The organism is Massilia sp. BKSP1R2A-1 (assembly GCF_050586525.1).
Taxonomy (GTDB): domain Bacteria; phylum Pseudomonadota; class Gammaproteobacteria; order Burkholderiales; family Burkholderiaceae_D; genus Telluria.
Genome location: NZ_JBOBRE010000011.1, coordinates 110,766 through 164,463 on the forward strand (window position 1 = coordinate 110,766; position 53,698 = coordinate 164,463).

Consider the following 53,698-nt stretch of genomic DNA (forward strand, 5'->3'; position numbering starts at 1 on the left):
AATACTGGGTCGCCTCGTCCGAATCCGGTTCGAGCTCGCGCCACAGGCGCACGGCGGCCAGGGTGTCCTCGGACTGGCGGGCGGCCACCGCCATCTCGGCCGCGCGGCGCGCCAGGCGCGGGTCGCGGGTCTGCTGCGCCAGCGACAGCATGGTCAGGTAGGGTCCCTGCCAGTCGCCCTTGCGGAATGCGAACTCGGCCTTAAGTAGCTGGTTCAGCATGCCGCTGGTCAGTTCCACTTTTGGCAGCCTGGCCTCGGCCTCGAGCCGGGCTTTCTCCGCCAGGGCCTCCTCGTCGGCCTCCTCCGCTTCCTGGGCGAGCGGGGCATCGGTTTCCGCGGCGGGCGCGGCCTTGGTGGCAGCTCCCTGTTCCTCAGCTTGCTGTTTCGGCGCGACAGCGCACGCCGCCAGGAGACTGGAGAGGGTTACAATGACGAAAGCGTTTTTCAAGGCAAGTCCGGAGTTCTGAGATGTTGTCTGATTCTACGCTCAAGCATGCGCCCGCGTGCACTGCAGCGCATCTTGACCGCCGCAAACGACTTTACACGAATCCCCTCCCCCATGCCTGAACTGCCAGAAGTAGAAGTCACCCGGCGCGGTGTCGCGCCCCATATCGAAGGCCGCATCGTGGAAACCGCCGTCCTGCGCCGCGAAGGCCTGCGCTGGCCCTTCCCGCCCGACCTGGCCGGATTGCTGGCCGGCCGCCGCATCCTCGGCACCGGCCGGCGCGGCAAATACCTGCTGATCCACTTCGAGCACGGCACCCTGATCGTCCACCTCGGCATGTCCGGCCACCTGCGCGTGCTGCCGCCCGGGGTCGAACCGCGCAAGCACGACCACTTCGACCTGGTGGTCGCCGACCCGGATGTGGGGCCGTCGAGCCGCCAGGTGCTGCGCCTGCACGACCCGCGCCGCTTCGGCGCCGTGCTCTGGCATGGCAAGGACGAGGGCGAGCTCGAAGCGCACATGCTGCTGCGCGGCCTCGGTGTCGAGCCGCTGGGCGAGGGCTTTTCCGGCGAGCTGCTGCACCGCGAGACGAGAAAACGCGGCGCGCCGATCAAGCAGGTCCTGCTGGCCGGCGACATCGTGGTCGGCGTCGGCAATATCTACGCCTGCGAAAGCCTGTTCCGCGCCGGGATCAATCCCAAGACGCCGGCCTCGCGCATCAGCCGCGCCCGCTACGACAGGCTGGCCGAGGCGATCAAGGACATCCTGGCGGCGGCCATCGTGCAGGGCGGCAGCACCCTGAAGGACTTTATTGCAGTAAATGGTCAATCAGGCTATTTCCAGCAGACATATTTCGTCTATGATCGTGCAGGAGTGCCTTGCCGCAACTGTGGCACGCCGGTCCGCCAGATCAAGCAGGGCCAGCGCTCAACGTTCTATTGCGTCCAGTGCCAGAAGTAGGGTGGTCGGGTCCCCCGACCGCGTGTTCATCAACACCATGCGCGGCCACTATGCATGCACCGGCTGAACGCGCGGTCGGCACAGCCCACCACCCTACGAAGTCAACGAACGAGTATCGAAGATGCAGGATTTTCAACAGTATGGCGCGTGGCGCACACGAGTAGCCCAGGCGCTGGGCGCCTACGGCGCGGCGCTGCGCGAAGCGGGAGCGATCGACGGCGCCGGCGAACAGGGGCTCGAACGGGCCCTGGCGCGCCTGCGCGACGACCGCCTGTCGGTGGCCTTCGTGGCCGAGTTCTCGCGCGGTAAGAGCGAACTGATCAACGCGATCTTCTTCGCCGACTACGGCCAGCGCATCCTGCCCTCCAGCGCCGGCCGCACCACCATGTGCCCGACCGAGCTGCTCTACGACGCCGCCCTGCCGCCCTGCATCCGCCTGCTGCCGATCGAGACCCGCGCTGGGCACCTGTCCACCAGCGACTATCGCGACGAGACCGCCGCCTGGACCGTCCTGCCGCTCGACCTCGATGCGCCCGAGCGCATGCAGGAAGCCTTTCGCCAGGTGAGCCTGACGCGCCGCGTGCCCAGCGCGCAAGCCCAGGAATATGGCCTGTGGGACCCGGAAGACCCGGACACCGCCACCAGCCTGGAGCCCGACGGCACGGTCGAGATTCCCCAGTGGCGCCACGCCATCATCAACCTGCCCCACCCGCTCCTCAAGCAAGGCCTGGTGATCCTCGACACCCCGGGCCTGAACGCGATCGGGACCGAGCCGGAACTGACGCTCAACCTGATCCCGAACGCGCATGCGGTGCTCTTCATCCTGGCCGCCGAGACCGGCGTGACGCGCAGCGACATCGACGTCTGGCGCACCCACATCGGCGCAGGTCCCGGACGCCTGGCGGTGCTGAACAAGATCGACGCGATGTGGGACGAGCTGCGCACGCCCGAACAGAACGACGCCGAGATCGCGCGCCAGCAGGCGGACGTGGCCAGGGCCCTGGGCCTGGACGGCGCCCGCGTGTATCCCGTGTCGGCGCAGAAGGCCCTGGTCGGCAAGATCAACGGCGACATGGCCCTGTTCGAGAAGAGCCGCATGGCGGCGCTGGAAGCGGCCCTGTTCCACGACCTGATCCCGGCGCGCAAGGACATTGTCCGACGCCAGCTGCGCCTGGACCTCGCGCTGCTCGCGGCCGGCGAAAAGACCCTGGGCGCGGCGCGCATGCGCGACCTGGTCGAGCAACTGCAAGAACTGAAAAGCCTGCGCGGCAAGAACAAGGGCGTGATCGCCCACATGATGCGCCGCGTCGACATGGAAAAGAAGGAATTCGACGCCAGCCTGCTGAAACTGCAGGGCACCCGCGCCGTGTTCGCGCGCCTGTCCACCGAGCTGTATTCGACCCTGGGCATGGACCACGTCGCGGCCCAGGCCGACACGGTACGCGCCGGCATGGCCGCCGCGCGCTTCGCGACCGGCATGCGCGGCCCCGTGCGCGACTACTTTGCTGCCGCGCGCAGCAGCCTGGACGCATCCCAGGCGAAGGTCGAGGAAATCGGCGCCATGATAGACAGCATGACGCGCAAGTTCTCGGCCGAGCATGGCCTGGCCCTGTCCGGTCCCATGCCGCTTTCCTTCGCCCGCTACCGCCGCGAGATCGACGAGGTGGAGGCGCTGTTCCTGAAGCAGTTCGGCACCGCCACCCTGCTCATCACCAGCCGCGCCACGCTGATGGAGCGCTTCGTGGACTCCATCGTCTCGCGCGTGAAGCGTACCCACCAGGCGGCGAATGCCGATGCCGAAGCCTGGCTCAAGATCCTGATGGCGCCGCTGGAGACGGCGATCCGCCAGCACCGCGAGCAGCTGCGCCACCGCCTGGCCTCGATCGAACGCATCCACGACGCGACCGACAGCCTGGAACAGAAGATCGCCGCTTTCGAGGCCACCCAGCTGGAGTGGGAAGGCCGGCGCGCCCAACTGGGCGACCTGGCGGCGCGGGTAGCCGCCGTCCTGGAGCAGGCCGCATGAAGCGACTCACCGAATTCGACCAGCTGGCCGACCCGACCTTCTCCCAGGCGGTGATCGACTGGCAGCGCAGCCACGGCCGCCATACGCTTCCCTGGCAGAACACCACGGACGCCTACCGCATCTGGCTGTCCGAGATCATGCTGCAGCAGACCCAGGTCGCCGCAGTGCTGGGCTATTACGCGCGCTTCCTGGAGCGCTTCCCGACCGTGCAGGCGCTCGCCGAAGCGCCCAGCGAGGATGTGATGGCCCACTGGAGCGGCCTCGGTTACTACACCCGCGCGCGCAACCTGCACGCCTGCGCCAAGCGCGTGGTGCAGGACTACGACGGCGTCTTCCCGAGCGACCCGGCCCTGCTGGCCGAGCTGCCGGGCATCGGCCGTTCCACCGCCGCCGCGATCGCCGCCTTCTCGAGCGGCGCGCGCGCCGCCATCCTGGACGGCAACGTCAAGCGCGTCTTCGCGCGGGTGTTCGGCATCGACCAGTATCCGGGCGAGAAAAAGGTCGAAGACGCCCTGTGGCGCCGCGCCGACGCGCTGCTGCCGGAAGCAGGCATCGAATCCTATACCCAGGGGCTGATGGACCTGGGCGCCACGCTGTGCACCCGTTCGCGCCCCGCCTGCGAACGCTGCCCCCTGCAGGCGCGCTGCGTGGCCTACGCCACCGGCCGCACGGCGGAGCTGCCGGTGCGCAAACCGAAGAAGACCAATCCGGAAAAGCGGGCCAGCATGCTGGTCGTGATCGACCGCGGACAGGTGCTGCTGGAGCAGCGTCCGGGGACCGGGATCTGGGGAGGATTGCTGTCGCTGCCCGAAGTGGATGGGCACCTGGGGGTGGAAGTGGAGGCCATGTCGGCGCTTGATGTCGCCGCCGCGGCGGAGCAGTTCGGGACGGTCGATGAAGTACAGTCGCTGCGGCCGCTGGTGCATGTGTTCACGCACTACAAACTGCACATCCATCCGTGGCAGGTGCGCTTGTCGGCGCGTGGCGGTGCGACCGACCGGCATTTGTGGTGGGACCTGCAGCGCATCGAAGAGGCGCCGCTGCCGGCGCCGGTCAAGAAGCTGCTGGTGGAGCTGGGCACGCCGGGCCTGTTCGGCTGATCACATTCAGGTTGAACGCGTGGGCGGAGGGCCGCCCACGCGTTCAATGAAAAATGGCGCCGCCACAGCGCGTCCAGTCAGAAGTGATCGAGCGAGAAGATGCGACGATGCTCGCGGATCGCATACCGGTCCGTCATGCCCGCGATGTAATCCGCGATCTTGCGCGCCTGCAGCATCCGCATTTCCTCACTCTCGCCCTCGACCTGATAGTCGTTCGGCAGCAGCACCGGATCCTGCAGGAAGGCCTCGAACAGCTCGCGCACGATGCGGCTGGCCTTCACGCGCATGCGGTTGACCTGGAAGTGGCGGTAGAGATTCGCGTACAGGAAGCGCTTGAGGGCCGTGGTCTCGGCGCGCATCTCGGGCGAGAAGCGGATCAGGGGCGGGGCGGCGCGCACGTCGTCGATGCCCTGCGGCGCCGCTTCCGCGATCAATGCCCGTGATGTCTCGACCAGGTCGGCCGTCATCGCCGTGATCATCAGGCGGATCGTCTCGTACAGCGCGCGCCGCCCCGGCAGGCCGGGATACTGGGTCTCCACCATGCGCCGGTGGCGCGCGAACAGCTCCACCTCTTCCATCTGCGCCATCGTGAGCAGGCCCGAACGCAGGCCGTCGTCGATGTCGTGGTTGTTGTACGCGATCTCGTCGGCCAGGTTGGTCAGCTGCGCTTCCAGGCTGGGCTGGCTGCGGTCCATGAAGCGGCGTCCCAGCTCGCCCAGCTGGCGCGCATTGGTGAGCGAGCAGTGCTTGAGGATCCCCTCGCGCGTCTCGAAGGTCAGGTTCAGGCCGTCGAAAGCGCCGTAGTGCTCCTCCAGCTCGTCCACCACGCGCAGGCTCTGCAGATTGTGTTCGAAGCCGCCGTAGTCCTTCATGCACTCGTTGAGCACGTCCTGGCCCACGTGGCCGAAAGGCGTGTGGCCGAGGTCGTGCGCCAGCGCGGTGGCCTCGACCAGGTCTTCGTTGAGCTGCAGGCTGCGCGCCAGCGTGCGGCCGATCTGGGCGACCTCGATCGAGTGCGTGAGGCGGGTGCGGAACAGGTCGCCCTCGTGGTTGAGGAAGACCTGGGTCTTGTATTCGAGCCGGCGGAAGGCGGTCGAGTGGATGATGCGGTCGCGGTCGCGCTGGAACTCGCTGCGCGACCCTGCCGGCGGCTCGATGTGGGTGCGGCCGCGCGACTTCGACGAATGGGCTGCGTAGGGGGCGAGGCGTGCGTCGAAGTCCATGGCGTTCATCCTTTCACGCAGGCGTCCAGTGTGGCCCGCAGGGTCTCGAGCGGGACGGTCGTGATCGCCGGACTGCCCAGCGGCTTGAGCAGGATGAACTTGATCGCCCCGCCCTCGTTCTTCTTGTCGACCGCCATCAGCTCGATCCAGCGCTCATGGCCGAGATCCGGCGCCACGGTCGGCAGGCCCGCTGCCTTCACCAGCGCGCGCACACGCTCCACCGTGGCCGCGTCGATGAGGCCCAGGCGCGCCGACAGGTCGGCCGCCATCACCATGCCGCAGCCGACGGCTTCGCCGTGCAGCCAGTTGCCGTAGCCGAGACCCGATTCGATCGCGTGGCCGAAGGTGTGGCCGAAGTTCAGCACGGCGCGCAGGCCGCCTTCGCGTTCGTCCTTGCGCACCACGTCCGCCTTGATCTCGCAGGAGCGCGCGATCGCATAGGCCATGGCCTGCGGCTCGCGCGCCACGAGTTTCTCGATGTTCTGCTCGATCCAGGCGAAATACTCCGCGTCGAGGATGGCGCCGTGCTTGATCACTTCGGCCAGGCCGGCCGAGAGCTCGCGCGGCGGCAGGGTGTCGAGGGTGGCGGTGTCGGCGATCACGGCGCGCGGCTGGTAGAACGCGCCGATCATGTTCTTGCCCAGCGGGTGGTTGATGCCGGTCTTGCCGCCCACCGAGGAATCGACCTGCGACAGCAGGGTGGTCGGCACCTGGACGAAGGGCACGCCGCGCATATAGCTGCTGGCGGCGAAGCCCGTCAGGTCGCCGATCACGCCGCCGCCCAGCGCCACCAGGGTGGTCTTGCGGTCGCAGCGGTGCTGGAGCAGCGCGTCGTACACGCGGTTGAGCGATTCCCAGGTCTTGTGCTCTTCGCCGTCCGGCAGCACGATCTCGACCACCTCTCGCCCTTGCGCGCGCAGGGAGCCTGCGACCTTGTCCAGGTAGAGCGGCGCGACGGTGGTGTTGGTGACGATGGCGACCTTGCCGCCGTCGACGTGGCGGTTCAGGAGGGCGCCGTCGCCCAGCAGGTCGGGGCCGATGGCGATCGGGTAGCTGCGTTCGCCGAGTTCGACGTTGAGGATGGTGGGTGCCTGTTCGTTCATTGCGTCCTTGCCCAGCCGGCGCACGCAGGCCGCCGTGCGGGCGGCGTCCAGCGCGGCGAGCTGGTCCAAAATAGTCTGTACCATCGATTGTACGTTAGGTCGGCCGGTATCGATGACCAGGTCCGCAATCTCGCGGTACAGGGGATCGCGCTGGGCCAGCAGCTCCTCCAGCTTGGCGCGCGGGTCGGCGGTCTGCAGCAGGGGGCGGTTCTTGTCGTGCGAGGTGCGCTGCAGGATGCTGCCGATCGAAGCGCGCAGGTAGATCACGGTGCCGCGTTCGGCCAGCAGGGCGCGGCTGGCCGGGTTCAGCACGGCGCCGCCGCCGGTGGCCAGCACCAACTCGTCCTGGCTGCTGAGTTCGCGGATCATGTCCGCCTCGCGGCGCCGGAAGCTGGCTTCGCCCTCGATCTCGAAGATCCAGGGGATGGTCGCGCCGGTGCGCGCTTCGATCTCGTGGTCGGAGTCGACGAAGCGCTTGCCGAGCTTGCGCGCGAGCTGGCGCCCGATGGTGGTCTTCCCTGCCCCCATCAGCCCGACCAGGAAGATATTGTTGCTCTTTGGATGAGGCACTGCCAGGTCCGCGGAAATAAAAAAAGACGGCCAGTATAGACTGGCCGCCCCGAAAACCGTGAATTCCTGTGGCGGAAAATTCCGCCACATCTCACTTGTAGCTGAACTTGTAAAGGCTGATGTCGCCGCGCGGAGGCTTGACGTTCAGGATGAAACCGCCATCCGTGGAGCAGGCCACGTCAGGCGAAACGGTCATGTTGTGCAGGGTACCGCCGACCGCCGTGGTGTTCGGGATGGACGACGGCGTCACGCTTGACACGGTGACCTTGCTGACGTCCGAGGTCGTGAGCAGCGTGCCCTGTGGCATCGGGTTGTTGCCGTTATCGGTCAGGCGGAAGCGCAGGTCGACGGCGCTGCAGGTCGAGCCGTTGACACCTTTGAGGACCAGCGGGTCGCCATCGGTCGTCGCATTCCAGTCGCGCCAGGCCGAACCGGTATAGAACTGGCGGATGAGGCGTGGATGCGATCCGCTGAATACGATCTCGATCGAACGGCGGATGTAGTTCAGGCCCCACTTGCCGTCGCCGCCTGCCTTGTAGGTGCTGCTGTTGTAGGGAATCGGCAGGTCGCCCTTGGCTGCGTCGTAGACGCCATTACGATCAGTGTCGAGGAAGGGGTCGCCCATGTCGCCTTCCTGGCCGCTCGACGCTGCCGGGAAGGGCTCGCCGCCGCCCGGGCAGGTATCGACCAGCGGACGGTAGGCTGCGGGGCCGGTCCAACCGCTGCAGGTGTATTGGCCGTCGCCATTCAGGTCGACGAAGTTCTCGATGCCCTGTGCGTATGCCATCACGGTGACGCGGCCGTCGAGCGGCTTGAAGGCCTGGCTGCGCAGCTGTACGGTGCAGGCGCCGTCTTTCGTCAGGCAGGCGCCCTGGGCGGCGGAGCCGATCGCGCCACCTTCGGTGACGAAGTTGACGGCGGTATTGTCGGACACCGGATTGCCGTACTGGTCGGCCATCATGACAGTGATGTCCGTGCTGATGCCGTCGCGGTCCATACCCTCGATGTTGTACACCTCGGCGCTCATCGACATGCTTTTCTGGATCGGCAGGCCGGTCGACACGGTCAGGGTGTCGGACAGGCCGCTGATCTTGCTGCCGTTGCGGGTGGCTTCCGCCATCACGCGCACCGGAGTCGGAATGGTTCCCGACGACACCATGGTACTGACGTTGCCGCCGGCATCGGTGACGGCGCGATTCGGCGACACGGTCAGGCCGCCGGTATTGGTGGTCGCGCTGAAGTTCACTTCGACACCTGCTAGACCGTTACCCTGCTGGTCGACGACCTTGAAGGTCAGTTGGGCCGCTTCGGAACGGCCCTGGCCGCCCGAGCCCTTGAGGACGATCGAGTTTCCGGTCGCGCCGCTGCTGGTGAACTGGATCGCACCGATATTGGCGGGATCCACGTCCAGGGAAATGGTCTGGACCGAGTTGCCGATCGAGACAGTGATCACGTCGCGGCCACGCATGCAGCCGTTGTTCGTATACGTGGCGGCCTGGACGCCGTTGGCGAAGGCGCCCGGGACCAGGGTAGCGGTGCCGTCAGCCACACACAGCGAGGTCAGGTTCAGGCCGGAGACCGCGCTGGCCGGTTGGCCGCCGCTCGTAACCGGGATAGAGAGTGAGGCCGTGCTGAAAGCCGGGAGGCGGCCGGTGGGCGCCGGCGAGAATGCCAGGGCGCCGACGGTGAGCGGCGCCGCGCCGACGGTGAAGTTGGTGCTCGCCGTGACGGTCTTGCTTTCAACCACCGAGGTGGCGGTAATCGACAGCGCGCCGGCGGAGCTCGCGCTGGCCGGACGCACGGTGATGGTCGCCACGCCGTTCGCATCGGTCAGGGCCGACGCCGTTTCGGGCGTAAAGGCGAGCAAGGTCGCTGCGCTCGTCGCGAACTGGACGATGACGCCGCTTGCCGGCTTGCCGGCGGCAGTCAGAACCGTGGCCTTGACCGTCGCACTCTGGCTGCCCGACAGCAGGCTGACGTTGGCGCCGTTCGCATCGGTCAGGGCGATCGAGATCTTCGGATCGGCAGGAACCGGGTTGCTGGTTCCCCCGCCACCAGTATTCGGTCCGGTACCTCCCGGCGAACCGCCGCCGCCGCCGCAGGCGCTCAGGATGGCGGCCGCCAGGCCGATGGCGGTCCAGCGACCGAGCGACGCCAGCGCGTCCTGTTTGGCTTGTTGGTGCATGACTTCCGTTCTTCCTTTTGTTGTGTCGTTGTGATGCATTCGTTCGCGCCGGCGCGCCCGGAGATCAGCGGCCGACTTCGGCCACGATCTTCGGCGTGATGAACACCAGCAATTCGGTCTTGGTGCTCTCGCGGCCGGTCGACTTGAACAGGTAGCCGAGCACCGGCACGTCGCCGAGCACCGGCACCTTGTTCTCGTTATTGCGTTCGGTCTGCTGGTAGATACCGCCCAGCACCACCGTGCCGCCGTTCTCCACCATCACCTTGGTCTTCACGTGCTGGGTGTTGATGGCCGGGCCGGCGCGGGTTTCCTCGCCCTTGCTGTCCTTGTTGACGTCCACCTCGAGCACGACGTTGCCGTCCGGGGTGATCTGCGGCGTCACTTCGAGGCGCAGGTTGGCCTTCTTGAAGGTGATCGAGGTCGCGCCGCTGCTGGTGGCGACCTGGTAAGGCAGTTCGATACCCTGCTCGATCACGGCGATCTGCTTGTCTTCGGTGACCACGCGCGGGCTCGAGATGATCTTGCCCTTGCCGTCCGCTTCCAGCGCCGACAGCTCCAGGTTCAGGAAGCGGTTGGCGGCCGATGAGAACAGGCTGAAGGCGATCGAGGGCGCGTTGGCGCCGCCGATCGCGGCCGCCGGCAGGTTGACCAGGGAAGTGTTGGTGTAGCCGTCGCCGGTGTCCGGGGTCTGGCCCGTCACCTGGCCGACGCCGGTCAGGTTGCCGCCGATGGCGACGCGCTCGTTGCCCTTGACGGCCCAGCCGGTGTCGCCGCCGCGCAGGGTGCGCAGGTCGGCGAAGCCGAGCTTGGCGCCCAGGTTGCGCGAGAAGCCGTCGTTCGCTTCCACCAGGCGCGCTTCGATCAGCACCTGCTTCGAGGCCACGTCGGTCTTCTGGATCAGCTTGCGGATGTCCTCGATCTTGGACGCGATGTCGGTCACGAACATCTGGTTGGTGCGCGGATCGATGATGGCGCTGCCGCGCTTGGACAGCACGCGGTTCTTGCTGTCGCCGGTCGAGCCGCCGCTGGCGTCGATGCCGAACACGGTGCGGAAGGACTCGACCTTCTGGTAGTTCAGCTGGAAGATCTCGGAGCGCAGCGGCTCGAGGTCGGCGATCTGGGCGCGCTGCTCGAGCTCGAGCTTTTCCTTGGTCAGCAGTTCTTCCTTGGGCGCGATCCACAGCACGTTGCCGTTCTTGCGCATGTCCAGGCCCTTGGCCTGCAGGACCACGTCGAGGGCCTGGTCCCAGGGCACGTCGCGCAGGCGCAGGGTCAGGTTGCCGGTGACGGAATCGCTGGTGATGATGTTCAGGCCCGAGATGTCGGCGATCGCCTGCAGGGCGGCGCGCACGTCGACGCTCTGGAAGTTGAAGGAGAGCTTCTCGCCGCGGTAGCCGGTGGTGCCCTGGGCCAGGCGGTTCGGGTCTTCCTTGATCGGACGCACGTCGACCACCAGTTGGGTGTCGCTCTGGTACACCGACTGTTCCCACAGGCCCTGGGCGTCGATGGTCATGCGGGTGTTCTCGCCCTGCGGCGCGGTCGTGATGCGCGACACCGGGGTGCCGAAATCGGTCACGTCGAGGCGGCGGCGCAGGGTCGCCGGCACACCGGTGCGCAGGAAGTCGACGATGATCTGGTTGCCGGCCTGGCGCACGTCGACGCCGGTCTGGCCGTTCGGCAGGTCGACCACGATGCGGCCTTCGCCGTTGGCGCCGCGGCGGAAGTCGAGGTCGCGCAGCATTTGACGGGCTGCCGGCGCAGGTGCGCTGGCGGCCGGTGCGGCAGCGACGGCCACGGCCTGGGCGCCGCCCGGGCCTTCGACGGTGACGCGCACCGACTTGCCGTCGACGGCGGTGCTGTAGTTCAGCGGACGCGCCAGGTTCAGTACCAGGCGGGTGCGTTCGCCGGCCTGCACCAGGTTCAGGCTGCGCACGTCGCCCAGGTTGATGTCCTGGGCCGACTTGCCGGTGGCGTTGCTGGTGGCGCCGAAATCGAGCGCGATGCGCGCCGGGTTGGTGATCGAGAAGCCGATCGGCGGCTTGGGCAAGGCTTCGCGCATGCCGATGTTCAGGACCACATTGGGGCCCTGCTGGGTGGCGGTGATCGATTCGATCGCATTCTGTTGCAACTGAGCCTGGGCGGCCGCCGTACCGGCGCCGAGCACCAGCAGCAGTGCGGCGCCGCAGCGCGCCAGCCAGCCTGGGACGACGATGCGCATATTCATGGTTTGGGTCATTTCCCGCTCTCCTTGCTTTCCGCCAGCTCGATCGTCGCCTTGCGCTCGACCCAGTCGCCGGTGGCGTCCTGCACTACTTCCCTGATGTCGATCGCGCCTTCACTGATACGCGTGACCAACCCGTGATTCTGGCCGATGCGCTGGCCGGCCTTGACCTGGTGGATCGAGGTGTCGATCTGCACCAGCGCGTAACTGACGCCGCCCTTCTGCAGCGTGCCCACCATCCGCATCGTGTCGAGCGGGTAGTTCTCGAGCACTTCGCGCGGACGGTTGGCGTCCGGCGCCAGCGGATTGGTGGTCGTCGCCGCCACCCGCTGCATTTCGTTGAGCAGCTTGGCCTCGCTGAAGGGCTCGATCGCGCCTTCCGGATCGTAGGCATAGGGCACGAATTCCTTCGGCTCCGGCAGCGGCTTGACGGCAGGCGTGGTCTCGCGCTTGACCTGCTCCATCCAGTCGCGCACTTCCTTGACGTCGCCGTCGCCGCAGCCCGCGAGCAGCAGGCCGGCGGCGAGCAGGGCGCACATTTTCTTCAGCATCACGCGCCCCCCTTCTTCTTCATCTTCTCTTCGCGCGCTTTTTTCTTCTGGGCCGCGATCTCGTCGGGGTCCAGGTAGCGGAAGGTCTTGGCCACGGCTTCCAGCTGCAGGATGCCGTCCTTGGTGCTGACCGCCATATTGTTGAGCGTGACGATGCGCGGCAGGTTGGCCATGTCGGCGGCAAAGGCGCCGACGTCGTTGTACTTGCCGGTCACCTTGACGTCGATCGGCTGCTCGGCGTAGTAGTCGCGCACGACTTCCGCGCCGGGCTTGAACAGCTCGAACTGCAGGCCGCGGCCGACGCCGGCCTGGTTGATGTCGGACAGCAGGTCCGCCATCTCCGACTTGCTCGGCAACTGCTTCTCGAGGCGTTCGACATACATGTCGACCTGTGCCTTCTGCGCCTGCAGGGCTTCCAGGTTGATGGCCTGGGCCATCTTCATGCGGTATTCGTCGCGCAGCCGCACTTCTTCGGCAGCGCCCCGCTCCTGGGTCTCGAACTGGCCGCTCCAGTAGAAGAAGTAGCCGAGGCCCGTCACGAAGGCCATCACGCCGGCGGCGCACAAGAGGCGCGGGGCGAGCGGCCACTGGCCGGGCTGGCGGCCCTGCAGGTCCTGGAATTGCGCGGCCAGCTGGGCGCCGAGGTCTTTGAGATCGATATTCATGGTGATGGCGCCTTCGCCGCGGCGCCGGGCTTGGCCGGCGTTTCCTCTTGCTCGCGCGGACGCTTGATCGCCACGTCCATCTGGAACTCGACGACCTTGCGGCCGGTCTTGCTCTGGCCCAGGGTGGCGACCTTCACTTCGGTCAGGTTGGGGCGTTCCAGCCAGGGCGAGCCGCCGGACACGTTGCGCAGCAGTTCGGCCACGCGTTCCTGCGACTGGGCGTAGCCGTTCAGCGTGACCAGCTGGCCGTTCTGGCGGAAGGACTTCAGGTACACGCCCTCGGGGGTCTGGCGCACCAGTTCGTCGAGCAGGTAGACCGGCTGGTTGCGGTCGCCCTGCAGGTCCTCGACCGCCTGCTGGCGCGCCTTCAGGGCCTCGATTTCTTCCTTCAGGGTCTTGATGTCGGCGATCTTCTTGTCCAGCTCCGCGCTGGCGGTCTTGAGCACCAGGTTGCGCTCGTCCTGGACCGCGATGCGGCTGGCGTTCCAGGCGCCGACCAGCAGCACGATGGCCGCGCCGGCGATGCCGCCCAGGGCCATCAGGGCGACGAAGGCCGCCTGCTTCTGCTTGCGCTTGGCTTCGCGGTGGGGCAACAGGTTAATGCGGATCATCCGAACCTCCGCAGGGCCAGGCCGCAGGCAACCAGGTAGGCGGCACCTTCCTGGCGCAGCTGCTGTTCGCGCACCAGCGGGCCGTAGCTCATGCCTTCGAAAGGCGCCACGATGCTGCTCGGGATGCGGGTGCGGCTGCCGATCAGTTCCAGCAGGCCCGGCAGGCAAGCGCAGCCGCCGGCCAGGTACAGCTGGTCGATCCGGGTGAAGGGCGTCGAGGTGAAGAAGAACTGGATGGCGCGCGTGATTTCCAGCGCGGCGCTTTCCAGGAAGGGCGACAGGATGTCGGCCCGATAATTCTCCGGCAGGTCGCCGGCCTTCTTGCGCGATTCGGCCTCCTCGAAAGACAGGCCGTAGGCGCGCACGATGTCCTGGGTCAGCGCATTGCCGCCGAAAGGCTGCTCGCGCTCGTAGATGGTCTCGCCGTTCTGCAGCACCGACACGTGGGTGGCCTGGGCGCCGATCTGGAACAGGGCGACGATCTGCTCCGGCTTGGCGCCGGCCACGCGGTCCAGGGCGGCGCGCGCGGCGTAGGATTCGATGTCCATCACGGTGGCGGTGAGGCCGGCCGCTTCGGCGATCGCCACGCGGTCCTCGACCTTCTCGCGGCGCGCGGCGGCCAGCATGACCTCCATGTCCTCGGCGGAGTTGGGGGCTTGCCCGATCACGTCGAAGTCGAGGCTGACCTCGTCCAGCGCGAAGGGAATGTACTGGCTGGCTTCGGATTCGACCTGCACTTCGAGCTGGTCTTCCGACATGCCGGCCGGCAGGATGATTTTCTTGGTGATGACGGAGGCCGGCGGCATGCCGAGCGCGACCAGCTTGGCGCGGGTGCCGCTCTTCTTCCAGACGCGGCGCACGGCCTCGGACACCTGGTCGATGTTTTCGATATTGCCGTCCACGACCGCGCCACGCGGCAGCGGTTCGGCCGCATAGCGCTCCAGGCGCAGTTCGCCCCTGCCGGCGTCGGCCAGCTCGACCAGGCGGACGCCTGACGTGCTGATGTCGAGCCCGGCCAAAGGCGGACTGGACTTTCCGAACAAGGAACTGAGATTGATCACGAGCGTACTCCCTGGCTGCCCTTCCCGTTTTCCACGGGATTCGATGTTGAACGCCCGCGAACGGGAAATTCTTTAATAAAACTAGGACTTAGTGCATATATATGAGGCACCGCGTTAGATCGTAGCGAAAAGGATGCACCCGGACAAGATATTTCTATGGGGGAACAAGCCATTCCGGGGCGTGCGCGCCACACTCTGGCGCAGAGTGTTATCACCCCTGCCACGACCGTTTCCTGCTTGATATTGACGAGGCCGTGTTTGGTGGTTTTTTGGCTCAGCAGTGCGGATATCCCCTGCCAATCGTGTGACTTATAATGGGCTGATTAACGGAGTAAAGTTTATTCAGCGAAAGCCAGCATGAAAGAGAAACAGTCATCGGGCAAATCCGGTTCGCCCGCCCCATCGAAATACAGTCCGAAGCGCCTGGTCCTGATGGCCGTCGGCGCCATCACCGGCCTGGCCGTGATCGGCGTGCTGGTGCTGGTGTTCGCCCTCGCAATGGCCTACCCCAACCTGCCCGCGCTCGACACCATCACCGACTACCGCCCCAAGATGCCGCTGCGGATCTTCACCGCCGATAACGTCCTGATCGGCGAGTTCGGCGAGGAGCGCCGCACCCTGGTGCACTTCAAGGACATCCCGGACGTGATGAAGAAGGCCGTGCTCTCGATCGAGGACGACCGCTTCTACCAGCACAGCGGCATCGACTACTGGGGCATCCTGCGGGCCGTGTTCAAGAACGCCACCGGCGGCTCGCGCCAGGGCGCCTCGACCATCACCCAGCAGGTTGCGCGCAACTTCTTCCTCTCTTCCGAGCAGACCTTCAAGCGCAAGGCCTATGAGGCGCTGCTGGCCTGGAAGATCGAGAAGAACCTCAGCAAGGACCAGATCCTCGAGCTGTACATGAACCAGATCTACCTGGGCCAGCGCGCCTTCGGCTTCCAGTCGGCCGCCCAGATCTACTTCGGCAAGGACCTGCGCGACATCACCGTGGCCGAAGCGGCGATGCTGGCCGGCCTGCCGAAAGCGCCGTCCGCCTACAACCCGGTGGTGAACCCGACGCGCGCCAAGACCCGCCAGCAGTACATCCTGCAGCGCATGCACGACCTGGGCTACATCACCGACGCGCAGTACAAGCAGGCGAAGGAAGAACCGCTGAAGATCAAGACCGACAGCACCGCCTTCGGCGTGCATGCCGAGTACGTGGCCGAGATGGCGCGCCAGCTGGTCTACGAGCAGTTCAAGGAAGACACCTACACGCGCGGCCTGAACGTGTTCACCACCATCACCAAGGCCGACCAGGACGCGGCCTATCTGGCGGTGCGCCGCGGCGTGATGGACTACGAGCGCCGCCACCCCTACCGCGGCCCGGAATCGTATATCGAGATCCCGAGCGACAAGGGCGAGGCCGACGAGGCCATCGAGGCCGAACTGGCCGAGCACCCGGACAGCGACAACATCGTGGCCGCCATCGTACTGCAAGCGTCCCCAAGCCAGGTCACCGCCACCATCGCCTCGGGCGAGACCATCAAGATGAGCGGTCCGGGCCTGGCCTTCGCCAGGGCCTGGCTGTCCGAGAAGGCCGCGCCGAACCGCCGCATCCGCCGCGGCGCCGTGATCCGCGTGATGCAGGACGACGAATCGAAGTGGGTCATCACCCAGATGCCGGAAGTGGAATCGGCCTTCGTTGCGGCCAGCACCGAGGACGGCGCGATCCGCGCGCTGGTGGGCGGCTTCGACTTCAACCGCAACAAGTTCAACCACGTGACGCAGGCCTGGCGCCAGCCGGGTTCCTCGTTCAAGCCCTTCATCTATTCGGCGTCGCTGGAACGCGGCCTGTCGCCGGCGACCATCGTCAACGACGCCCCGATCTCGTTTGACGCCGGCCAGACCGGCGGCCAGGCCTGGGAGCCGAAGAACTACGACAACAAGTACGAAGGCCCGATGACCATGCGGCGCGGCCTGACCCAGTCGAAGAACATGGTCTCGATCCGCATCCTGAACAAGATCGGCGCGCGCTACGGCCAGGAATTCGCAACCCGCTTCGGCTTCGACGCCGAGCGCAACCCGGCCTACCTGACCCTGGCCCTCGGCGCCGGTTCGACCACGCCGCTGCAGATGGCCGGGGCGTACGCCGTGTTCGCCAACGGCGGCTACCGCGTCAGCCCCTACCTGATCTCGAAGGTGACCGACGCCGACGGCAAGGTGCTGTCGGAAGCGCGTCCGGAACGCGCCGGCATCGAGGCCAACCGCGTGATCGACGCGCGCAACGCCTACCTGGTCGACAGCATGCTCAAGGACGTGGTGCGCTACGGCACCGCGACCAAGGCCCTGTCGCTCAAGCGCACCGACCTGGCGGGCAAGACCGGCACCACCAACGACTCGATCGACGCCTGGTTCGCCGGGTACAACCCGAAGCTGGTAGGCATCGCCTGGATCGGCTACGACCAGCCGAAGAACCTCGGCAACCGCGAGACCGGCGGCGGCCTGGCCCTGCCGATCTGGATCGGCTACATGAGCAAGGCGCTCAAGACCGAGCCGAACGTCGACCGTGAAGTGCCGCCGGGCCTGATCCTGGCCAACGGCGAGTACTACTACGCCGAGACGCCGCCGGGCACCGGGGTGGCGACGCTGGACGTCGGCCCGCCGCCGGCGCCCGCGGAGCAGAAGCAGCGCGACGCGGTCAGGAACGAACTGTTCTGATCGGTGAAAAAGGAACGGCAGCCGATGGCTGCCGTTTTTCGTAGGATGGTCGGCTCTGCCGACCGCGCGTTCAAATCCCATATGAATCGACGCAAGCCGATTATTCACCGGCTGGTTGAACGCGCGGACGGCGAAGCCGCCTTTCGTGGCCCGGTCCACCCTACGGTTCCATGATCGCCCGGATCAACCCAGCGCCACCGGCGCCCCGCCCTGCTCCGTCACGTACTGCGACAGCGAGGCGAACAGCTCCGAATCGTCGCGCGTGTTGCGCCATTCCTCGCCCACGCGCTTGTAGTGGTAGCCGCCCGAGCGCGCCGCCACCCACATTTCCTGCAGCGGGGCCTGGCTGTTGACGATGATCTTGGTCGCGTTGCGCAGGAATTCGATCTCCAGCACATTGCCGCTGCGGCGGCACTCGACGTCGACCACGTCGTCGTCGTTGAGCTTGTCGAGGCATTGCTCGATGCGGTCAAGGGTGCTTTCGGCCAGCGCCAAAAATTCCGATTCGGTCATGCTACACTCCAAAGTCTGCTAATCAAACCCCCATTCTAATCGTGAAGTCCACTATCGCACTGCTTTGCGCTGCCGTACTCATGAGCGTGCTCGTCGCCGGCTGCGGCCAGACGGGGCCGCTCTACATGCCGACCCCGCCGGCCAAGCCCGCCCCAAGCGCCACGCCGCTGCCCGCCCAGCCCGTCCCGTCGAACAGCGCCTCCACCCCGGCCCCCAACAAATAGAAGTAAAAGTCCCCATGTCGCACTTCCAGTACCAGAACGGCGTCCTGCACGCCGACAGCGTTGCCCTGTCCGCCATCGCCGAAGAATTCGGCACGCCGACCTACGTCTATTCGAAGACCGCCCTGCTCGAGAACTTCGGCGCCTATGCCAGCGCCTGCGCCGGGCGCGACGCCCTGGTCTGCTATGCGATGAAGGCCAACTCCAACCTCGCCATCCTCGACCTGCTGGCGCGCCAGGGGGCGGGCTTCGACATCGTCTCGGGCGGCGAGCTGCTGCGCGTGATCGCCGCCGGCGGCGACCCGGCCAAGACCATCTTCTCGGGCGTCGGCAAGACCGTCGAGGAAATGCAGCTGGCGCTGGAAAAGAACATCCTGTGCTTCAACGTCGAGTCGATCCCGGAACTGCACCGCCTCAACGAGGTGGCCGGCAGCATGGGCAAGCGCGCGCCGGTGTCGCTGCGCGTGAACCCGAACGTGGACGCCAAGACCCACCCTTATATCGCGACCGGCCTGAAGGCGAACAAATTCGGCGTGGCCTTCGACGATGCGCTGGACACTTACCGCACGGCCGCCAGCCTGCCGAACCTGGACGTGGTCGGCATTGACTGCCACATCGGCTCGCAGCTGCTGGACGATGCGCCGCTGCTGGAAGCGCTGGACAAGCTGATCGAACTGATCGACACCCTGCATGCCGAAGGCATCCACATCCACCACCTCGACATCGGCGGCGGCCTGGGTGTGAACTACGGCGCCGAAGGCGACAAGCCGCCGGTCCCGGTGGGCGACTACCTCGGCCGCCTGTTCGCCCGCATCGACGCCTGGCGCGCCGAGAAACACGGCGGCGCCCCGGTCAAGGTGATCTTCGAACCGGGCCGCTCGATCGTGGCCGACACCGGCGTGCTGCTGACCAGGATCGAGTTCCTGAAACCTGGCGTGGAAAAGAACTTCGCCATCGTCGACGCGGCCATGAACGACCTGATGCGCCCGACCCTGTACCAGGCCTGGATGGGCGTGCAACCCGTCGCGCCGCGCGAGGGCGACAAGCTGACGTACGACGTGGTGGGCCCGGTGTGCGAATCGGGCGACTGGCTGGCGCGCGAGCGTGATCTGAACGTGCAGCCGGGCGACCTGCTGGCCATCATGACCGCCGGCGCCTATGGCATGACCATGGCCTCGAACTACAACACGCGCGGCCGCGCGGCGGAAGTCATCGTCGACGGCGACACCGTCCACCAGATCCGCCAGCGCGAGAATCCGGCCGACCTGTTCGCGCTGGAATCGATGCTGAAATAGTCAAGCCGGGGGCGGCATCTGCGGATTGAAGGCCACCTCCCAGAGGTGGCCGTCCGGATCGGCGAAGTAGCCGGCATAGCCGCCGTAGAAGGTGTCGGCGGCGGGCTTCACGATGCGCGCCCCGGCCCTTCTCGCCTGCGCCATGACGGCGTCGACTTCTTCTTTCGCGGCGACGTTATGGGCCAGCGAGAATTCGGTGGAGTTCAGGCTGCCCTGCGGCGCGCCGGTGTCGTGCGCCAGGCTGGCGCGTGGCCACAGGGCCAGGCGCAGGCCGCCCTCCATGTCGAAGAAGGCGACGGCGCCGTGCTCGAATTCCCTGCCGACGATGCCGTCCGTTTCCCATCCAAGGCCGTCGCGATAGAAGGCGACTGACTGCTCCAGGTGCTCCACGCCGAGCGTGATCAGGCTGATTCGCGGTTTCATCCCCATCCTCCCAAAATCACAGCGTAACGCGCTTTTCAGGCGCGCGCCGCCCCCGTCTTCTTGACGTAGCTCCAGTAGACCCGCATCGCGAGCAGCAGCGCCACGATCGCCCCAAAAATGATCGGTTCCTGGAAGTCGTTCTTGCCCGCCTTCATCCACCAGAAATGCAGGATGCCCAGCGGCGCGATCACATAGATCAGGCGGTGCAGCCATAGCCAGCGCTTGCCGCCCAGGCGCTTCACCATCGCATTGGTGCTGGTCACGGCCAGCGGAATCAGCAGCACGAACGCAATGAAACCCACCGTGATGAAGGGCCGCTTGACCACGTCCTTGAGCATCTCGCCGATATCGAAGAAGTGATCGAACCAGAAGAAGGTCACGAAGTGCAGCAGCGCGTAGAAGAAGGCATACAGGCCCAGCATGCGGCGCAGCTTGATCACCCAGTTCCAGCCGCTCAGGCGCCGCAACGGCGTCACGGCGAGGGTAATGCACAGGAAGTACAGGGTCCAGTCGCCGGTGCCGCGCGTGAGGAATTCGAGCGGCTCGACCGGCACGCCCTGGACGACCAGCCAGGCCATGCGCAAGAAGGGCAGCAGCGCCAGCACGAAGACCAGCGCCTTGATCGTCGTGAGCTGCCTGGGCGAAGGGTTGAAGGCCATCGTCAGAAGAACTTTTTCAGGTCCATGCCGCTGTAGAGCGAGGCGACCTGGTCGTAGCCGTTGAACATCAGGGTCTTGCGCTTCCTCTGGAAGAAACCGTCCTCGCCGATGCGGCGTTCGGTGGCCTGCGACCAGCGCGGGTGGTCGACGTTCGGGTTGACGTTCGAATAGAAGCCGTATTCGTTGGGCGCCGAATCGTTCCAGGCGGTGCGCGGCTGGCGGCTCACGAGGCGGATGCGCACGATCGACTTGGCCGACTTGAAGCCGTACTTCCAGGGCACGATCAGGCGCACCGGCGCGCCGTTCTGGTTGGGCAGGACCTGGCCGTACATGCCGAGCGCGAGCAGCGCGAGCGGATGCATGGCTTCGTCCATGCGCAGGCCTTCCACATAGGGCCAGTCCAGCACGGGGCTGCGCAGGCCGGGCATCTGGCGGCGGTCGGCCAGGGTGGTGAACTCGACGTATTTGGCATTACCCGTCGGCTCGACCTGCTTGAGGATGTTCGACAGCGAGTAGCCGACCCAGGGAATGACCATCGACCAGCCCTCGACGCAGCGCAGGCGGTAGACGCGCTCCTCCAGCGGGGCGAGTTTCAGGATGCGGTCGATGTCGAGGGTGACGGGCTTTTTCACCTCGCCGCCGATCGTCACCGTCCACGGGCGGGTGCGCAGGGTGTGCGCGTTCTCGACCGGGTCGCCCTTGTCGGTACCGAATTCGTAGTAGTTGTTGTAGGAGCTGGCGTCCTTGAAGGAGGTCTGCGGTTCCTGGGTCGACAGGCCGGCGTTGCGGGTGGCGGCCAGGCGCTGGGCGGCGCCTTGCGCGAAGGCTTCGCGGTTGGCCATCTCCCAGATGCCGCTGCCGACGGCGGCCGTGGCGGCGATGCGGGCGATGAATTGACGACGGCCTTCGTAGACCTCGCGCGGCGTGATCTCGGAGGAATACGGGAGGTCGATTCCGTTCGGACTGCGTTTGAAAAGCATGGTTGACTCCGCTGCAGAGAGAGATTTCAGGTTACACCAGACGGCTTAGGCGCACGTTAGCGCCAATGGCCGCCAGGCAAGGAAGCGCCGGCCGCGCAGGACAAAAGCGCGTCATCCGGTGGGAAAGACCAGGGTAAAACGGGTTTGCGGGCCATCCGACTGCACGGTGGCTTTGCCGCCGTGCAAGGTCATGATGGCGCTGACGATGGACAGGCCCAGCCCCGTCGACCCTTCGGCGTCGCTGCGGGCGCTGTCGACGCGGTAGAAGCGCTCGAACAGGTGGTCCAGGTGCTCGCGGGGGATCGGGGCGCCGAGGTTCGCCACGCTCAGTGCCACCATGCCCGCGCGCGGCTCGGCGTGCAGCGTCACCGTGCTGCCAGCGTCCGCATGGCGCGCCGCGTTCGAGACCAGGTTGGCCAGCGCCCGGCGCACGAGCGCAGGATCGGCGGCGAAGCGCCCTTCCCCGCCGCACTGCAAACGCAGGCCGCGCTCCTCGGCCATGCCTTCGAAGAAGCCGGCGACGCGCTCCAGCTCCTCACGCGCTTCGAGCGGCTGGCGTGCGAGGACGACTTCCTCCTGGCCGGCGCGGGCCAGGAAGAGCATGCTCTCGATCATGCGCGCCAGGCGCTCGAGCTCCTCGATGTTCGAGGCCAGCAGGGTTTCGTATTCCTCCCGGCTGCGGCCCTGGCCGAGCGCGACCTGGCTCTGTCCGATCATATTGGTCACGGGCGTCCTGAATTCGTGCGCCAGGTCGGCGGAAAAGCCGGACAGGCGCGCATAGCCATCCTGCAGGCGTTGCAGCATGGCGTTGAAGGCGTCGACCAGCGGACGCAGCTCGGATGGCGCTTCGGCGATGTCGAGGCGCTGGGCCAGGGCGCCGGGCTTGACCAGCGCCGCATGCTCGGCCACCGCCCGCAGCGGACGCAGGCCGCGCCGCAGCATCAGGGCCGCCAGCGCGGCAGCGAGCAGGGCGCCGATCGCGCAGGCAGCCAGAATGCGGGCGCGGTAGCGCGCGAACATGGCGGTGCGTTCGCCATAGGCGCGCGCCACCACCACCCGTACCTGCGCCGCGCCCAGGCGCGCAGTGCCGGCGACGACGCGGCCGGGCACGCCGCCGCGCGCCGTCCAGGCCGCGATGGCTCCGCGTCCCGGCGCCGCGCCGGCATCCGGCGGCACGGGATAGCGTTCGCCAGCCGGGTTGATATCGGCCAGCACCACCCCACCCGGGGCCACGATGCGCACCAGCGAATTCTCCTGGCCGCTCATGGTGTCGCGGAAGAAGTCGGGCTGGGCCGCCAGCAGTTCGTCCGCGCCGGGCCGGCCGAGCACGATCTGCACCTGGCGCAGCTTGCCCAGCAGCTGCAGGTCGTCGCGGCGCTCGATTTCGCCGACAAAGGCGCGGTAGAGATAGATGCCCAGGAGGGAGGCGGTCAAGGCGACGATCAGCATGAAGGCCAGCGTCACGCGCAGGGTGAGAGAGGACGTCATGACGGCGCCTGCGCTTCGCAGACATAGCCCATGCCGCGCCTGGTGTGGATCAGCTTGGGGGTGAAGGGATCGTCGATCTTGCGCCGCAGGCGGCGCACGGCCGCGTCGATGACGTTGGTGTCGCTGTCGAAGTTCATGTCCCATACCTGGGACGCGATCAGGGCGCGCGAGAGCACCTGGCCCTGGCGCCGCGCCAGCAGGTGCAGCAGGGCGAATTCCTGGGCCGTGAGGGGGATCGTCTCGGCCCCGCGCCGCACCCGGCGGCGCAGCACGTCGATCTCCAGGTCGGCGATCCGGATCAGCTCTTCCTCGCGCACCGGCCCGCGCCGCAGCAGGGTGCGGATGCGCGCCACCAGTTCGACGAAGGCGAAGGGCTTGACCAGGTAGTCGTCGGCGCCCAGCTCCAGCCCGCGCACGCGGTCCTCGACCTCGTCGCGCGCCGTCAGGAACAGCACCGGGATCTGCTCGGTGTCGGGATTGGCGCGCAGGGCTTCCAGCACCTGCCAGCCGTCCATCCGCGGCAGCATCACGTCCAGCACGACCAGCTCGATCTCCTCCTCGCGGACAATCGCCAGGCCGTCGCGGCCATTGCGCGCGAGCCTCACCGCGAAGCCCGACTCCGCCAGGCCGCGCTGGAGGTAATCGCCGGTCTTCGGCTCGTCTTCGATTACGAGAATGGTCATGGGGGCATTCTATGCCGAAGAGGCCTGGCCCAACATGACGAAACTGTCATCTGGCGGTCATGCAGGCGTCGCTGCCACCGTGCCAGGATGGCGGTCTTTCATTCATCGGAAAGAATTCATGCTTAAGCACTCGCTCCTCCTTGCCGCAGCATGCGCGGCCTTGCCTGCCCAGGCGGCGCTGCGCCAGTATCCGGAACTTGGACTGGACGCGGCCGACCGCCTGGCGGACCGCGCCATCGACGCCTGCCGCGGCAAGGGCCGCGCGATCGTCGTGTCCGTGGTCGACCGCGGCGGCAACCTCGTCGCCTTGCGGCGCGACGACGGCGTCGGTCCGCACAATACGGAAGCCAGCCGGCGCAAGGCCTACACCGCGCTGTCGACCGGACGCGCGACGCTCACGCTGGCGCGCGATGCGCAGGCCAACGCGGACGCGCGCAATCTTGCGACCCTGCCGGAACTGCTGCTGCTCGGCGGCGGCGTGCCGCTTCTCGCGCAAGGCAGGATCGTCGGCGCAATCGGTATCGCAGGCGGCGGCGGAGCGGCCAACGACCATGCCTGCGCGCAGGCCGCCATTGGCGCCGTGCCAGAACTCGACCAGCCGGCAGGCTGAGACAAGCCCTCTCTCTCAATCACCAGAAAGGAACATCACCATGCGAATCATCCGGCATCTCATCGTCTGCGCCGCCTTGGCGGCCACCAGCCTGGCGGCATCCGCCGCCCAGAACCCGCTCAGCGTCCACGTGCTCGACCAGGGGAGCGGCCAGCCGGGCGCCGGCATCCAGGTCACGCTCGAGCAGCGCAAGGGAACGGAATGGATGCAGCTGGCAAGCGGCGTGACGAACGAGCAGGGGCGCATCCCTGCCCTCTACCCGGAAGGCAAGGCGATGGCGGCGGGCGACTACCGCATCGTGTTCAGGACGGGCGAGCATTTCGCGCGCAAGGGACAGCCGACCTTTTTCCCGCGCATCCCGGTCGAGTTCACCGTGGATGCGCCGGCGCAGCACTACCACATCCCCCTGCTGCTGAGCCCTTTCGGCTACTCGACCTACCGGGGCAATTGAGGCTTACAGCTCGCCGTAGGAGTGCAGGCCCGACAGGAACATGTTCACGCCCAGGAAGGCGAAGGTGGTGACCAGCAGGCCCACCACCGACCACCAGGCCGCCACGCGGCCGCGCAGGCCGCTCATCAGGCGCATGTGCAGCCAGGCCGCGTAGTTGAGCCAGACGATCAGGGCCCAGGTCTCCTTCGGGTCCCAGGACCAGTAGCCGCCCCAGGCCTCGGCCGCCCACAGGGCGCCCAGGATGGTGGCGACGGTGAAGAAGGCGAAGCCGACCGAGATTGACTTGTACATGACGTCGTCCAGCACCTCGAGCGCGGGCAGGCGGTCGGCCAGGATGCCGTGGGATTTGAGCAGGTAGGCGGTGCCGACCATCGCAGCCAGGGCGAAGGTGCCGTAGCCGATGAAGTTGGCCGGCACGTGGATCTTCATCCACCAGCTCTGCAGGGCGGGCACCAGGGGCTGGATCTGGGCGGCGTCGCGCGAGACCGTGTACCAGAGCAGGAAGGCCACCGCGGCCGAGATAATCAGGAGCACGAAGGGGCCGAGCTGGCGGGTGTCGTAGCGGCCCTCGTAGTAGAGGTAGAACAGCGCGGTGATGATCGCGAACAGGATGAAGACTTCATACAGGTTCGACACCGGGATGTGGCCCACGTCCGGCCCCATCAGGTAGGACTCGTACCAGCGCACCATCATGCCGACCGAGCCGAGCACCACGCCGGCCCAGCACAGCTTGCTGCCGACCGAGCCGCCGAACTCCGAGCGGCTGACCAGGCCCAGCCAATAAAAGACGGTCGAGAACACGAACAGGGCGCTCATCCACAGGATGGCGGACTGGCTCGACAGCATGTACTTCAGGAAGAACTTGGTGTTGGCCGCCTCGATCGCGCCGCCGTAGAGCGAGATCGCCCACAAGGACAGCACGCCCACCAGGGGCAGCAGCCAGCGCATCGGCTTCCAGTACCAGCCCAGCAGCGCGAAGGTCGGCGCGGTCGCCACCAGGATCACCTGTTCGTAGATGTCCATGTGGTGGGCGTAGCGGTTCAGCGCGAACAGCGCGGCCCCCAGCAGGGCGATGGCGTACAACCAGTCCACCAGGGTCAGGCTGCGGAAGAACCCCGGCGCTTCGACGTAGGTCTGCGGGGCCTTGGCTTGGGTTTGCGACAGTTCCATGCTTGTCTCCAGATTGCCCGCGGGTTCAGGCCCGCTGCGGCAGTTTTTCTTTCAGGTCGTCGAACTCACGCTCGAAGTCGAGCGTCTTGCGCTGGGTGCTCATCGCCATCAGCGCGTGCGCGCCTTCGCTGCCGTCGCGCACCCACACCCACATGCGTCGTTCACGAATATAAAACATTGCGAACACGCCCGCCACCAGCAGCAGGCAGCCGAAATAGACGATGCCCTTGCCCGGGGAGCGGGTCAGCTGCAGCACCGAGGCCTTCACCTCGTCGAATTCTTCCAGCTGCAGGTAGACCGGGGCGCCGTAGAACACGCTGTCCGACAGCGCGTTGGTGGCCAGCTGCAGGTAGCGGCCATTCGCTTCGGTCGGCTCGACCGGCTTCAAACCGGCGCGCTCGTTGGCGGCCTGCCACAGCTCCCACAGGGCGCCGTTGAGCATTTTCATGAAGATGTTCGCCGCCTTTTCCTGCTCGGCTGCGGGAATCTTCTCCAGGAACTGGGACACGCCCACGAAGCCGCCCCGCCCTTCTCCCGCGCCGGCGAAGATGGTCAGCGTGCGCGCCGCCGATTCCTCCAGCTGGCGCGCCAGGCCGTCCTGGCCGCGCTGCTCGGGCGCGAGGGCGCGCGAAGCATAGCGGCGCGCCGCCTCTTCGCGCAGGGCCGGGTCGCTGAGCGCCGCGCGCAGGCGCATCCAGGTGCGCACGCTGTACTCGGCGTCGGCGGGAATGCGCAGGAAGCTGAAGTTCTCGGCCGGGCTGGAACGCACCCCGGCCAGATACACCTGGGCGCCCTCCAGGGTCACCGGCTGCATGTAGTTCAGGAATTCGCGCGCCTGGCCGGTCTTGTCGCGCAGCTTGTACTGCACGCTCGGGCCGACGTTTTTCAGATCCTTGTTGTCCACGTTCTTCGCCGCCGAGCCGGAAGCCTTGCCGAGGGTGGCGGCCAGCTGCTCGTTGAAGGAGGTGTTCTTCGCCACCGCACGCGCGTCCTGGTTGGCGGCCATGTTCTCGACGTTGAAGGGACGGAAACCCGACCATTCCACGCTATAGGTCTCGCCGCCCTGTTTCAGCTCGGTGGACGCGCCCACGGCGCCGGCGATCTCGAAGGAATCCGCCTTCGGGCCGGCCATCGGGAAGCCGGTGAGCTTGAGCTTGCTGCCGCCGTCTTCGAAGCTCGACTGGTAGACGGCGACGCCCTTGTAGATCAGCGGGTGGTTGACCTTGATGGTGGCCGGGAAGGTCTTGCCGGTTTCCGGGTCGTGCACCACGACGTCGCTGGCGAACAGCTTCGGCATCCCGGTGGAGTAGAAATCGATGTGGAACTTCTTCAGCTGGATCGAGAACGGCAGTTCCTGCACCAGCACGCCCGAGGGCTGGGGCAGCAGCGCGGTATTGCTGGTCTGGCCTTCGGCGATCAGGGTATTGCCGCGGAAGGTGGGGTTCGAGACGCTCAGGCGGTGCTGGGCGGGAATCTCGGCGATCACGCCGCTGCCGCCGAAAGGCGTCTTGCCGAGGAACCACTGCTGGAACTTGACCGGCAATTCCGAATCGAGCATGCCGCCCAGCAAAATCACGATGATGGCCGAGTGGGCGAAGATATAGCCGAACTTGTTGCCGGCGCCCTTCTTGGCGGCGACCAGGGTGCCGTTTTCCTTCTCGACCAGCTTGACCGCGTAACCGGCATGGCGCAGGCGCGCAGCGGTCTGCTGCGCGAGGCCGGCGCGGTCGAGCGGGGCCGTCCACTCGGTCTTGTGGTGGAAGTTACGCAGCGACTCTTCGCGCACGTTCTCGCGCCAGCTGCGCATGTCCTTCACCATCTTCGGCGCATTGCGCACCACGCACAGGGCGGTGGAGACGATCAGCGTGACGAGGATGGCCAGGAACCAGGGACTGGTGTAGACGTTGTACAGCCCGAGCCTGGCAAACACCTCGAACCAGAAGGGGCCGAACTGGTTCACGTAGTTCGGCATCGGCTCGGCCTGCTTGAGCACGGTGCCGATCACCGAGGCGATCGCCACGATGGTGAGCAGGCTGATGGCGAAACGCATCGAGGACACCAGCTCGACCGCTTCGGCGAACCCGCGGCGGCGGGTGTTCAGTTCAATTCCGGTGGTACGCATCTTCTACTGCTTCCGTAAAGCCATGCAAACCTGTCGAGCATACCGCAATGTAGGGTGGGCGGGTTCCCGCCCACGCGTTCAAATCTCGTATGAGCAGACGCTTCGTCCATTCATCCTCTGGCTGAACGCGTGGGCGGGGGAATTTAGTCCACTGGACTAAATTCCCCCGCCCACCCTACGAAAACCTGCGCCGCTTATTTGAGGCCCGCGATATAGTCCGACACCGCCTTCATCTCTTCAGGCGACATGCGCTGCGCGAGCGCGCTCATCTGGATGCTGTTCTTGCGGGTGCCGGTCTTGAAGGCTTCCAGCTGGGCGTAGGTGTAATCCTGGTGCTGGCCCGACAGGCGCGGATACTGGGCCGGGATGCCGCCGGCGGAGGCGCCGTGGCAGCTGGCGCAGGCGGCGACGCCCTTCTCGGCGATGCCGCCGCGGTAGATCTTGCGGCCGAGTTCCACGGTGTCCTTGTTCTTGGCGGCGCCCGGCTTTTGCTTCTGGGTGGCGAGATAGGCGGCGATATGGCGCTTCTCGTCCTCGGTCAGCATCTTGGCGTAGGTGGTCATGACCGGCTGCTGGCGGTTCGGGGTGGTGAAGTCGACCAGCTGCTTGTGGGTATAGGCTTCGATCTGGCCGGCCAGTTTCGGGTTGGCGACGATGGTCGAGTTGCCGGCGGCGCCGTGGCAGGACATGCAGGCGGGCAGGCCGCGCGCTGCGTCGCCCGAATCGTAGAGGGTTCCGCCCTTGGCCGGGTCGGCTTTGGCGGCGACGCGCTGTGCTTCGGCCGCGGAAACACTACCGCATACAGCCAGGGTTGCAAGCAACAAGGACTTCAAAAGCGGAAACGTCAGACGATTCATTCAAGCACCCTGAAAAAGTCAAAAACAGATTTTGGAATTTACAGTGAAACTTAGTGCAGCGGCCTTACTTGCGCTCCCCCTGGGGAGCAGCGATGAACCCCTTATTGTACAATAGCTTTGTTTCCGCATCGCCATTTCGTTGTCATTTAAACCTTTCCCCACGTTCAAAAAGCATGTCCCAACTCTGGCAGGCCCGGTTTTTCACGACCGTTAATCAGTTGCGCGATCTCCCCGGCACCACCGTGCCCGAAATCGCCTTCGCCGGGCGCTCGAACGCTGGCAAATCGACGGCGATCAATATTCTCACCAACCAGAAGGGTCTGGCCTTCGCGTCCAAGACGCCCGGCCGCACCCAGCACATCAATTACTTCTCGATCGGCGGCGCCCACGTGGCCCAGCACCGCAAGGACCCGACCATCGTCGAGGAAATCCGCGCCCTGCTGGTCGACCTGCCCGGCTACGGCTATGCCGAAGTCTCCGGTACGGCGAAGCTGCACTGGCAAAAGCTGCTGGGCGACTACGTCCAGCGCCGCGAGCAGCTGGCTGCCCTGGTCCTGATCATGGACTCGCGCCGCCCCTTCACCGACCTCGACGTGCAGATGCTGGAATGGTTCGCCCCGACCGGCAAGCCGATCCACTGCATCCTCACCAAGGCCGACAAGCTCAACCAGAACGAGAAGACCAACGCCCTGCGCCAGGCGCAGAAAATCCTCGACAGCTATGTCGACGAAGAAGGCGAAGGCTTCCCCTTCACGGTGCAGCTGTTCTCGGCGCTCAAGCGCATCGGCATCGAAGAGGCGGACGCCAAGATCATCGAACTGCTGGGCCTGGACCGCGACGACGAAGCCACGGCGGAAGCAGGCGACGCGCAATAAACCGCCTGATAAACATTTGTTAGGAAGACTATGACAATTATCGTTCCTGCCAGCTACCCTGCCGCCCGCATGCGCCGCATGCGCCGCGACCCTTTCTCGCGCGCCCTGATGCGCGAGAACGTTGTCACGCCCTCGGACCTGATCTACCCGGTCTTCATCCTGGACGGCCAGAACCAGCGCCAGCAAGTCGCCTCGATGCCGGGCGTGGAGCGCGTCTCGGTCGACCTGCTGCTCAAGGTTGCCGAAGAGGCAGTCAGCCTGGGCATCCCGATGCTGGCCCTGTTCCCGGTGGTCGACGCCTCGCTCAAGACCTATGACGGCGTGGAAGCGACGAATCCGGAAGGCCTGGTGCCGCGCGCCGTGCGCGAACTGAAGAAGCACTTCCCGGAACTGGGCATCATGACCGACGTCGCCCTGGATCCCTACACGACCCACGGCCAGGACGGCCTGCCGGACGAGAGCGGCTACATCGTCAACGAGAAGACCATCGAGATGCTGATCCGCCAGTCGCTCGCCCAGGCTGCAGCCGGCGTGGACGTGGTGGCGCCTTCGGACATGATGGACGGCCGCATCGGCGCCATCCGCAATGCGCTCGAGGCGGACAGCCACATCCACACCCGCATCATGGCCTACTCGGCCAAGTATGCCTCCGCCTTCTATGGCCCCTTCCGCGACGCGGTCGGCTCGGCGGCGAATCTCGGCAAGGCCGACAAGAACACCTACCAGATGGATCCGGCCAACACCGACGAGGCCCTGCGCGAAGTGGCGCTCGACCTGGCCGAGGGCGCCGACATGGTGATGGTCAAGCCGGGCATGCCCTACCTGGACGTGGTGCGCCGCGTGAAGGACGAGTTCAAGGTGCCGACCTTCGCCTACCAGGTCAGCGGCGAATACGCGATGCTCAAGGCGGCCGCCCAGAACGGCTGGCTGGACCACGACAAGGTCATGATGGAATCGATGATGGCCTTCAAGCGCGCGGGCGCCGACGGCGTGCTGACCTATTTCGCGCTGGAAGTGGCGCGCAAGCTCAAGGCACAGGGCTGAACCGTTTCGCTCCCATGAAGAACCGCGCCGATGCGCGGTTTTTTTGTAGGGTGGGCGGTCCTCCGCCCACGCGTTCAATGCCACGGAGCGGACCGGGAAGCGTGATTTGAACGCGTGGGCAGAATCTGCCCACCCTACGAGAAACATCGGTGTTTTTACAGAAGCTGTCACAAGTTGCGGGGCTGGCTCGTCTAAGAGGCATTCACCCACCTCGACAAAGGAAGACACCATGTCCCGATCGCGCCTGCCCTACCACTCCCTCTCCCCCGCCGTCTCCCAGGCCATGGGGGCAGCCGGCCCCATCCTCGACGAGTCACCCCTCGGCAAGCAGCTGGTGCACCTGATCTACCTGCGCGTGTCGCAGATCAACGGCTGCGCCTTTTGCGTGGACAAGCACGCACGCGACCTCATCAAGGGAGGCGAAGACTTCCAGCGCATCAACAGCCTGGTCACCTGGCGCGAAACGGACTTCTACAGCGCCCGCGAGCGCGCCGCCCTGGCCTGGGCGGAAGCGGCGACCCGCCTACAAGGGGGCGAGGTTCCCGACCCCGTATTCCTCGGCCTGAAAGAAGTGTTCTCCGATCGCGAGATCGCCGACATCGGCTTCGCGACCGCCCTGATGAACGCCTGGAACCGGATGGCGATCGGCTTCCACCAGCCGGTGGCCCGGGCCGCCTTCCCTGCCGCCCAATGACTGAAGTAGACGCCTTCTCGGCGCTGCGCCCGCGCCTGTTCTCGATCGCCTACCGCATGCTGGGCGTGCGCGCCGATGCCGAGGACGTGGTGCAGGACGCCTGGCTGCGCTGGAGCGATCCGGCCCGACCTGCCGTGCAGTCGGGCGAGGCCTGGCTGGTGTCGGTGGTGACGCGCCTGTCGATCGACCGCTTGCGCGCGGCCAAGGTCCAGCGCGCGCACTACGTTGGCGAATGGCTGCCCGAGCCGCTGGTCGGCGTGGACGAGCATACGCCCGAGGATGCGGCCATCCTCGCCAGCGAATTGTCGGTGGCCCTGATGTGGGTGCTGGAACGGCTCGCGCCGGAGGAACGCGCGGCCTTCCTGCTGCGCCAGGCCTTCGAGCAGGACTACGGCGAACTCGCGGCCGTGCTGGGCAAGAGCGAAGCGGCATGCCGCCAGCTGGTGCACCGCGCCGGCGAGCGGATCCGGCAGGATGCGCCGCGCTTCCAGGTGCGCCGGGATGCGCACCGCAGCCTGCTGGAGCGCTTCCGCCAGGCCGCGAGCCGGGGCGACATGGCGGCGCTCAGGGAGTTGCTGGCCGAGGACGTCGCCATCGTGGCCGACGGCGGCGGCAAGGTGGCGTCCTTCATGAAAGTCTTGCGCGGCGGCCATCGCATCGCCAACCTGTACAAGGCGGTATTCCTGCGCAATGGATCGAAGCTGGCCTACCGGATGGCCCTGGTCAATGGCGAACCGGGACTGCTGCGCTATATCGACGGCCAGCTGGAATCGGTCCAGGCCTTCGCCACCGATGGCGAGCGCATCACCGCGATCTATGCGATGCGCAACCCCGACAAGCTCGGGGCGGTGGACCCGCTGCCCTGAATCCTTAACGCCACTGCTGCGGCGGCTTGTATTCCGGGAACATTTCCTTGAACAGGAAGGTCATCAGCTCGTCCGTATCCTGCGGCCTTGCGCTGAGCTTAACGATGCGCCCCAGGCGGTGCGAATCCCATTCGAAGTCGCCGGTCTTCTCGCGGCGGATCAGCTCGATCATCTTCTTGACCACGGCGATCTCGACATCCTGCTCGCTGCCCTGCTCCACCGTCACCTGCGTCAGCCAGCGCCGCTTGAAGTTCGGGTTCCAGCCGCGGAACTTCAGGTCCATGCTGTGGAAGGTCTTGTTCGAGATCGAGAACACGCCGCCGGTCTCGTTGCGGTCTTCGCGGCCGCGGCCGTTGATCGACGCGATATTGTTCATGGCATTGCGCATGCCCTTGGTCGCTTCGCTTTCCGGCGTCGTGTCTTCGCTGCCGGTGGCGGCGCCGCGCTGGCGCTTGCGGGCGGCAATGAAGTCGGCCATGTCGACCGGCTGCTGCTCGTCGAATTTCTTCTGCGGCTCGGGCTTGGTCGGTTCGACCGGCTTTTCTTGCGGCAAGGTGATGGTATCCGGCAGGCGCGCGATCTCGATCCGCTCCTGCTGCGGACGCGGCGTCGGTTTGGTTTTCGTCGTCGGCGTGGGCGCCTGGGCACGCGGCGGCGGCTTGGGCGGCTGTTGCATGGGCGCGATATAGACCACCTCGCCCTCGCTGCCCGAGGCCGGTTTCGCCTGCTTGGCGTCCTTGTCGGGTTGAATGAACCAGATCAGCACCAGCAGGACGTGCAGCAGGATCGTGGCCACCAGCGCCGGCCGGTTCGGCCCCTGGCGCCCGTAGGCCGGCGTGGCGCGTCCCGGCAGCGGCTGGCCGCAGTGGGCGCAGACGTCGCTGTGCTCGTCGTAGCTGTGGGAATGGTCACGCAAGGTCAAACGGTTCCTGGATAGTGGCAACGTGTTACCGGGCAGCTTGTTACCGAAAGGCTGCACGAGAGCCGCAGTCTAACCGTTTTGCGACAGTGGCGCAGCTTAGAGGAAGCTTAGCGGCGATTCCGGCACCTTGAGGGATGTTACAAGATGTTTCCGTCAAGCCACAGGCAGGCGGGTTACCCCGCCTGCCTGCCCTGTCAGTGCGCCGCCGCTTCTTCGTGTTTCGTCAGTTGCTTGTCCGTCATCGGACCGGTGCCGCTGTACTTGTCGAGGTAGAGATAGATCACCGGGGTGATGTAGAGCGTGATCACCTGCGAGAAGATCAGGCCGCCCACCACGGCCAGGCCCAGCGGCTGGCGCAGCTCGGCGCCGGCGCCGATGCCCAGCGCGATCGGCAGCGCGCCCATCATCGCGGCCAGGGTCGTCATCAGGATCGGGCGGAAGCGCAGGATGCAGGCTTCGCGGATCGCCTCGACCGGCTTCATGCCCTGGTTGCGCTGGGCGTCGAGGGCGAAGTCGATCATCATGATCGCGTTCTTCTTGACGATACCGATCAGCATCAGGATACCGATCATTGCGATCAGGGTCAGGTCCATGTCGAAGATCCACAGCGTCAGCAGCGCGCCCACCGCCGCCGACGGCAGGCCGGCCAGGATGGTGAGCGGGTGGATATAGCTCTCGTACAGCACGCCCAGCAGCACATAGATGACGCCGATGGCGGCGATGATCAGGATCAGCTGGCTCGACTGGGTGTCCTTGAACACCGCCGCGTCGCCGCCGTAATTGGTGATGACCGAGGCCGGCAGTTTCATGTCGCGACCCATCTGCTCGATGGCGGCGGTGGCGTCGCCCAGCGGCACGTCGGGCGCCAGGTTGAAGGACAGGGTGATCGCCTGCAGCTGGCCCTGGTGGTTGACCGCCAGCGGGCCGACCGTGCGCTTGACCGTGGCGAAGCTCGACAGTTTCACCAGGTCGCCGTTCTTCGAGCGCACCGACACGCGCGACAGCGCCTCGTCGTAGTAGCGGTCGCTCGGGGCTGCTTCCAGGATCACGTAGTAGCTGGCCGCCGTCGAATAGATGGTCGAGACCTGGCGTTCGCCGAAGGAGGCGTACAGCACGGTGCGGATGTCCGCCATTTCCACGCCCAGCAGCGCCGCCTTGTCGCGGTCGATGTCGATGGTGGCCTGCAGCGCCTTGTTCTGCGAATCGCTGGTGACGTCGCGGAAGCGCTGGTCGGCGCGCATGCGCTCGAGGAACTGGTCGGCCCAGCCGCCGATCTCGCCGCCCGACACGCTCTGCAGCGTGTACTGGTAGCGGCTCTTCGACTGGCGCCCGCCCAGCTGCAGGTTCTGCACCGGCGACAGGAAGACCTGCACTCCGGCAACCTGGCGCGTGGCCTTGCGCAGCTCGTCGACCACTTGCGGCATGGCGGGGCGCTCGCTGCGCGGCTTCAGCACCAGGAACATGCGGCCGGTGTTGCCGCCGCCGCTGAACGAGGTGACGTCCTTCACGTGGGGATTGGCGCGGACGATGTCCACCACCTGCGCCTGCAGCTGCATCAGCTTGAACGAGGAGGTGTCTTCGGACGCTTCCACCATCACGCGCAGCTGGCCGATGTCTTCTTCCGGGAAAAAGCCCTTCGGCATGGTCGAGTAGAGCACGCCGGTCAGCACCACGGTGCCGACCGCCAGCATCAGCACCAGGAAGCGGTGGCGCAGCGCCATGTCCAGGGTGCGGGCATAGCCGTCGCGCACATTGGTGAACATGGCTTCGAAACGGCGGCCGACCCAGGACATTTCCTTCGGGTCGACGTGGCCGCCATGCTTGATCAGGCGCGAGCACATCATCGGCACCAGGGTCAGCGAGACCACGGCCGAGACCAGCACCGCCAGGCCCACGATCACGGCGAATTCGCGGAACAGCAGGCCGATCACGCCCGGCATGAAGAAGATCGGAATGAACACCGCGACCAGCGAAATCGAGATCGAGATGATGGTGAAGCCCATCTCGCGCGAGCCGACCAGTGCGGCCTGCATCGGCTTCTTGCCCATCTCCATGTGGCGCACGATGTTTTCCAGCACCACGATGGCGTCGTCGACCACCAGGCCGACCGCCAGCGTGATGCCGAGCAGCGAGATGTTGTCGAGGCTATAGCCAAAGGCGTAGAGCAGCGAGAGCGCGCCCAGCAGCGAGATCGGCACGGTGACGGCCGGGATCAGGGTCGCGGTCAGGCGGTGCAGGAACAGGAAGATCACCAGGATCACCAGGATCACGGTGCCGGCCAGGGTCAGGTTGACGTCGTGGATCGCTTCGCGGATCGAGTCCGAGCGGTCGTTCACCAGGTGGATCTTGATCGATTGCGGCAGCTGGGTTTCGAAACGCGGCATCAGCGCGCGCACCGCGTCGACCACCTGCACCGTGTTGGCGTTCGGCTGGCGCTGCACCATCAGCACGATCGAGCGTTCGCCGTTCAGGCTGCCGGTGGCCTTGACCGACTGGTAGCTGTCCTCGACCTCGGCGATGTCGCGCAGGCGCACCGGCAGGCCATCGCGGGTGGCGACGATCAGGCCGGCGAAGTCGGCGGCGCGCATCAGCTGGCCGCCGCCCTGGATGGTCAGGCTCTGGCTGGGGCCGTCCAGGATGCCGAGCGGGGTGATCGAGTTCGCGGAACGCAGGGCGGTGGCCAGCTCGGACATCGAGATATTGCGCGCGTTCATGAGGTCGTGCCTGGCGCGGACCCGCACCGCGAAGCGCTTGCCGCCGTTGACCGTCACCTGGGCAATGCCCGGCAGGGTCGAGATCGCCGGCGAGACCAGGTTTTCCGCGTAGTCGTTCAGCTCCGACAGGTCCATCGACGGCGACGTCATGTGCATGAACAGGATTGGGGAGTCGGCCGGATTGATCTTGCGGTAGGACGGCAGGTCGGTCATTTCCTGCGGCAGCTGGCGCTGCACCTGCAGCAGCGCGGCCTGGACGTCCACGGCGGCTTCGTTGACGTCGATCGATTCGTCGAACTCGAGCGTCAGCGAGGTGTTGCCCTGCGTGTTCGTCGAGCTGATCATCTTGATGCCCGCGATCGTCGCGAACTGCTTCTCGAGCGGCAGCGCCACCGAGGAGGCCATGTTCTCGGGGCTGGCGCCCGCGAGGTTGGCGTTGACGTTGATGACCGGCGTGTTATAGCTCGGCAGCGCCGCGACCGGGATGTGCATGTAGGCCAGCACGCCGACCAGGACGAGACTGATCGACAGCAGCACCACCATCACGGGACGGCGGATACACAGTTCCGACAGGTTCATGCCTTGTCACCCTTTTTCTCGGTGGGGGTCGCTGCGTTCGACCCCGCCGCCTTGTCGGTTTTCCCACCAGCCAAGCGCACCTTGCCGCCCGGACGCAGGTTCTGCTTGCCCTCGGTAATGACCTGCTCGTTGCCCGACAGGCCGGTCACGGCAGCATACTCGCCAAAGCCGTGCAGGCGCGCCACCTTGACCTGGCGCGCCGCATTGCCTTCGCCCACCACGTAGACGAAGGTGCCGTTGGTCGAGGTGATGATCGCGTTCTGCGGAATCACGACGGCGTCGCGGATGGTCTGGACCGTCACTTTGGTGGTCACGTACTGGCCCGGCCACAGGCTTGCATCCGGGTTGCCGAACTGGGCCTTCACGCGGATGGTGCCGGCGGCCGGGTCGACCGCGTTGTCGACGAACTTCAGCTCGCCCGTCACCGGCTTGCCTTCGGCGCCCACCGAGGCCTGCACCGCCACCTTGCCGGCGCGCTGGGCCGCGAGCACGCTGCCCAGGCTCGATTCCGGCAGGTTGAAGGAGACGTCGATCGGGTCGAGCTGGGTGATGCTCGTCAGGGACGTGGTCGGCTGCACCAGGGCGCCCGGGTGGATGTCGATGGCGCCGACGCGGCCCGACATCGGAGCGCGGATGGTGGTGTAGCTGGCGCTGACCTGGCTGGCGCGCACGGCCGCGGCATTGCTCTGGACCAGCGCGCGCGCCGCCTCGACCTGGCTCTTCAGGGAGTCGACGGCGCTCTGGGACAGGAAATTCTGGGAAGCCAGTTCCTGGCTACGCTTGTACTGGCGCTCGAGGTCGGCCAGGGTCGCGCGGTTCTGCGCCACCTGGGCCTCGGCGCGCGCCACGTTGGCGCGGTCGGCGCGGTCGTCCAGCGAGAACAGGACCTGCCCTTCCTTGACGAACTGGCCCTCGCGGATGTGCACCTGGCGGATGGTGGCGGTGGTCTGCGGGTGCAGGTCGACGGTGCGCACCGGGGTCACGGTCCCGTTGGCGGACAGTTCCACGCCGACGTCCTGGCGCTGCGGGGCCACCACGTTGACGGTGGTCGGCGGCATGCCGCCCTTGCCGCCCGGACCGCCCTTGCCCGGACCTTCGGCATGGGCGCCGTCGCCCTTGTTCAGGTACCAGGCGCCGGCCACGGCGACCGCCACGATACCGACGATGAATCCCGCATTCTTCTTTTTCATGTTTGTCCCTCGCCACCAGTCCCGGCGGCACTTTTTCTCAGTTGCCCGGCGTGCAGCGCAAAGCGCGGCGCTGCATTTTCGCACGGCCATGTTTCAGGATTGTGTATTGGGTTTCTTCTTCTTTTTTACTTGTTCGGGTAGTACTCGGGCAGCATCAGCGTGACTTCCAGCCCGCCCTCGGGGTGGTTCGCCAGGGCGATGCTGCCGCCGTGCTGCTCCGCGATATTGCGGGCGATGGTCAGGCCCAGGCCGGTGCCGCCCGACTCGCGCGAACGCGAGGTCTCGACCCGGTAGAAGGGATCGAACACCCGGCCCAACTCGCCGGGCGGGATGCCCGGGCCGCTGTCGCGGATGCGCACGCGCGCAGCGCCATTGACGCGGTCGACGCAGACGCGCACGTCGCGGCCGTACTTCACCGCGTTGTCGATCAGGTTGCCGAAGCAGCGGCGCAGGTCGAGCGGCCGGCCCATCAGGGCCATGCCGGCATGGCCCTTCAGCTCGACCTGCTGGCCCGCGTCGACGGCGTCGGCGCACACGGCTTCGAGCAGCGAGTCGAGGTCGAGCATCTGCATGTTCTCGGTCGTGTCCATGCTGCGCGCCAGCACCAGGCCTTCGCGCACCATTTCCTGCATCGCCGACAGGTCGCCGATCAGGCGTTCCTGCAGCTCCGTGTCGGACACTTTTTCCAGGCGCAGGCGCATGCGCGTCAGGGGCGTCTGCAGGTCGTGGGTAATGGCCGCCAGCATTTGCGTGCGCTGGAAGATGTACTGGCGGATGCGCGCCTGCATGGCGTTGAAGGCGGCGCTGGCCTGGCGGATCTCGCTGGCGCCGTTCAGCTCGAGCGGGGCGCGGTTGATGTCCTGGCCCAGGTCCTGGGCGGCGCGCGCCAGCACCTTCAGCGGGCGGGTGGTCATGCGCGCCACCAGGTAGGCCAGCGCGGCGATGCTGACCAGGAACAGGGCGATGGTGGTGCGGTAGTCGGTTTCGGGGCCGGTGAAGACCGAGCGCGGGGGCAGCACCGACAGGCGCAGTTCCTCGCCGTCGCGCAGGCGCACGTTCAGGGTCTCGCAGGCGCCGCGCCACTGGGTCGAGACCAGGCCGTAGAGCACCATCTGCTGGTGCGGCATGTCGCAGGAAGCCGGGCGGGTCGCTGCCGAGGTGATGCGGTAACCGTCACCCAGGCGCGCCGCCAGCGAGCGCGCGAACCAGCTGGGCGGCTGGGCCGGCGGCTGGACGTTGCCGACTTCGAGGCGCAGGCCGGGGCGGTTGGCCACGGAGAGATAGACGGATCTGGCCGAAGTCGGCACGATCTCGGTCGCCATCACGAGCTGTTCGGCGCGTTCCAGCAGGTGCTGGTCGCGCTGCTGCTCGATGACGCGCAGGCGCTCGAGGTCGGCGGCCAGCTGGGTCAGCGTTGCCGAAATCAGGATGCCGAGCAGCAGGGTGATGAAGACGCGCCCGGTCATCGAGCCGAGGAAGGCTTTCACGCCGGCGGCTCCACGGTGACCTGGCCGGCCAGCACGTAGCCGCCGTTGCGCACGGTCTTGATGATCTGCGGCATGCGGGCGTCTTCGCCGAGCTTCTGGCGCAGGCGCGAGATCTGGATGTCGATCGAGCGGTCGAAGGGGTCGGCGTCGCGGCCCTGGGTCAGGTTCAGCAACTGGTCGCGGTTGAGCACGCGGTTGGGGTGCTCGAGGAAGACGCGCAGCAGGCGGAATTCGGCGCCCGAGAGCATGATGACCACGCCCTGCGGGTTGACCAGGTGGCGCGCGGTGAGGTCCAGGGTCCAGCCGGAGAAGCGCATCTGCTGCACGTTCTCGGACGGGGCGTTGGACGGCATCGCGTGCGAACGGCGCAGCACGCTACGGATGCGGGCCAGCAGTTCGCGCGGCTCGAAGGGTTTCGGCAGGTAGTCGTCGGCGCCCATCTCGAGGCCGAGGATGCGGTCGAGCGGCTCGTTGCGGGCGGTCAGCATGATGACCGGCAGGCTGGAGGTGGCGCGCAGCTTGCGGCACAGGGTCAGCCCGTCGTCGCCCGGCATGTTCAGGTCGAGCACGATCAGGTCCGGGCGCGCGTCGTCGAGCGCTTTCCACATGCCGGTGCCATCGGCGGCGGCGATCGTGCGGTAGCCGTTCGACTCGAGGTAGTCGGCGAGCAGGGTGCGGATATCGCGGTCGTCGTCGACGATCAAGATCGTAGAGGGATTGTCCATAACCTCAATTATCCGGATTCGGCGCAAGGATGGACAGCCGTTTTGTATCGGCTTGTATATGCCGATGAGCGCGAAACATATTGATACAAAGTATCGGACAGGGGAAATCCCGCGGTTACAGTTTTTTCCGATGATGGGAACCGTGCAGCGAGCAGTCCGGATGCAAGGTGCACACCGACCGACTCCTCATTCTCACAAAGGAAACAACATGAACACCGTCCGCAAGAACATCGTGATCGTCCTGTCCGCACTCGGCATCGGCGCCGCCTCGCTGGGCGTCCAGGCCCAGACCGCCGCACCCCAGGAAGGCCGCCACGCCCATGCGATGAGCAAGGAGCAGCGCGAAGCGAAACGCGCCGAGTTCCGCAACATGACGCCCGAGCAGCGCCAGGCGAAGTTCGCCGAGTTCAAGGCCAAGCGCGCCGAACATCGCGCCGCCCGCCAGGCGAAGCTGGCCGAGTCGCTGAAGCTGACCCCGGCCCAGCAGCCCGTGTGGCAGGCTTTCGTGGCGAGCATGAATCCGCAGCAGGGTGAGCGCGCCGGCCAGCGCCTGAGCAGGGAACAGCGCGCCGCCCTCACCGCCCCGCAGCGCCTGGAGCGCCGCATCGCCATGCAGAAACAGCGCACCGCCCGCATGGAAGCCCGCCTGTCGGCCCTGAACAGCCTGTACGCGGCCCTCACGCCGGAACAGCGCAAGGTCTTCGACGAGCAGAAGATGGGCCGTCACGGCGGTCGCCATCATGGCGGTCACGGCAAGATGATGCGCGGCTGATTCCACCGCCTCGCAACCTCGGTGTCCAACCTCGGTGTCAGGTCTGACATTCGGACACGAGCTCAGCCGTTATCGGCACTTAAGGTCGAGCCCGTGTCCGTTTGTCAGACCTGACACCCAGTTGTGACACCCAGTTGTGCGCGTGCGATCAGCCTTGCTTGGCCATCCAGCCCTGTTCGGTCTTCATGAAGGGGGCCCAGGCCTGGCGCGGCACACCGGCGCCGACCTTGTCTGCATCCTTGAAGCCCATCGCCTCCAGGCGTGACCAGGCCACGACCAGCGCCTGGCGGCGCACATTGACTTCGTCCTTCGACCCTTCGCGGTTCCAGTAGTCGATGCATGCCTGGCAGCCGGCGAAGAAGGCATCGCGGCGGGCCACGAAGCCATTACCCTGCGGGCGCAGCCATTCCGACGCTTCCTGCGACAGATCCAATTGGGCCTGCCACAAATTGATTCCCATCATTCCCGGGTTCTTTTGTGCATCGGCATAACTCGACAGGATGGCATTCGCCTGGGCCAGCGCCACTTCCGGCAGCGGCTTCACCAGCTTGAGCTTGTAGTTGTAGCGGACCACGTAGGTGTTGATCGCCGCCGTGTCCTGCCAGCCGTTTTCCTTCTTGAACTCGTCCACGGCCATGCCCTCGACCGCATCACGGTCGGCAATCGGGCGGATGGTTTCGGCGCTCAGGCGGTCACCCGGGGTCTTTTCTTCGCATCCGGCCAGCAGCATGGCGGCGGCCAGCATGGCCGGGAGCAGGAATGTCTTCATGGTTGCCCTTTCTGGCTCAGAACATCAGCGATTTGATGTAGGCGGTTTCGGTAATCGGCGCGATTTCGCCGGGATGAATGCCGTCGATGGCAGGCAGCAGCGCGGCGTGGGCCTGGGTGGCCGGCTCGATGCGTGGACGAACGTCGTCGACGCCGAGGACGCCGTCGATGGCCTGCGTGGTTGCCAGCACCTTGCCGGCGAAGCTGCCTTCCAGCCGGGTGCGCGGCGCGACGTAGCTCGGCTGTACGCCCATGCCGAGGGTAAAGGCCAGCTCGACGGCCAGGCGTCCACCGATCTCATGCGCGAGCTGATGCGCCTTCACCGAGATGCCGGCGCCGGAATCGCGGCCGAGCGAGACCAGCTTGCCTTCCAGGATGAAGGAAACGCCGAACACATCGGCGCTATACGGAAGCGAGCGCATGTAGAAGGGACGGACATGGAACCAGCGGACCTGGACGATCATCTCGCCGCGCTCCTGGAAATGCCTGGCGTCGCCGCGGTATCCCTTGATGAACTCCGCGACGGCCCGCTCGTAGTCCTTGCCTTCGCATCCCTTCTCGCAGGGAAGAACCTTGAGCTTGGGCATATAGCCGATCAGCTGGGACGCCTTGCCAGGCGCTTTGCCAGGTTCGGTGGCCCCGCGGATCAGGTCTTCGTGAACGATCTCCGGCATGTTGCGGCTGGGCCGGAACTGTGCCGGGGTCGCACCGGCGCGGGCGATGAAGGCCAGCTTCAGCGGGTGCTGTTCGGTCGTCACACCCTCCGGCGGATGCGCGGCCGTTTCGGCCGGGCTAGCCTGGGTGGAGACTTGTTCTTGCGGCTCTTGCTGCTGCGCCTGTGCAGCCACCGTGGCGGCGCAGAGGAATAATGTTGCTACCTGGTGCTTCATGCGTTCTTTCAGGACTGGCTATCGGGTCTTCCAGCTGCTGCGGGAAGGAAGCCAATTCTAGGAAACGCCAAATGTTTCAGCAAGGAAATAGACGTTATTTAATGGGAATGCACCCCAACCGCATGAAATCTGTTGGGGTTATGGAACATCATGATGGCCCCGGCGCTCCGGAGCCTCAGGCGTGAGACGGGCCTCGCCGTTTTCCCAGGTAGGGCAGCGCGAACAGGTAGAGGCCCGACAACAGCTGCAGGAATAGCGGGGGCAATGGCGCATAGGTAATCCACGGGGACGGCTCGCCCGGCGCGATGGCGCGTACCGCGAAGTTCAGCACGACGGTAGCGGTGAAGACGATCGACAGCCAGCGGTGGCCCTGGCGCATCGGATTGGTCCAGTTCATCGCCCCTCCCTTGCGGTCTGGATCATCTTCCAGCCATTACCGGAAGGGTCGCGGAAGCCCGCGTCCACGTTGCCGTAGCGCTCCACCGGCGCCTGCGAGAATTCGACCCCGCGATCGGCAAGCCGTGCATGCGCGGCGCGGCAATCGTCGACCCGCATGACCAGTGGCGGCATCGCGCCCTTGGCCACGATCTCCTCCAGGGCGCGCGCGGTGGCGGCGTCGTGTACCGGCGGCCCGGGCCTGAGCAGTCCGAGCTGCAGCTGCGGCTGGTCCGGATGGGTCACCGTCAGCCAGCGATAATCCCCGTTGCGCACGTCCGTGTGCACGTCGAAACCGAGCTTGCCCACATAGAATTCCAGCGCCTCGTCCTGGTCACGGACATACAGTCCGACCGTGCTTACTCCTTGCATCATCGACCTCCTCCTCAGAAAGAGGCTCCAGTCTGCCATCGGCACGCAGGCGGCGCTTCTCCGAAACTGCGGTCTTGAGGTCCGGGCGGCTGATGCTGCGCATGACGCACTCGGGTATGGTGGCCATCGGTGGCGGCAGCGCTTTTTCGCGCGCGCGAAGCTGTCCGGGGCTTTCGCCGGTGATGTCGCGGAACACCCGCCCGAAGGTGCCCGGGCTGTTCCATCCGGTCTCGAGCAGCACGTCCAGGATGGGCAGATCCGTTTCCCGCAGCAGGCTGGCGGCGCGTTCGATGCGGCGCGTGAGCAGGTAGCGGTGCGGGGGCAGGCCGAAGGCCTTCTTGAATTCGCGCGCGAAGTGGGCTTCCGATACGGCGCTGGCCTCGGCCAGGCGCCGGATCGGCCATTCCTCGTGGGGCGCGGCGTCCATGCGGTCTTTCGCCCGCAGCAAACGCCGCAGCAGGCCCGGGTTCTGGCTCACGGCAGCCTGGCGAGGGAGGCCAGGAATGTGTCCGGGTTCTGGTAGCCGATGACGCGGCTGTCCGGGATCTCCACGCCGTCTGCGCCGAACAGGATGATGCCCGGCGGTCCGAACAGCCTGAAGCGCTTGAGCATGGCCTTGTCGGCGGCATCGTTGGCGGTCACGTCCACCTGCAGCAGGATCGTGTTCGCCAGTTTCTCCTGCACCCTTGGATCGACGAAGGTCAGCTTCTCCATCTCCTTGCAGGACACGCACCAGTCGGCGTAGAAGTCCAGCATCACGGTCTTGCCGCCGGTGTTGGCCAGCTCGCGGTCGAGGTCGTCCACAGTCTTGATACGCTTGAAGGCGAGGCCCTCGTGGGTGTTGCCCGTCAGGTGGGCCAGCGGCGCCAGGGCGTCGCGCCCGCCGGTCGCGGCGCCGACCAGCTGGATACCGCCCAGCAGGGCGAACGCGGCGCCCGCCGCCATCGCCACCCAGTGCTTGTGCTTGCGCAGCAGGTAGAAGCCATAGCCCAGTAACAAAGCCGCCCAGCCCAGCATCTGGACCATTGCCGGCAGCACCGGCGACACCAGCCACAGGGCCATCGCCAGCATCAGCACGCCGAACAGGCGCTTGACCGATTCCATCCAGGCGCCCGCGCGCGGCAGCAGCGAGCCGGCCGACAGGCCGACCAGCAGCAGCGGGATACTCATGCCGGCCGCCATCGCGAACAGGGCCGCGCCGCCGACCAGCACGTCGCGGGTCTGGCTGATGTAGACCAGGGCGCCGGCCAGGGGCGCGGCCACGCAGGGGCCGACGATCAGGGCCGAGATGGCGCCCATTGCGAACACGCCGACGAGCTTGCCGCCGGACTGGCGGCCGGAAGCATTCGCCAGCCGGCTCTGCAGGCCCGAGGGCAGCTGCAGCTCGTAGAAACCGAACATCGACATCGCCATCGCCACGATCAGCAGGGCGAAGGCGCCCAGCACCCAGGGGTTCTGCAGGGCGGCCGCCAGGCCCTCCCCGGCCAGCCCGGCGGCGACGCCGAGCAGGGTGTAGACGATCGCCATGCCGAGCGAATACGTGAGCGACAGCAGGAAGCCGCGCCCGCGGCTCACCTTGCCTTCGCCGACGATGATCGAGGACAGGATCGGCACCATCGGCAGCACGCAGGGCGTGAAGGCCAGGCCCAGCCCGAGCAGGACGAAAGCGGGAATGATGGTGAGCATTCGGCCGCCCTGCAGTACCGCGTCGATGCGCGACATTTCGGAGGGGGCGGCGGCAGCGGCAGGCGCTGCTGCGGGAACCGGCCCGGCCTGCACCGGCGCTGCGGAGCTTGGTGCCGGCGCCGTGTCCATGGCCGGCTGCGAGGACAGCGGGCCGGTCGACATTTGCGGGGCATTGGCGCCGATCGGCAGCGCGGGCGCGGCTTGGGCGCCGCCGCCGGCGCTCAGCCGGGCGCTGTGTTCCTGCGGCGGATAGCACAGGCCGGCGTCGGCGCAACCCTGGCTGCTGGCAGTGAACGTGAACGGGCCGCTGCCCTCGACGGGAATACGGATCACCAGCTCGCCCTTGTGGGTCTCGACATCCTTCTGGAAGGTTTCGTCGTACTTCACCTTGCCGGGCGGGATCTCGGCCGTGCCCAGCTTCGCGCCCGCCGCGCGGAAGGCGAAGCGCTCGCGGTACATGTAGTAGCCGTCGGCGATCTGGTAGCGCACCTCGACGGTCTGGGGATCGGCCATGCGGGCTTCGAAGCGGAAGGCGATGGCGGGGTCGAGGAAGTCGTCGGCGGCGCGTGCCTGGGGAGCAAAGCCCAGCAGCAGGCAGGCCAGCAGCAGGCAGGTCGAGAAGCGTTGAAACGAAAGGAACATGGTGTCGGATGAGTTGTTGCAGCGCACCGGCATGGTACACCGGGCGCCGCCGCCCTGCTCGGCATCCCGCCAGACGGGCGAAAAAAAAACCAGGCGCGGGGCCTGGTTTTTTTCGTCGCGAAAGAGCGATTACTCGGCGGTCGGTGCTTCTTCAGCCGAGGTGACTTCCGGACGGTCCAGCAGTTCGACGTAGGCCATCGGCGCATTGTCGCCCACGCGGAAACCCATTTTCAGGATGCGCAGGTAGCCGCCGTTACGGTTGGCGTAACGCGGGCCGAGTTCGGCGAACAGCTTCTGCACCATTTCGCGATCGCGCAGGCGAGCGAATGCCAGGCGCTTGTTGGCCAGGGTGTCGGTCTTGCCCAGGGTCAGGATCGGTTCGATGACGCGACGCAGTTCCTTGGCTTTCGGCACGGTGGTCTTGATGGCTTCATGACGCAGCAGCGAGACGGTCATGTTGCGCAGCATTGCCAGGCGGTGGGACGAGGTACGGTTCAGCTTACGGAGGCCGTGACGGTGACGCATGGTACTTCCTTTCGAGTGTTTACATTCCAGTTCTTCGATCGTTCATGCTTGCGCATGTCCGCGGACCGGTTTTAGTGGTTAAAGACTGCCCGGACAGACATTGCCCGGGCAGGTACTGCAATTACTTCTCCAGGCCAGCAGGCGGCCAGTTTTCCAGCTTCATGCCCAGGGTCAGGCCGCGGGAAGCCAGGACTTCCTTGATTTCGTTCAGCGACTTGCGGCCCAGGTTCGGCGTCTTCAGCAGTTCGTTTTCCGAACGCTGGATCAGGTCGCCGATGTAGTAGATGTTTTCGGCCTTCAGGCAGTTTGCCGAGCGGACGGTCAGTTCGAGGTCGTCGACCGGACGCAGCAGGATCGGATCGACCAGCGGAGCGCGCGACGGTGCTTCGGCGGCGGCTTCGGTGCCTTCCAGGGCGGCGAACACGTTCAGCTGGTCGACCAGCACGCGTGCCGACTGGCGGATCGCTTCTTCCGGAGTGATGACGCCGTTGGTCTCGATGTTGATGATCAGTTTGTCCAGGTCGGTACGCTGTTCGACACGGGCCGATTCCACGGCGTACGACACGCGGCGCACCGGCGAGAACGAAGCGTCCAGGATGATGCGGCCGATGGTCTTGTTGGTGTCTTCCGACAGGCGACGCACGTTACCGGGAACGTAGCCGCGGCCCTTCTCGACCTTGATCTGCATGTCCAGCTTGCCGCCGGCGGTCAGGTGAGCGATCACGTGATCCGGGTTGATCAGTTCCACGTCATGCGGCAGGTCGATGTCCGAAGCCAGCACGGCGCCTTCGCCTTCCTTCTTCAGGGTCAGGGTGACGGAGTCGCGGTTGTGGACCTTGAAGACCACGCCCTTCAGGTTCAGCAGCAGGTCGACGACGTCTTCCTGCACGCCGTCCAGCGACGAGTACTCGTGCACGACACCGGCGATCGTCACTTCGGTCGGCGCGTAGCCGATCATCGACGACAGCAGCACGCGGCGCAGCGCGTTGCCCAGGGTGTGGCCATAACCACGCTCGAAGGGTTCCATCACGACTTTTGCGTGGCCGGCGCCCAGTGCTTCGACATCGATGATACGTGGTTTCAACAGACTGTTTTGCATGAAATGTCCTTTTCAATACCCTCGGCTCGTTACACCGATAAGGCTGATGGCATTAATAAAAGCGCCTGCTGGGGGAGCAGGCGGTGATACGAATTCGGAAGCGACGGGAGTAGTGGGAATCTGCTTCGTTGCGGTGCCAACCCAAGGTTGCTGCGCCCGCACCACCACTCCCGTCGTTCCGGCGCAGGCCGGAACATTGCCACTGGCATTGTTCCGGCCTGCGCCGGGGTGACTTTTTGAACGACTTGCGTCGCCCGAAAAGTCAATTAACGCGAGTACAGTTCGACGATCAGTGCTTCGTTGACGTCGGCAGCGATCTCGTTACGCTCCGGGAAGGAACGGAAGGTGCCTTCGAACTTCTTGGCATCGACCGACACCCAGCTCGGGAAGCCGACTTGTTCAGCCAGCGACAGCGCTTCAGCGATACGCACTTGCTTCTTGGCCTTTTCGCGGACAGCGATGACGTCGCCGGTCTTGACCTGGTAGGAAGCGATGTTCACGACGTTGCCGTTGACGGTGAAGGCCTTGTGGCTCACCAGCTGGCGTGCTTCAGCGCGGGTCGAACCGAAGCCCATGCGGTAGGCGACGTTGTCGAGGCGGGCTTCCAGCAGCTTCAGCAGGGTTTCGCCGGTGTTGCCCTTCTTGCGCGATGCTTCGGCGAAGTAGCGGCGGAACTGGCGCTCGAGAACGCCGTACATGCGCTTGACCTTCTGCTTTTCACGCAGCTGGTTGCCGTAGTCCGAGGTGCGGGCACCCGACTTGACGCCGTGCTGGCCTGGCTTGATGTCCAGTTTGCACTTCGAATCGAGCGAGCGGCGTGCGCTCTTCAGGAACAGGTCAGTGCCTTCACGGCGCGACAGTTTTGCTTTTGGTCCGATATAACGTGCCACGTTGAATCCTTAAAATAATTAATCACGCCCCGGAGGCATCGCGAGCGATGCGGCAGGCGCTAGTCCACTTCTACTTGAGAGCGGACGTGGCTTGAAAAAACGCCCGCCGTGAAAACGGCAGACGACAAGAGCCGGGCAGTATAACCCATTTTGGGGCTACTGCGCCGGCCAATCTCGTAAAACACAACGGGGCGCAAGGCCCCGTCGTTGGCTTTTCGCGACGCAGGGGAGGGTTTTCACCCTCCCCTACTGCCGATTCAGCGATGCCGTATTAGATACGACGACGCTTCGGCGGACGGCAGCCGTTGTGCGGAACCGGGGTGACGTCCTGGATCTCGGTGATCTTGATGCCCAGGTTGTTCAGTGCGCGCACAGCCGATTCACGGCCCGGGCCTGGGCCCTTGATACGCACTTCCAGGTTCTTCACGCCCGATTCCTGAGCGACCTTGCCTGCGGCTTCGGCAGCAACCTGCGCTGCGAACGGGGTCGATTTGCGCGAACCCTTGAAGCCGGCGCCGCCGGAGGTTGCCCACGACAGGGCATTGCCCTGGCGATCGGTGATCGTGATGATGGTGTTGTTGAAGGACGCGTGCACGTGGGCGATACCCTCGGCAACGTTCTTCTTGACTTTCTTGCGCACGCGGGCTGCTGCTGCGCTGCTCTGTTGCTTGGCCATGGTCGGTTCCTAGATTATTTCTTGAGCGATTGAGCGGCCTTGCGCGGGCCCTTGCGGGTACGTGCATTGGTACGGGTACGCTGACCGCGCACTGGCAGGCCCTTACGGTGACGCATGCCGCGGTAGCAGCCCAGGTCCATCAGACGCTTGATGTTCATGGACAGTTCGCGGCGCAGGTCGCCTTCCACGACAAACTTCGCGACTTCGTCACGCAGCTTCTCGAGTTCGTTATCGTCCAGGTCCTTGACCTTTTTGTTGGTCGCGATACCGGTTGCGTCGCAGATCTTCTGCGAACGCGGACGGCCAATACCGTAGATCGCCGTCAGGCCGATAACAGTGTGCTGATGATTTGGGATGTTAACCCCTGCAATACGTGCCATTCGTTATTCCTCTTAACCTTGACGCTGCTTGTGACGCGGCTCGACGCAGATCACACGGACCACGCCCTTGCGCTTGATGATCTTGCAGTTGCGGCAGATCCGCTTGACTGAAGCGTTAACTTTCATTTTGCACTCTCTTCGGTTCGTTTACTTTAATGATTTTTACTTGGTGCGGAACACAATGCGGGCCCGGGACAGGTCGTACGGGGTCAGTTCCACCGTTACCTTGTCACCCGGGAGAATGCGGATGTAATTCATGCGCATTTTACCCGAGATATGTCCGAGAACCACGTGCCCGTTTTCCAGCTTCACACGGAACGTTGCGTTCGGGAGATTCTCCAGAATCTCCCCCTGCATTTGGATGACGTCGTCTTTTGCCATTCGGTCTATGCCTTCCTCGCTTAACGCGACGGAATTCCGCCCTTGAAATTCGCCTTGCGCAGCAGCGATTCATATTGCTGCGACATGACGTAGTTCTGCACTTGTGCCATGAAGTCCATCGTCACCACGACTACGATGAGGAGCGACGTGCCACCGAAGTAGAAAGGAACTTTCCACTGCGAGGTCAGGAACTCCGGCACCAGGCACACCAGGGTGATATAGACTGCACCGGCCAGGGTCAGGCGCATCAGGATCTTGTCGATGTAGCGCGCAGTCTGCTCGCCCGGGCGGATGCCTGGGACAAATGCGCCGCTCTTCTTCAAGTTGTCCGCCGTTTCCTTGCTGTTGAATACCAGCGCCGTGTAGAAGAAGCAGAAGAATACAATCGCCACCGCATACAGCACCGCGTGAAGCGGTTCACCGTTCGCCAGCGACGCGGCCAGATCCTTGAGGAACCCGATGAAGGGGCTCGAGGAATCCTTGCCACGCGTGAACCAGTCCACGATGGTCGCCGGGAACAGGATGATCGACGAGGCGAAGATCGGCGGGATCACGCCGGCCATGTTCAGCTTCAAGGGCAGGTGGCTGGTTTGGCCACCGTAGATCTTGTTGCCGACCTGACGTTTTGCGTAATTGACCAGGATCTTGCGCTGTCCGCGTTCCACGAACACGACGGCATACGTGACCCCTGCTACCAGGAGCACGATGATGATCGCTGCAATGCTGCTGATCGAACCGTTCGAAACCAGGGTGAACAGGCCACCCAGGGCCGACGGCAGACCTGCTGCGATACCGGCAAAAATGATGATCGAAATACCGTTGCCAAGACCACGCTCGGTGATCTGCTCGCCCAGCCACATGAGGAACATGGTGCCGGTCAGCAGGGTGACCACCGTGACGAAGCGGAAGCCCATGCCCGGATCGAGCACGAGGCCAGGCTGCGCTTCGAGCGCGACCGCGATGCCGAACGCCTGGAACAGAGCCAGTGCAACCGTGAAGTAACGGGTGTACTGGGTGATCTTGCGGCGGCCGGCTTCGCCCTCTTTCTTCAGCGCCTCGAGTTGCGGCGAGACGATCGATGCAAGCTGCATGATGATCGAAGCCGAAATGTAAGGCATGATGCCGAGGGCGAACACGGTAAAGCGGGACAGGGCGCCACCCGAGAACATGTTGAACATGCCCAGGATGCCGCCTTCGTTCTGCTTGAACAGCGCTGCCAGCTGCACCGGGTCAATCCCGGGAACCGGGATGTGAGCACCGATGCGGTACACGACCAATGCGCCAAGCAAAAACCACAGCCGACCCCAGGGGAAGCCGGAAGCGGCGCTTTTACCAAGTTGTGAATTAGTCGCCAATTTTTGCTCCGATCAGGCAGGGCCGCAATTAAGCGACCGAACCGCCAGCTGCTTCGATCGCCGCTTTCGCGCCGGCAGTTGCCTTCAGGCCCTTGAGGGTCACCGCTTTGGTGATCTCGCCCGACAGGATGACGCGCACGTCGCGTGCCACCACCGGCAGGATGCCTGCTTGCTTGAGCACCAGGATGTCGACTTCGCCGACGGCCAGGTTGTTCAGGTCCGACAGACGCACTTCAGCCTTGAACGATGCGTTCAGCGACTTGAAGCCACGCTTCGGCAGACGGCGCTGCAGAGGCATCTGACCGCCTTCGAAGCCGACTTTGTGGAAGCCGCCCGAACGCGATTTCTGACCCTTGTGACCGCGGCCGGCAGTCTTGCCCAGGCCCGAGCCGATACCGCGGCCAACGCGACGCTTCGCGTGCTTGGCGCCGTCAGCTGGTTGAATGGTATTGAGTTCCATTGATTTCTCCGTACGTAAGCCGCGGCTTACGAAACAACTTTAACGAGGTACGCGACTTTGTTGATCATGCCACGCACGGACGGGGTGTCCTGCAGCTCGGAGACCGAGTTGACACGACGCAGACCCAGGCCGCGGACGGTAGCACGGTGATCCTGACGGGTACCGATCAGGCCCTTGACGAGCTTGACTTTGACAGTGTTTGCCATGTTTGTTCCCCTTAACCCAGGATGTCTTCAACCGACTTGCCGCGCTTGGCAGCGACGTCGGAAGCAGTGCTCATTTTCGACAGACCGTCGAGGGTCGCGCGAACCAGGTTGTACGGGTTCGACGAACCGGTCGACTTGGCGACCACGTCGGTCACGCCCATCACCTCGAAGATAGCGCGCATTGCGCCACCAGCGATCACGCCGGTACCTGGCTTGGCAGGCATCATCATGACGCGCGAGGCGCCGTGACGACCGGTGACGGTGTGGTGCAGCGTACCGTTCTTGAGGGGCACCTTGATCAGGTTGCGGCGGGCTTCTTCCATCGCTTTCTGCACGCCGACAGGAACTTCCTTCGACTTGCCCTTGCCCATGCCGATGCGGCCATCGCCGTCACCGACCACGGTCAGCGCTGCAAAACCCATGATACGACCACCCTTGACCACTTTGGTCACGCGGTTGATCGCGATCATTTTTTCGCGCATGCCATCATCCGGCTTGTCGCTTTGCATTTTCGCTTGCATTTTTGCCATGACGATTCTTCCTTAGAACTTCAGACCGGCTTCACGCGCGGCTTCCGCCAGCGCCTTCACACGGCCGTGGTAACGGAAACCCGAGCGGTCGAAAGCGACCTCGGTGATTCCTGCTTTCAGTGCTTTTTCAGCGACGCGCTTGCCGACCAGGGCAGCTGCTGCAGCGTTGCCGCCTGCACCAGTCTTGCCGGCCAGTTCAGCGCGGACTTCTGCTTCCAGCGTCGAAGCCGACACCAGCACCTTTGCGTCCGGGCTGATCAGGTTCGCATAGATGTGCAGGTTGGTGCGATGAACCGACAGACGGTTCACGCCCAGCTGGGCGATCTTGATGCGGGTTTGACGTCCGCGACGCAGACGCGATTGTTTCTTGTCCATGTCAGCTCCGATTATTTCTTCTTGGTTTCTTTAAGCTTCACCACTTCGTCCGAATAACGGACACCCTTGCCCTTGTAAGGCTCAGGCGAGCGGTAAGCGCGCACTTCGGCAGCCGTTTGGCCGACTTTCTGGCGATCGATACCCTTGATCACGATTTCGGTCGGGGTCGGGGTGGTTGCCGTGACGCCTTCCGGCATCGCGTGCAGCACCGGATGCGAGAAGCCCAGCGACAGGTTCAGGGCGTTGCCCTGCACAGCTGCCTTGTAGCCCACGCCCACCAGGTTCAGCTTCTTCTCGAAGCCTTTGGTGACGCCGGTAACCATGTTGTTGACCAGGGCGCGCAGGGTGCCCGACATGGCGTTCGATTCACGCGAATCGTCCACCACGTCGAAAGTCAGCGTGCCGTTGTTGTTTTCCACTTTGACCAGGCCGTTCAGCGGCTGGGTCAGGGTGCCGAGCGGGCCCTTGACGGTGATCGACGACGCGTTGATCGCGACATCGGTACCTGCCGGGACGGCGATTGGCATCTTAGCTACTCGAGACATGTCTACTCCTTAAGCCACGTAGCACAGCACTTCGCCACCGATGCCGGTAGCACGTGCCTTGCGGTCGGTCATCACGCCTTGCGGGGTCGAGACGATTGCCACGCCCAGGCCATTCATGACCGACGGGATTTCATCCTTGCCCTTGTAGACGCGCAGGCCAGGACGGGACACGCGCTCGATGCGCTCGATGACCGGACGGCCGGTGTAATACTTCAAACCGATTTTCAGTTCCGACTTGCCACCTTCGGTGGACACGGCGAAATCTTCGATGTAACCCTCGTCCTTCAGGACGTTGGCAATGGCAACCTTGACTTTCGACGACGGCATTGCGACCGAGGTCTTCTGGACAGTTTGTGCGTTGCGAATGCGGGTCAGCATATCGGCGATAGGATCGCTCATACTCATTGCTTATTCTCCTATTACCAGCTGGCTTTGGTCATACCCGGGATTTCGCCTTTCATGGCGAATTCGCGGACTTTGGTGCGGGCAAGACCGAATTTACGGAAAGTGCCACGTGGACGGCCGGTCATGGCGCAGCGGTTACGCTGGCGGGTCGGGGCCGAGTTGCGCGGCAGTGCCTGCAGTTTCAGGCGCGCTTCGTAACGCTCTTCTTCCGACTTCGACTGGTCGTTGATGATCGCTTTCAGAGCGGCACGCTTTGCGGCGAATTTCTCCACCAGGTCTGCACGCTTCTGTTCGCGGTTAATCAGTGCAAGTTT

57 protein-coding genes (2 of these 57 only partly in view) are annotated in these 53,698 nt (G+C 65.4%); 13 read left to right on the forward strand and 44 right to left on the reverse strand.

Annotated features, from left to right (window positions below):
* Positions 1–448 carry the 5' end (the start) of a tetratricopeptide repeat protein gene (locus ACQ7JA_RS17415; RefSeq protein WP_430899995.1) on the reverse strand. The gene continues 1,379 nt to the left of window position 1, outside the view, so only the first 448 of its 1,827 coding nucleotides appear in the window; it begins with the start codon at positions 446–448; its stop codon lies beyond the left edge, outside the window.
* A 111-nt stretch (positions 449–559) separates the two neighbouring features.
* Here ACQ7JA_RS17415 and mutM point away from each other — a divergent pair, with 111 nt between their 5' ends.
* The 3 genes from mutM to mutY all read left to right on the forward strand — a co-directional run bounded on the left by mutM (position 560) and on the right by mutY (position 4,531).
* Positions 560–1,405 carry a bifunctional DNA-formamidopyrimidine glycosylase/DNA-(apurinic or apyrimidinic site) lyase gene (gene mutM, locus ACQ7JA_RS17420; RefSeq protein ID WP_430899997.1) on the forward strand — a complete coding sequence of 282 codons (846 nt, stop codon included), beginning with the start codon at positions 560–562 and terminating at the stop codon, positions 1,403–1,405.
* A gap of 121 nt (positions 1,406–1,526) precedes the next feature.
* Entirely contained in the window at positions 1,527–3,431 is a 1,905-nt protein-coding gene (locus ACQ7JA_RS17425) for a dynamin family protein (protein WP_430899999.1), read from the forward strand.
* Positions 3,428–4,531 (forward strand): A/G-specific adenine glycosylase, encoded by a 1,104-nt coding sequence (gene mutY / locus ACQ7JA_RS17430; protein WP_430900001.1) that lies wholly within the window; start codon positions 3,428–3,430, stop codon positions 4,529–4,531. The genes ACQ7JA_RS17425 and mutY overlap by 4 nt, the downstream gene beginning before the upstream one ends.
* A 77-nt stretch (positions 4,532–4,608) precedes the next feature.
* Here the strand turns inward: mutY and ACQ7JA_RS17435 are convergent, their stop codons facing one another.
* From ACQ7JA_RS17435 to ACQ7JA_RS17470, 8 genes are all read right to left on the reverse strand, one after another.
* Entirely contained in the window at positions 4,609–5,754 is a 1,146-nt protein-coding gene (locus ACQ7JA_RS17435) for a deoxyguanosinetriphosphate triphosphohydrolase (RefSeq protein WP_430900003.1), read from the reverse strand.
* A gap of 5 nt (positions 5,755–5,759) precedes the next feature.
* A complete protein-coding gene (gene aroKB / locus ACQ7JA_RS17440; protein WP_430900141.1) occupies positions 5,760–7,385 on the reverse strand; it encodes a bifunctional shikimate kinase/3-dehydroquinate synthase AroKB in 1,626 nt (541 codons plus the stop codon).
* Between the two features lie 133 nt (positions 7,386–7,518).
* A complete protein-coding gene (locus tag ACQ7JA_RS17445) occupies positions 7,519–9,612 on the reverse strand; it encodes a hypothetical protein (protein ID WP_430900005.1) in 2,094 nt (697 codons plus the stop codon).
* A 64-nt stretch (positions 9,613–9,676) separates the two neighbouring features.
* A complete protein-coding gene (gene pilQ / locus ACQ7JA_RS17450) occupies positions 9,677–11,848 on the reverse strand; it encodes a type IV pilus secretin PilQ (protein ID WP_430900007.1) in 2,172 nt (723 codons plus the stop codon).
* A complete protein-coding gene (locus ACQ7JA_RS17455) occupies positions 11,845–12,384 on the reverse strand; it encodes a pilus assembly protein PilP (protein ID WP_430900009.1) in 540 nt (179 codons plus the stop codon). The genes pilQ and ACQ7JA_RS17455 overlap by 4 nt, the downstream gene beginning before the upstream one ends.
* A complete protein-coding gene (locus ACQ7JA_RS17460; RefSeq protein WP_430900011.1) occupies positions 12,384–13,049 on the reverse strand; it encodes a type 4a pilus biogenesis protein PilO in 666 nt (221 codons plus the stop codon). The genes ACQ7JA_RS17455 and ACQ7JA_RS17460 overlap by 1 nt, the downstream gene beginning before the upstream one ends.
* Positions 13,046–13,660 carry a PilN domain-containing protein gene (locus tag ACQ7JA_RS17465; protein ID WP_430900012.1) on the reverse strand — a complete coding sequence of 205 codons (615 nt, stop codon included), beginning with the start codon at positions 13,658–13,660 and terminating at the stop codon, positions 13,046–13,048. The genes ACQ7JA_RS17460 and ACQ7JA_RS17465 overlap by 4 nt, the downstream gene beginning before the upstream one ends.
* Entirely contained in the window at positions 13,657–14,721 is a 1,065-nt protein-coding gene (locus ACQ7JA_RS17470; RefSeq protein WP_430900014.1) for a pilus assembly protein PilM, read from the reverse strand. The genes ACQ7JA_RS17465 and ACQ7JA_RS17470 overlap by 4 nt, the downstream gene beginning before the upstream one ends.
* 357 nt (positions 14,722–15,078) lie before the next feature.
* Here ACQ7JA_RS17470 and ACQ7JA_RS17475 point away from each other — a divergent pair, with 357 nt between their 5' ends.
* Positions 15,079–17,424: a penicillin-binding protein 1A gene (locus ACQ7JA_RS17475; RefSeq protein ID WP_430900016.1), complete on the forward strand. Its 2,346-nt coding sequence runs from the start codon at positions 15,079–15,081 to the stop codon at positions 17,422–17,424.
* A gap of 183 nt (positions 17,425–17,607) precedes the next feature.
* Here the strand turns inward: ACQ7JA_RS17475 and cyaY are convergent, their stop codons facing one another.
* Positions 17,608–17,937: an iron donor protein CyaY gene (cyaY, locus tag ACQ7JA_RS17480; protein WP_258826398.1), complete on the reverse strand. Its 330-nt coding sequence runs from the start codon at positions 17,935–17,937 to the stop codon at positions 17,608–17,610.
* A 41-nt stretch (positions 17,938–17,978) separates the two neighbouring features.
* On the opposite strand from cyaY, the gene lptM reads away from it, so the two are divergent.
* Positions 17,979–18,161, forward strand: a complete 183-nt coding sequence (gene lptM / locus ACQ7JA_RS17485; protein ID WP_430900019.1) for an LPS translocon maturation chaperone LptM — start codon at positions 17,979–17,981, stop codon at positions 18,159–18,161.
* Positions 18,162–18,175: 14 nt separating this feature from the next.
* Entirely contained in the window at positions 18,176–19,453 is a 1,278-nt protein-coding gene (lysA, locus tag ACQ7JA_RS17490; RefSeq protein WP_430900021.1) for a diaminopimelate decarboxylase, read from the forward strand.
* On the opposite strand, the gene ACQ7JA_RS17495 is transcribed toward lysA, so the two are convergent.
* From ACQ7JA_RS17495 to ACQ7JA_RS17515, 5 genes are all read right to left on the reverse strand, one after another.
* Complete coding sequence (locus tag ACQ7JA_RS17495) at positions 19,454–19,876, reverse strand: VOC family protein (RefSeq protein ID WP_430900023.1); 423 nt, start codon at positions 19,874–19,876, stop codon at positions 19,454–19,456. It abuts the gene before it with no gap.
* Between the two features lie 35 nt (positions 19,877–19,911).
* Positions 19,912–20,535 (reverse strand): sulfite oxidase heme-binding subunit YedZ, encoded by a 624-nt coding sequence (locus tag ACQ7JA_RS17500; RefSeq protein WP_430900025.1) that lies wholly within the window; start codon positions 20,533–20,535, stop codon positions 19,912–19,914.
* Positions 20,536–20,537: 2 nt separating this feature from the next.
* A complete protein-coding gene (msrP, locus tag ACQ7JA_RS17505; RefSeq protein WP_430900027.1) occupies positions 20,538–21,515 on the reverse strand; it encodes a protein-methionine-sulfoxide reductase catalytic subunit MsrP in 978 nt (325 codons plus the stop codon).
* A 111-nt stretch (positions 21,516–21,626) separates the two neighbouring features.
* Positions 21,627–23,003 carry a heavy metal sensor histidine kinase gene (locus ACQ7JA_RS17510; protein ID WP_430900029.1) on the reverse strand — a complete coding sequence of 459 codons (1,377 nt, stop codon included), beginning with the start codon at positions 23,001–23,003 and terminating at the stop codon, positions 21,627–21,629.
* A complete protein-coding gene (locus ACQ7JA_RS17515) occupies positions 23,000–23,686 on the reverse strand; it encodes a heavy metal response regulator transcription factor (RefSeq protein WP_430900031.1) in 687 nt (228 codons plus the stop codon). Before ACQ7JA_RS17515 ends, ACQ7JA_RS17510 begins: the two co-directional genes overlap by 4 nt.
* A gap of 118 nt (positions 23,687–23,804) precedes the next feature.
* Between ACQ7JA_RS17515 and ACQ7JA_RS17520 the strand changes: the two genes are divergently transcribed.
* Both ACQ7JA_RS17520 and uraH read left to right on the forward strand, forming a co-directional pair.
* Positions 23,805–24,296, forward strand: coding sequence for a GlcG/HbpS family heme-binding protein (locus ACQ7JA_RS17520; protein ID WP_430900033.1), 492 nt, complete (start codon positions 23,805–23,807; stop codon positions 24,294–24,296).
* A 40-nt stretch (positions 24,297–24,336) separates the two neighbouring features.
* Complete coding sequence (gene uraH / locus ACQ7JA_RS17525; RefSeq protein ID WP_430900035.1) at positions 24,337–24,747, forward strand: hydroxyisourate hydrolase; 411 nt, start codon at positions 24,337–24,339, stop codon at positions 24,745–24,747.
* 3 nt (positions 24,748–24,750) lie between these two features.
* Here uraH and ccsB read toward each other — a convergent pair whose 3' ends face one another.
* The 3 genes from ccsB to ACQ7JA_RS17540 form a co-directional block, all read right to left on the reverse strand.
* A complete protein-coding gene (gene ccsB / locus ACQ7JA_RS17530) occupies positions 24,751–25,917 on the reverse strand; it encodes a c-type cytochrome biogenesis protein CcsB (protein ID WP_430900037.1) in 1,167 nt (388 codons plus the stop codon).
* A gap of 25 nt (positions 25,918–25,942) precedes the next feature.
* Positions 25,943–28,039, reverse strand: coding sequence for a cytochrome c biogenesis protein ResB (locus ACQ7JA_RS17535; protein ID WP_430900039.1), 2,097 nt, complete (start codon positions 28,037–28,039; stop codon positions 25,943–25,945).
* 194 nt (positions 28,040–28,233) lie between these two features.
* Positions 28,234–28,896 carry a c-type cytochrome gene (locus tag ACQ7JA_RS17540; protein ID WP_430900041.1) on the reverse strand — a complete coding sequence of 221 codons (663 nt, stop codon included), beginning with the start codon at positions 28,894–28,896 and terminating at the stop codon, positions 28,234–28,236.
* A gap of 173 nt (positions 28,897–29,069) precedes the next feature.
* Between ACQ7JA_RS17540 and yihA the strand changes: the two genes are divergently transcribed.
* The 4 genes from yihA to ACQ7JA_RS17560 all read left to right on the forward strand — a co-directional run bounded on the left by yihA (position 29,070) and on the right by ACQ7JA_RS17560 (position 32,375).
* Positions 29,070–29,771 carry a ribosome biogenesis GTP-binding protein YihA/YsxC gene (yihA, locus tag ACQ7JA_RS17545; protein ID WP_430900043.1) on the forward strand — a complete coding sequence of 234 codons (702 nt, stop codon included), beginning with the start codon at positions 29,070–29,072 and terminating at the stop codon, positions 29,769–29,771.
* Positions 29,772–29,801: 30 nt separating this feature from the next.
* On the forward strand, positions 29,802–30,815 hold the full coding sequence (hemB, locus tag ACQ7JA_RS17550; protein WP_430900045.1) for a porphobilinogen synthase: 1,014 nt from the start codon (positions 29,802–29,804) through the stop codon (positions 30,813–30,815).
* Positions 30,816–31,044: 229 nt separating this feature from the next.
* Positions 31,045–31,509 carry a carboxymuconolactone decarboxylase family protein gene (locus ACQ7JA_RS17555; protein ID WP_430900047.1) on the forward strand — a complete coding sequence of 155 codons (465 nt, stop codon included), beginning with the start codon at positions 31,045–31,047 and terminating at the stop codon, positions 31,507–31,509.
* Entirely contained in the window at positions 31,506–32,375 is an 870-nt protein-coding gene (locus ACQ7JA_RS17560) for an RNA polymerase sigma-70 factor (protein ID WP_430900049.1), read from the forward strand. The genes ACQ7JA_RS17555 and ACQ7JA_RS17560 overlap by 4 nt, the downstream gene beginning before the upstream one ends.
* Before the next feature lie 4 nt (positions 32,376–32,379).
* On the opposite strand, the gene ACQ7JA_RS17565 is transcribed toward ACQ7JA_RS17560, so the two are convergent.
* The 5 genes from ACQ7JA_RS17565 to ACQ7JA_RS17585 all read right to left on the reverse strand — a co-directional run bounded on the left by ACQ7JA_RS17565 (position 32,380) and on the right by ACQ7JA_RS17585 (position 39,992).
* On the reverse strand, positions 32,380–33,291 hold the full coding sequence (locus tag ACQ7JA_RS17565) for a hypothetical protein (protein WP_430900051.1): 912 nt from the start codon (positions 33,289–33,291) through the stop codon (positions 32,380–32,382).
* 200 nt (positions 33,292–33,491) lie between these two features.
* Positions 33,492–36,590: an efflux RND transporter permease subunit gene (locus ACQ7JA_RS17570; protein ID WP_430900053.1), complete on the reverse strand. Its 3,099-nt coding sequence runs from the start codon at positions 36,588–36,590 to the stop codon at positions 33,492–33,494.
* A complete protein-coding gene (locus ACQ7JA_RS17575) occupies positions 36,587–37,780 on the reverse strand; it encodes an efflux RND transporter periplasmic adaptor subunit (RefSeq protein ID WP_430900055.1) in 1,194 nt (397 codons plus the stop codon). The genes ACQ7JA_RS17570 and ACQ7JA_RS17575 overlap by 4 nt, the downstream gene beginning before the upstream one ends.
* 125 nt (positions 37,781–37,905) lie before the next feature.
* Positions 37,906–39,267, reverse strand: a complete 1,362-nt coding sequence (locus ACQ7JA_RS17580) for an ATP-binding protein (protein WP_430900057.1) — start codon at positions 39,265–39,267, stop codon at positions 37,906–37,908.
* A complete protein-coding gene (locus ACQ7JA_RS17585) occupies positions 39,264–39,992 on the reverse strand; it encodes a response regulator (protein WP_231058299.1) in 729 nt (242 codons plus the stop codon). Before ACQ7JA_RS17585 ends, ACQ7JA_RS17580 begins: the two co-directional genes overlap by 4 nt.
* Before the next feature lie 208 nt (positions 39,993–40,200).
* Between ACQ7JA_RS17585 and ACQ7JA_RS17590 the strand changes: the two genes are divergently transcribed.
* Positions 40,201–40,764 carry a Spy/CpxP family protein refolding chaperone gene (locus ACQ7JA_RS17590; protein WP_430900059.1) on the forward strand — a complete coding sequence of 188 codons (564 nt, stop codon included), beginning with the start codon at positions 40,201–40,203 and terminating at the stop codon, positions 40,762–40,764.
* 148 nt (positions 40,765–40,912) lie between these two features.
* Here the strand turns inward: ACQ7JA_RS17590 and ACQ7JA_RS17595 are convergent, their stop codons facing one another.
* The 21 genes from ACQ7JA_RS17595 to rpsN form a co-directional block, all read right to left on the reverse strand.
* Entirely contained in the window at positions 40,913–41,533 is a 621-nt protein-coding gene (locus tag ACQ7JA_RS17595; protein ID WP_430900061.1) for a hypothetical protein, read from the reverse strand.
* A 16-nt stretch (positions 41,534–41,549) separates the two neighbouring features.
* Positions 41,550–42,422 carry a hypothetical protein gene (locus tag ACQ7JA_RS17600; protein WP_430900063.1) on the reverse strand — a complete coding sequence of 291 codons (873 nt, stop codon included), beginning with the start codon at positions 42,420–42,422 and terminating at the stop codon, positions 41,550–41,552.
* Between the two features lie 175 nt (positions 42,423–42,597).
* A complete protein-coding gene (locus tag ACQ7JA_RS17605; RefSeq protein WP_430900065.1) occupies positions 42,598–42,819 on the reverse strand; it encodes a hypothetical protein in 222 nt (73 codons plus the stop codon).
* Entirely contained in the window at positions 42,816–43,232 is a 417-nt protein-coding gene (locus ACQ7JA_RS17610) for a VOC family protein (protein ID WP_430900067.1), read from the reverse strand. Before ACQ7JA_RS17610 ends, ACQ7JA_RS17605 begins: the two co-directional genes overlap by 4 nt.
* Positions 43,192–43,707, reverse strand: coding sequence for a helix-turn-helix domain-containing protein (locus ACQ7JA_RS17615; protein ID WP_430900069.1), 516 nt, complete (start codon positions 43,705–43,707; stop codon positions 43,192–43,194). Before ACQ7JA_RS17615 ends, ACQ7JA_RS17610 begins: the two co-directional genes overlap by 41 nt.
* Positions 43,704–45,557 carry a protein-disulfide reductase DsbD gene (gene dsbD / locus ACQ7JA_RS17620; protein WP_430900071.1) on the reverse strand — a complete coding sequence of 618 codons (1,854 nt, stop codon included), beginning with the start codon at positions 45,555–45,557 and terminating at the stop codon, positions 43,704–43,706. The genes ACQ7JA_RS17615 and dsbD overlap by 4 nt, the downstream gene beginning before the upstream one ends.
* 129 nt (positions 45,558–45,686) lie before the next feature.
* A complete protein-coding gene (gene rplQ / locus ACQ7JA_RS17625) occupies positions 45,687–46,082 on the reverse strand; it encodes a 50S ribosomal protein L17 (protein ID WP_005663400.1) in 396 nt (131 codons plus the stop codon).
* Positions 46,083–46,203: 121 nt separating this feature from the next.
* Complete coding sequence (locus ACQ7JA_RS17630) at positions 46,204–47,181, reverse strand: DNA-directed RNA polymerase subunit alpha (RefSeq protein WP_026354946.1); 978 nt, start codon at positions 47,179–47,181, stop codon at positions 46,204–46,206.
* 266 nt (positions 47,182–47,447) lie between these two features.
* Entirely contained in the window at positions 47,448–48,071 is a 624-nt protein-coding gene (gene rpsD, locus ACQ7JA_RS17635) for a 30S ribosomal protein S4 (protein ID WP_159698306.1), read from the reverse strand.
* 271 nt (positions 48,072–48,342) lie between these two features.
* Positions 48,343–48,747: a 30S ribosomal protein S11 gene (gene rpsK / locus ACQ7JA_RS17640; RefSeq protein WP_005663404.1), complete on the reverse strand. Its 405-nt coding sequence runs from the start codon at positions 48,745–48,747 to the stop codon at positions 48,343–48,345.
* A 14-nt stretch (positions 48,748–48,761) separates the two neighbouring features.
* Positions 48,762–49,127, reverse strand: coding sequence for a 30S ribosomal protein S13 (rpsM, locus tag ACQ7JA_RS17645; RefSeq protein WP_036208931.1), 366 nt, complete (start codon positions 49,125–49,127; stop codon positions 48,762–48,764).
* 12 nt (positions 49,128–49,139) lie between these two features.
* Positions 49,140–49,253 (reverse strand): 50S ribosomal protein L36, encoded by a 114-nt coding sequence (rpmJ, locus tag ACQ7JA_RS17650; protein ID WP_005663407.1) that lies wholly within the window; start codon positions 49,251–49,253, stop codon positions 49,140–49,142.
* Between the two features lie 36 nt (positions 49,254–49,289).
* Entirely contained in the window at positions 49,290–49,508 is a 219-nt protein-coding gene (gene infA / locus ACQ7JA_RS17655; RefSeq protein WP_005663428.1) for a translation initiation factor IF-1, read from the reverse strand.
* 20 nt (positions 49,509–49,528) lie between these two features.
* Positions 49,529–50,863: a preprotein translocase subunit SecY gene (gene secY / locus ACQ7JA_RS17660; protein WP_258826429.1), complete on the reverse strand. Its 1,335-nt coding sequence runs from the start codon at positions 50,861–50,863 to the stop codon at positions 49,529–49,531.
* A 28-nt stretch (positions 50,864–50,891) separates the two neighbouring features.
* Positions 50,892–51,323: a 50S ribosomal protein L15 gene (gene rplO, locus ACQ7JA_RS17665; RefSeq protein WP_430900076.1), complete on the reverse strand. Its 432-nt coding sequence runs from the start codon at positions 51,321–51,323 to the stop codon at positions 50,892–50,894.
* Between the two features lie 26 nt (positions 51,324–51,349).
* Positions 51,350–51,529, reverse strand: a complete 180-nt coding sequence (gene rpmD / locus ACQ7JA_RS17670) for a 50S ribosomal protein L30 (protein WP_036246278.1) — start codon at positions 51,527–51,529, stop codon at positions 51,350–51,352.
* A gap of 11 nt (positions 51,530–51,540) precedes the next feature.
* Positions 51,541–52,059: a 30S ribosomal protein S5 gene (gene rpsE, locus ACQ7JA_RS17675; RefSeq protein ID WP_430900078.1), complete on the reverse strand. Its 519-nt coding sequence runs from the start codon at positions 52,057–52,059 to the stop codon at positions 51,541–51,543.
* 12 nt (positions 52,060–52,071) lie between these two features.
* Positions 52,072–52,434 carry a 50S ribosomal protein L18 gene (rplR, locus tag ACQ7JA_RS17680; protein ID WP_005663438.1) on the reverse strand — a complete coding sequence of 121 codons (363 nt, stop codon included), beginning with the start codon at positions 52,432–52,434 and terminating at the stop codon, positions 52,072–52,074.
* Between the two features lie 11 nt (positions 52,435–52,445).
* On the reverse strand, positions 52,446–52,979 hold the full coding sequence (rplF, locus tag ACQ7JA_RS17685; protein WP_430900080.1) for a 50S ribosomal protein L6: 534 nt from the start codon (positions 52,977–52,979) through the stop codon (positions 52,446–52,448).
* A 9-nt stretch (positions 52,980–52,988) separates the two neighbouring features.
* A complete protein-coding gene (rpsH, locus tag ACQ7JA_RS17690) occupies positions 52,989–53,384 on the reverse strand; it encodes a 30S ribosomal protein S8 (protein ID WP_430900082.1) in 396 nt (131 codons plus the stop codon).
* 14 nt (positions 53,385–53,398) lie between these two features.
* A protein-coding gene (rpsN, locus tag ACQ7JA_RS17695) for a 30S ribosomal protein S14 (RefSeq protein WP_159698324.1) crosses the window boundary here: on the reverse strand, positions 53,399–53,698 show its 3' portion. The gene runs 6 nt beyond the window's last position; 300 of the gene's 306 nt are visible here — the last part of the coding sequence; the start codon falls outside the window, past its right edge; its stop codon occupies positions 53,399–53,401.

Excerpts from the sequence above, each read along its gene's own strand:
- mutM (WP_430899997.1), top strand. The coding sequence starts at position 560 with ATGCCTGAACTGCCAGAAGTAGAAGTCACCCGGCGCGGTGTCGCGCCC.
- ACQ7JA_RS17425 (WP_430899999.1), top strand. The coding sequence starts at position 1,527 with ATGCAGGATTTTCAACAGTATGGCGCGTGGCGCACACGAGTAGCCCAG.
- mutY (WP_430900001.1), top strand. The coding sequence starts at position 3,428 with ATGAAGCGACTCACCGAATTCGACCAGCTGGCCGACCCGACCTTCTCC.
- ACQ7JA_RS17435 (WP_430900003.1), bottom strand. The coding sequence starts at position 5,754 with ATGGACTTCGACGCACGCCTCGCCCCCTACGCAGCCCATTCGTCGAAG.
- aroKB (WP_430900141.1), bottom strand. The coding sequence starts at position 7,385 with ATGGGGGCAGGGAAGACCACCATCGGGCGCCAGCTCGCGCGCAAGCTC.
- ACQ7JA_RS17445 (WP_430900005.1), bottom strand. The coding sequence starts at position 9,612 with ATGCACCAACAAGCCAAACAGGACGCGCTGGCGTCGCTCGGTCGCTGG.
- pilQ (WP_430900007.1), bottom strand. The coding sequence starts at position 11,848 with ATGACCCAAACCATGAATATGCGCATCGTCGTCCCAGGCTGGCTGGCG.
- ACQ7JA_RS17455 (WP_430900009.1), bottom strand. The coding sequence starts at position 12,384 with ATGCTGAAGAAAATGTGCGCCCTGCTCGCCGCCGGCCTGCTGCTCGCG.
- ACQ7JA_RS17460 (WP_430900011.1), bottom strand. The coding sequence starts at position 13,049 with ATGAATATCGATCTCAAAGACCTCGGCGCCCAGCTGGCCGCGCAATTC.
- ACQ7JA_RS17465 (WP_430900012.1), bottom strand. The coding sequence starts at position 13,660 with ATGATCCGCATTAACCTGTTGCCCCACCGCGAAGCCAAGCGCAAGCAG.
- ACQ7JA_RS17475 (WP_430900016.1), top strand. The coding sequence starts at position 15,079 with ATGAAAGAGAAACAGTCATCGGGCAAATCCGGTTCGCCCGCCCCATCG.
- cyaY (WP_258826398.1), bottom strand. The coding sequence starts at position 17,937 with ATGACCGAATCGGAATTTTTGGCGCTGGCCGAAAGCACCCTTGACCGC.
- lysA (WP_430900021.1), top strand. The coding sequence starts at position 18,176 with ATGTCGCACTTCCAGTACCAGAACGGCGTCCTGCACGCCGACAGCGTT.
- ACQ7JA_RS17495 (WP_430900023.1), bottom strand. The coding sequence starts at position 19,876 with ATGAAACCGCGAATCAGCCTGATCACGCTCGGCGTGGAGCACCTGGAG.
- ACQ7JA_RS17500 (WP_430900025.1), bottom strand. The coding sequence starts at position 20,535 with ATGGCCTTCAACCCTTCGCCCAGGCAGCTCACGACGATCAAGGCGCTG.
- msrP (WP_430900027.1), bottom strand. The coding sequence starts at position 21,515 with ATGCTTTTCAAACGCAGTCCGAACGGAATCGACCTCCCGTATTCCTCC.
- ACQ7JA_RS17510 (WP_430900029.1), bottom strand. The coding sequence starts at position 23,003 with ATGACGTCCTCTCTCACCCTGCGCGTGACGCTGGCCTTCATGCTGATC.
- ACQ7JA_RS17515 (WP_430900031.1), bottom strand. The coding sequence starts at position 23,686 with ATGACCATTCTCGTAATCGAAGACGAGCCGAAGACCGGCGATTACCTC.
- ACQ7JA_RS17520 (WP_430900033.1), top strand. The coding sequence starts at position 23,805 with ATGCTTAAGCACTCGCTCCTCCTTGCCGCAGCATGCGCGGCCTTGCCT.
- uraH (WP_430900035.1), top strand. The coding sequence starts at position 24,337 with ATGCGAATCATCCGGCATCTCATCGTCTGCGCCGCCTTGGCGGCCACC.
- ccsB (WP_430900037.1), bottom strand. The coding sequence starts at position 25,917 with ATGGAACTGTCGCAAACCCAAGCCAAGGCCCCGCAGACCTACGTCGAA.
- ACQ7JA_RS17535 (WP_430900039.1), bottom strand. The coding sequence starts at position 28,039 with ATGCGTACCACCGGAATTGAACTGAACACCCGCCGCCGCGGGTTCGCC.
- ACQ7JA_RS17540 (WP_430900041.1), bottom strand. The coding sequence starts at position 28,896 with ATGAATCGTCTGACGTTTCCGCTTTTGAAGTCCTTGTTGCTTGCAACC.
- yihA (WP_430900043.1), top strand. The coding sequence starts at position 29,070 with ATGTCCCAACTCTGGCAGGCCCGGTTTTTCACGACCGTTAATCAGTTG.
- hemB (WP_430900045.1), top strand. The coding sequence starts at position 29,802 with ATGACAATTATCGTTCCTGCCAGCTACCCTGCCGCCCGCATGCGCCGC.
- ACQ7JA_RS17555 (WP_430900047.1), top strand. The coding sequence starts at position 31,045 with ATGTCCCGATCGCGCCTGCCCTACCACTCCCTCTCCCCCGCCGTCTCC.
- ACQ7JA_RS17560 (WP_430900049.1), top strand. The coding sequence starts at position 31,506 with ATGACTGAAGTAGACGCCTTCTCGGCGCTGCGCCCGCGCCTGTTCTCG.
- ACQ7JA_RS17570 (WP_430900053.1), bottom strand. The coding sequence starts at position 36,590 with ATGAACCTGTCGGAACTGTGTATCCGCCGTCCCGTGATGGTGGTGCTG.
- ACQ7JA_RS17575 (WP_430900055.1), bottom strand. The coding sequence starts at position 37,780 with ATGAAAAAGAAGAATGCGGGATTCATCGTCGGTATCGTGGCGGTCGCC.
- ACQ7JA_RS17585 (WP_231058299.1), bottom strand. The coding sequence starts at position 39,992 with ATGGACAATCCCTCTACGATCTTGATCGTCGACGACGACCGCGATATC.
- ACQ7JA_RS17590 (WP_430900059.1), top strand. The coding sequence starts at position 40,201 with ATGAACACCGTCCGCAAGAACATCGTGATCGTCCTGTCCGCACTCGGC.
- ACQ7JA_RS17595 (WP_430900061.1), bottom strand. The coding sequence starts at position 41,533 with ATGAAGACATTCCTGCTCCCGGCCATGCTGGCCGCCGCCATGCTGCTG.
- ACQ7JA_RS17600 (WP_430900063.1), bottom strand. The coding sequence starts at position 42,422 with ATGAAGCACCAGGTAGCAACATTATTCCTCTGCGCCGCCACGGTGGCT.
- ACQ7JA_RS17605 (WP_430900065.1), bottom strand. The coding sequence starts at position 42,819 with ATGAACTGGACCAATCCGATGCGCCAGGGCCACCGCTGGCTGTCGATC.
- ACQ7JA_RS17610 (WP_430900067.1), bottom strand. The coding sequence starts at position 43,232 with ATGATGCAAGGAGTAAGCACGGTCGGACTGTATGTCCGTGACCAGGAC.
- dsbD (WP_430900071.1), bottom strand. The coding sequence starts at position 45,557 with ATGTTCCTTTCGTTTCAACGCTTCTCGACCTGCCTGCTGCTGGCCTGC.
- rplQ (WP_005663400.1), bottom strand. The coding sequence starts at position 46,082 with ATGCGTCACCGTCACGGCCTCCGTAAGCTGAACCGTACCTCGTCCCAC.
- ACQ7JA_RS17630 (WP_026354946.1), bottom strand. The coding sequence starts at position 47,181 with ATGCAAAACAGTCTGTTGAAACCACGTATCATCGATGTCGAAGCACTG.
- rpsK (WP_005663404.1), bottom strand. The coding sequence starts at position 48,747 with ATGGCCAAGCAACAGAGCAGCGCAGCAGCAGCCCGCGTGCGCAAGAAA.
- rpsM (WP_036208931.1), bottom strand. The coding sequence starts at position 49,127 with ATGGCACGTATTGCAGGGGTTAACATCCCAAATCATCAGCACACTGTT.
- rpmJ (WP_005663407.1), bottom strand. The coding sequence starts at position 49,253 with ATGAAAGTTAACGCTTCAGTCAAGCGGATCTGCCGCAACTGCAAGATC.
- infA (WP_005663428.1), bottom strand. The coding sequence starts at position 49,508 with ATGGCAAAAGACGACGTCATCCAAATGCAGGGGGAGATTCTGGAGAAT.
- rplO (WP_430900076.1), bottom strand. The coding sequence starts at position 51,323 with ATGGAACTCAATACCATTCAACCAGCTGACGGCGCCAAGCACGCGAAG.
- rpmD (WP_036246278.1), bottom strand. The coding sequence starts at position 51,529 with ATGGCAAACACTGTCAAAGTCAAGCTCGTCAAGGGCCTGATCGGTACC.
- rpsE (WP_430900078.1), bottom strand. The coding sequence starts at position 52,059 with ATGGCAAAAATGCAAGCGAAAATGCAAAGCGACAAGCCGGATGATGGC.
- rplR (WP_005663438.1), bottom strand. The coding sequence starts at position 52,434 with ATGGACAAGAAACAATCGCGTCTGCGTCGCGGACGTCAAACCCGCATC.
- rplF (WP_430900080.1), bottom strand. The coding sequence starts at position 52,979 with ATGTCTCGAGTAGCTAAGATGCCAATCGCCGTCCCGGCAGGTACCGAT.
- rpsH (WP_430900082.1), bottom strand. The coding sequence starts at position 53,384 with ATGAGTATGAGCGATCCTATCGCCGATATGCTGACCCGCATTCGCAAC.